The 57,671-nt window shown below is 58.3% G+C and carries 47 protein-coding genes and 1 tRNA gene (1 of these 48 running past the window's edge); 17 read left to right on the top strand and 31 right to left on the bottom strand.

Going from position 1 to position 57,671, the window contains the following annotated elements; all coding sequences use genetic code 11:
- Positions 1–94: the beginning of an N-6 DNA methylase gene (locus GRI69_RS11735; protein WP_160728468.1), read on the bottom strand. The gene continues 3,443 nt to the left of window position 1, outside the view; the window shows 94 of its 3,537 coding nt (coding positions 1–94); its start codon is at positions 92–94; its stop codon lies off the left edge, out of view.
- Positions 95–808: 714 nt separating this feature from the next.
- Between GRI69_RS11735 and GRI69_RS11730 the strand changes: the two genes are divergently transcribed.
- On the top strand, positions 809–2,311 hold the full coding sequence (locus GRI69_RS11730) for an ATPase domain-containing protein (RefSeq protein WP_160728467.1): 1,503 nt from the start codon (positions 809–811) through the stop codon (positions 2,309–2,311).
- Positions 2,311–4,326: a PAS domain-containing hybrid sensor histidine kinase/response regulator gene (locus GRI69_RS11725; RefSeq protein ID WP_160728466.1), complete on the top strand. Its 2,016-nt coding sequence runs from the start codon at positions 2,311–2,313 to the stop codon at positions 4,324–4,326. Before GRI69_RS11730 ends, GRI69_RS11725 begins: the two co-directional genes overlap by 1 nt.
- A 138-nt stretch (positions 4,327–4,464) precedes the next feature.
- Here GRI69_RS11725 and GRI69_RS11720 read toward each other — a convergent pair whose 3' ends face one another.
- From GRI69_RS11720 to GRI69_RS11710, 4 genes are all read right to left on the bottom strand, one after another.
- Positions 4,465–4,968: a hypothetical protein gene (locus GRI69_RS11720; protein WP_237453085.1), complete on the bottom strand. Its 504-nt coding sequence runs from the start codon at positions 4,966–4,968 to the stop codon at positions 4,465–4,467.
- A gap of 466 nt (positions 4,969–5,434) precedes the next feature.
- Positions 5,435–5,587, bottom strand: coding sequence for a hypothetical protein (locus tag GRI69_RS16135; RefSeq protein WP_237453084.1), 153 nt, complete (start codon positions 5,585–5,587; stop codon positions 5,435–5,437).
- Positions 5,588–5,899: 312 nt separating this feature from the next.
- Positions 5,900–6,865: a hypothetical protein gene (locus tag GRI69_RS11715; RefSeq protein WP_160728465.1), complete on the bottom strand. Its 966-nt coding sequence runs from the start codon at positions 6,863–6,865 to the stop codon at positions 5,900–5,902.
- A 107-nt stretch (positions 6,866–6,972) separates the two neighbouring features.
- Positions 6,973–7,899 (bottom strand): HU family DNA-binding protein, encoded by a 927-nt coding sequence (locus tag GRI69_RS11710; RefSeq protein WP_160728464.1) that lies wholly within the window; start codon positions 7,897–7,899, stop codon positions 6,973–6,975.
- Positions 7,900–8,698: 799 nt separating this feature from the next.
- On the opposite strand from GRI69_RS11710, the gene GRI69_RS11705 reads away from it, so the two are divergent.
- Positions 8,699–9,424: an Arc family DNA-binding protein gene (locus GRI69_RS11705; RefSeq protein ID WP_160728463.1), complete on the top strand. Its 726-nt coding sequence runs from the start codon at positions 8,699–8,701 to the stop codon at positions 9,422–9,424.
- A gap of 118 nt (positions 9,425–9,542) precedes the next feature.
- Entirely contained in the window at positions 9,543–10,568 is a 1,026-nt protein-coding gene (locus tag GRI69_RS11700; protein ID WP_160728462.1) for a tyrosine-type recombinase/integrase, read from the top strand.
- Between the two features lie 70 nt (positions 10,569–10,638).
- On the opposite strand, the gene GRI69_RS11695 is transcribed toward GRI69_RS11700, so the two are convergent.
- The 3 genes from GRI69_RS11695 to GRI69_RS11685 form a co-directional block, all read right to left on the bottom strand.
- Positions 10,639–10,723: transfer RNA gene (locus tag GRI69_RS11695), tRNA-Leu, on the bottom strand.
- Positions 10,724–10,793: 70 nt separating this feature from the next.
- Entirely contained in the window at positions 10,794–11,075 is a 282-nt protein-coding gene (locus tag GRI69_RS11690; RefSeq protein WP_160728461.1) for an integration host factor subunit beta, read from the bottom strand.
- A gap of 158 nt (positions 11,076–11,233) precedes the next feature.
- Entirely contained in the window at positions 11,234–11,575 is a 342-nt protein-coding gene (locus GRI69_RS11685) for a GntR family transcriptional regulator (RefSeq protein ID WP_160728460.1), read from the bottom strand.
- 213 nt (positions 11,576–11,788) lie between these two features.
- Between GRI69_RS11685 and GRI69_RS11680 the strand changes: the two genes are divergently transcribed.
- The 5 genes from GRI69_RS11680 to GRI69_RS11660 all read left to right on the top strand — a co-directional run bounded on the left by GRI69_RS11680 (position 11,789) and on the right by GRI69_RS11660 (position 17,520).
- The gene (locus GRI69_RS11680) at positions 11,789–13,435 is read left to right on the top strand and encodes a peptide MFS transporter (protein ID WP_160728459.1); all 1,647 of its coding nucleotides are present in this window, start codon (positions 11,789–11,791) and stop codon (positions 13,433–13,435) included.
- A 104-nt stretch (positions 13,436–13,539) separates the two neighbouring features.
- Complete coding sequence (locus tag GRI69_RS11675) at positions 13,540–14,916, top strand: amidohydrolase (RefSeq protein WP_160728458.1); 1,377 nt, start codon at positions 13,540–13,542, stop codon at positions 14,914–14,916.
- Positions 14,913–16,286: an amidohydrolase family protein gene (locus GRI69_RS11670; RefSeq protein ID WP_160728457.1), complete on the top strand. Its 1,374-nt coding sequence runs from the start codon at positions 14,913–14,915 to the stop codon at positions 16,284–16,286. Before GRI69_RS11675 ends, GRI69_RS11670 begins: the two co-directional genes overlap by 4 nt.
- Before the next feature lie 13 nt (positions 16,287–16,299).
- A complete protein-coding gene (locus tag GRI69_RS11665) occupies positions 16,300–16,794 on the top strand; it encodes an FKBP-type peptidyl-prolyl cis-trans isomerase (RefSeq protein ID WP_337191071.1) in 495 nt (164 codons plus the stop codon).
- 51 nt (positions 16,795–16,845) lie between these two features.
- The gene (locus GRI69_RS11660; protein ID WP_160728456.1) at positions 16,846–17,520 is read left to right on the top strand and encodes an NnrU family protein; all 675 of its coding nucleotides are present in this window, start codon (positions 16,846–16,848) and stop codon (positions 17,518–17,520) included.
- 1 nt (position 17,521) lies between these two features.
- Here GRI69_RS11660 and GRI69_RS11655 read toward each other — a convergent pair whose 3' ends face one another.
- The 7 genes from GRI69_RS11655 to rpe form a co-directional block, all read right to left on the bottom strand.
- Complete coding sequence (locus tag GRI69_RS11655) at positions 17,522–18,319, bottom strand: crotonase/enoyl-CoA hydratase family protein (protein ID WP_160728455.1); 798 nt, start codon at positions 18,317–18,319, stop codon at positions 17,522–17,524.
- Positions 18,320–18,677: 358 nt separating this feature from the next.
- Positions 18,678–20,600, bottom strand: coding sequence for a 1-deoxy-D-xylulose-5-phosphate synthase (dxs, locus tag GRI69_RS11650; protein WP_160728454.1), 1,923 nt, complete (start codon positions 20,598–20,600; stop codon positions 18,678–18,680).
- 75 nt (positions 20,601–20,675) lie between these two features.
- On the bottom strand, positions 20,676–21,143 hold the full coding sequence (locus GRI69_RS11645) for a Fur family transcriptional regulator (RefSeq protein WP_160728453.1): 468 nt from the start codon (positions 21,141–21,143) through the stop codon (positions 20,676–20,678).
- A gap of 36 nt (positions 21,144–21,179) precedes the next feature.
- Positions 21,180–21,860, bottom strand: a complete 681-nt coding sequence (gene msrA, locus GRI69_RS11640; RefSeq protein WP_160728579.1) for a peptide-methionine (S)-S-oxide reductase MsrA — start codon at positions 21,858–21,860, stop codon at positions 21,180–21,182.
- Positions 21,861–22,099: 239 nt separating this feature from the next.
- On the bottom strand, positions 22,100–23,686 hold the full coding sequence (gene purH, locus GRI69_RS11635; protein ID WP_160728452.1) for a bifunctional phosphoribosylaminoimidazolecarboxamide formyltransferase/IMP cyclohydrolase: 1,587 nt from the start codon (positions 23,684–23,686) through the stop codon (positions 22,100–22,102).
- Between the two features lie 8 nt (positions 23,687–23,694).
- Positions 23,695–25,629 (bottom strand): heparinase II/III family protein, encoded by a 1,935-nt coding sequence (locus tag GRI69_RS11630; RefSeq protein WP_160728451.1) that lies wholly within the window; start codon positions 25,627–25,629, stop codon positions 23,695–23,697.
- Positions 25,626–26,288: a ribulose-phosphate 3-epimerase gene (gene rpe / locus GRI69_RS11625; RefSeq protein WP_160728578.1), complete on the bottom strand. Its 663-nt coding sequence runs from the start codon at positions 26,286–26,288 to the stop codon at positions 25,626–25,628. Before rpe ends, GRI69_RS11630 begins: the two co-directional genes overlap by 4 nt.
- A 276-nt stretch (positions 26,289–26,564) precedes the next feature.
- Here rpe and GRI69_RS11620 point away from each other — a divergent pair, with 276 nt between their 5' ends.
- Positions 26,565–27,062 carry a DUF2141 domain-containing protein gene (locus tag GRI69_RS11620; RefSeq protein WP_160728450.1) on the top strand — a complete coding sequence of 166 codons (498 nt, stop codon included), beginning with the start codon at positions 26,565–26,567 and terminating at the stop codon, positions 27,060–27,062.
- 3 nt (positions 27,063–27,065) lie between these two features.
- Here the strand turns inward: GRI69_RS11620 and GRI69_RS11615 are convergent, their stop codons facing one another.
- The 5 genes from GRI69_RS11615 to GRI69_RS11595 form a co-directional block, all read right to left on the bottom strand.
- Entirely contained in the window at positions 27,066–27,965 is a 900-nt protein-coding gene (locus tag GRI69_RS11615; protein ID WP_160728449.1) for a hypothetical protein, read from the bottom strand.
- On the bottom strand, positions 27,962–28,999 hold the full coding sequence (locus tag GRI69_RS11610; protein ID WP_160728448.1) for a diacylglycerol/lipid kinase family protein: 1,038 nt from the start codon (positions 28,997–28,999) through the stop codon (positions 27,962–27,964). Before GRI69_RS11610 ends, GRI69_RS11615 begins: the two co-directional genes overlap by 4 nt.
- A gap of 517 nt (positions 29,000–29,516) precedes the next feature.
- Positions 29,517–29,690 (bottom strand): hypothetical protein, encoded by a 174-nt coding sequence (locus tag GRI69_RS11605; RefSeq protein WP_160728447.1) that lies wholly within the window; start codon positions 29,688–29,690, stop codon positions 29,517–29,519.
- Positions 29,691–29,979: 289 nt separating this feature from the next.
- Complete coding sequence (locus tag GRI69_RS16280; protein ID WP_160728446.1) at positions 29,980–38,025, bottom strand: hypothetical protein; 8,046 nt, start codon at positions 38,023–38,025, stop codon at positions 29,980–29,982.
- 345 nt (positions 38,026–38,370) lie between these two features.
- Positions 38,371–39,141 (bottom strand): alpha/beta hydrolase-fold protein, encoded by a 771-nt coding sequence (locus GRI69_RS11595; protein ID WP_160728445.1) that lies wholly within the window; start codon positions 39,139–39,141, stop codon positions 38,371–38,373.
- A gap of 212 nt (positions 39,142–39,353) precedes the next feature.
- On the opposite strand from GRI69_RS11595, the gene GRI69_RS11590 reads away from it, so the two are divergent.
- From GRI69_RS11590 to GRI69_RS11575, 4 genes are all read left to right on the top strand, one after another.
- The gene (locus GRI69_RS11590; protein ID WP_237453083.1) at positions 39,354–40,271 is read left to right on the top strand and encodes a helix-turn-helix transcriptional regulator; all 918 of its coding nucleotides are present in this window, start codon (positions 39,354–39,356) and stop codon (positions 40,269–40,271) included.
- A 652-nt stretch (positions 40,272–40,923) separates the two neighbouring features.
- Positions 40,924–41,289 (top strand): HNH endonuclease, encoded by a 366-nt coding sequence (locus tag GRI69_RS16430; RefSeq protein ID WP_160728443.1) that lies wholly within the window; start codon positions 40,924–40,926, stop codon positions 41,287–41,289.
- Complete coding sequence (locus GRI69_RS16425; protein WP_419957072.1) at positions 41,222–41,572, top strand: matrixin family metalloprotease; 351 nt, start codon at positions 41,222–41,224, stop codon at positions 41,570–41,572. Before GRI69_RS16430 ends, GRI69_RS16425 begins: the two co-directional genes overlap by 68 nt.
- Positions 41,573–42,749: 1,177 nt before the next feature.
- Positions 42,750–43,775: an IS110 family RNA-guided transposase gene (locus tag GRI69_RS11575; protein WP_160728441.1), complete on the top strand. Its 1,026-nt coding sequence runs from the start codon at positions 42,750–42,752 to the stop codon at positions 43,773–43,775.
- Positions 43,776–44,543: 768 nt separating this feature from the next.
- On the opposite strand, the gene GRI69_RS11570 is transcribed toward GRI69_RS11575, so the two are convergent.
- Entirely contained in the window at positions 44,544–45,083 is a 540-nt protein-coding gene (locus GRI69_RS11570; RefSeq protein ID WP_151885240.1) for a DUF937 domain-containing protein, read from the bottom strand.
- Positions 45,084–45,206: 123 nt separating this feature from the next.
- Here GRI69_RS11570 and GRI69_RS11565 point away from each other — a divergent pair, with 123 nt between their 5' ends.
- Complete coding sequence (locus GRI69_RS11565) at positions 45,207–45,596, top strand: DUF3597 domain-containing protein (RefSeq protein ID WP_151885241.1); 390 nt, start codon at positions 45,207–45,209, stop codon at positions 45,594–45,596.
- A 65-nt stretch (positions 45,597–45,661) separates the two neighbouring features.
- Here GRI69_RS11565 and GRI69_RS11560 read toward each other — a convergent pair whose 3' ends face one another.
- The 3 genes from GRI69_RS11560 to GRI69_RS11550 form a co-directional block, all read right to left on the bottom strand.
- Positions 45,662–45,991, bottom strand: coding sequence for a hypothetical protein (locus GRI69_RS11560; RefSeq protein WP_151885242.1), 330 nt, complete (start codon positions 45,989–45,991; stop codon positions 45,662–45,664).
- A gap of 67 nt (positions 45,992–46,058) precedes the next feature.
- Complete coding sequence (locus GRI69_RS11555) at positions 46,059–46,235, bottom strand: YegP family protein (RefSeq protein ID WP_151885243.1); 177 nt, start codon at positions 46,233–46,235, stop codon at positions 46,059–46,061.
- A 16-nt stretch (positions 46,236–46,251) separates the two neighbouring features.
- A complete protein-coding gene (locus tag GRI69_RS11550; protein WP_151885244.1) occupies positions 46,252–46,452 on the bottom strand; it encodes a dodecin family protein in 201 nt (66 codons plus the stop codon).
- 242 nt (positions 46,453–46,694) lie between these two features.
- Between GRI69_RS11550 and GRI69_RS11545 the strand changes: the two genes are divergently transcribed.
- Positions 46,695–47,000, top strand: coding sequence for a hypothetical protein (locus GRI69_RS11545; RefSeq protein ID WP_160728440.1), 306 nt, complete (start codon positions 46,695–46,697; stop codon positions 46,998–47,000).
- Between the two features lie 564 nt (positions 47,001–47,564).
- Here the strand turns inward: GRI69_RS11545 and GRI69_RS11540 are convergent.
- The 6 genes from GRI69_RS11540 to GRI69_RS11515 form a co-directional block, all read right to left on the bottom strand.
- Positions 47,565–49,019, bottom strand: a complete 1,455-nt coding sequence (locus GRI69_RS11540; protein ID WP_160728439.1) for a DUF3482 domain-containing protein — start codon at positions 49,017–49,019, stop codon at positions 47,565–47,567.
- The gene (locus tag GRI69_RS11535) at positions 49,016–50,491 is read right to left on the bottom strand and encodes a DUF2868 domain-containing protein (protein WP_160728438.1); all 1,476 of its coding nucleotides are present in this window, start codon (positions 50,489–50,491) and stop codon (positions 49,016–49,018) included. The genes GRI69_RS11540 and GRI69_RS11535 overlap by 4 nt, the downstream gene beginning before the upstream one ends.
- Positions 50,492–51,016: 525 nt before the next feature.
- Positions 51,017–52,057: an ArsO family NAD(P)H-dependent flavin-containing monooxygenase gene (locus GRI69_RS11530; RefSeq protein WP_160728437.1), complete on the bottom strand. Its 1,041-nt coding sequence runs from the start codon at positions 52,055–52,057 to the stop codon at positions 51,017–51,019.
- Positions 52,058–52,128: 71 nt separating this feature from the next.
- On the bottom strand, positions 52,129–52,644 hold the full coding sequence (locus GRI69_RS11525) for a SixA phosphatase family protein (protein WP_151885247.1): 516 nt from the start codon (positions 52,642–52,644) through the stop codon (positions 52,129–52,131).
- 93 nt (positions 52,645–52,737) lie between these two features.
- The gene (locus GRI69_RS11520) at positions 52,738–54,024 is read right to left on the bottom strand and encodes a SulP family inorganic anion transporter (protein ID WP_160728436.1); all 1,287 of its coding nucleotides are present in this window, start codon (positions 54,022–54,024) and stop codon (positions 52,738–52,740) included.
- Positions 54,025–54,211: 187 nt separating this feature from the next.
- Entirely contained in the window at positions 54,212–55,051 is an 840-nt protein-coding gene (locus GRI69_RS11515; RefSeq protein WP_160728435.1) for a LytTR family DNA-binding domain-containing protein, read from the bottom strand.
- 111 nt (positions 55,052–55,162) lie between these two features.
- On the opposite strand from GRI69_RS11515, the gene GRI69_RS11510 reads away from it, so the two are divergent.
- Positions 55,163–56,683 (top strand): acyltransferase family protein, encoded by a 1,521-nt coding sequence (locus GRI69_RS11510; RefSeq protein ID WP_160728434.1) that lies wholly within the window; start codon positions 55,163–55,165, stop codon positions 56,681–56,683.
- A 315-nt stretch (positions 56,684–56,998) separates the two neighbouring features.
- Here GRI69_RS11510 and GRI69_RS11505 read toward each other — a convergent pair whose 3' ends face one another.
- On the bottom strand, positions 56,999–57,541 hold the full coding sequence (locus GRI69_RS11505) for a recombinase family protein (protein WP_160728433.1): 543 nt from the start codon (positions 57,539–57,541) through the stop codon (positions 56,999–57,001).
- Positions 57,542–57,671: the final 130 nt, after the last annotated feature.

Below are 57,671 nucleotides of genomic sequence, written 5' to 3'. Positions count from 1 at the left end.
GCAGAGGGGCATACATGGCAGCTTCCTGCCCCTTGGCTGTCGTCAGGATCTTGTCTCTAGCATCGACGAAGCGGGCTTGAGGGGTCTTTGCCATGTATTCAGTCTCGGGACTTGTTGATCGGAACACGATGCATCTGCCTATCCTCTAAGTTCAGTTTTCGCGATGCGTTAGCAGGCATTTAGCCGCAACCGTGCATAAGCCGCCGAGTGACTGTCAGCTGCGAGCCCTGTGAACCTCCAACAGTCTCGTTTGACACCATTAGGGGAAACTTCGCACTGGCCAAAAATCCACACCAGTTCGTAGCAGACCGCTGCGAAAGTTATGGCAGAGAAAGTGGCTCTCGCCTCATTCGACGCATAAGTAACTGATTGATTTGGCCACTTTTGCTCCCTCCGTCTACGCCAACAATCCATTTTCGAGCCTCAGCGTGTGAGACTGAACCTTCAGACGCCTCAACAAGCCACCTCAGGCCAAATATCCTTTGCCAATGGGGAACCGCCCACGCAGGCGTCGGTAGCGGACGGTCTGCTTTCGGCACAGACCACGCGCCAACCATACGACAAGAACGGGGTGGGAAGCTTCCGTTCCGCTTTTAGGAGGTTAAGCCGCGATAGCTGCCGTCGAGGCGAGTACCAAACTCCGGCAGCAACGCGCCCCCATAACGGTCATTAGCAACTGCAAGCCAATTGCCCGTAAGCGGACATTTCCCTTATTGCTATCGCCAAGCAAACCATATCCGCTCGAAATGCTCTTACGGAAACAAATGGCCTGATCAGCGGTTTGATGCCAAAGCTACAATCGAGATAGATGAGCAATTTGAGAAACGAAAATCGGGGCAAGGTGCCCAACGCACTTCCAACTGGTATCGCTGGGCTGGATCACATTCTCATGGGCGGGCTGCCGGCAGAGCGGCTATATCTTGTGGAGGGCACTCCAGGGGCCGGGAAAACCACCTTAGCTTTGAACTTCTTGCTTGCCGGACGTGATGCGGTTGAAAGTGGCCTATATATTACTCTTTCGGAGACCTCAGAGGAGCTGGTCGCGGCAGCTGCATCTCATGGCTGGTCGCTTGATGGCATCGAATTGTATGAGCTTGTTGAAGAAGACGGTTTCGCGAGCGATAACGAGCAAACTCTACTCCATCCCAGTGAAGTTGAGCTCGGAGAGACAGTTCGCGGCATCATCAGTAAAGTTGAGACGGCAAACCCGTCTAGAGTTGTTCTCGACAGCCTTTCGGAATTACGGCTCCTGGCACAAAATCCGCTGCGCTATCGGAGGCAGATCCTTGCCTTGAAGCACTTCTTCGCCAAACGAAATTGCACCGTGCTGATTCTCGATGACCGCACTGCGGAACCCAATGATCTGCAACTACACAGTATCGCGCATGGGGTAATATCGCTTGAGCACAGCGCGAGTGACTTCGGGTCTGAACGACGCCGCCTGCGAGTGATTAAATTGCGGGGCCTGAAATATCGAGGTGGGTATCATGATTTCACTATCGAGCAGGGAGGACTGCGTGTCTATCCGCGCCTGATTGCCTCGGAACATCATCGATCTTTCGACGCGTCCGCTGTTTCAACAGGACTCGCAGAACTTGATGCATTGTTGGGTGGCGGCCTCACGCCCGGTACAAATACACTCATTTCGGGGCCGGCGGGCGTGGGGAAGACAACAACAGCAGTGCGTTGTCTGGTTTCAGCCCTGGAGCGTGGAGAGAAGGCAGCCTACTATCTTTTCGACGAGCGCATCGCGACATTGCTTACCCGGTGTGCCGCACTCGATATGGATCTTGCTCACTATATCGAAAGTGGCCAGCTCGACTTACGGCAGATTGACCCAGCCGAGCTGTCGCCCGGCGAATTTGCCGGAACTGTCCAATCCGCAGTTGAGGAGGACGGCATTAGGCTGATCGTCATAGATAGTCTGAATGCCTATTTGCACGCCATGCCGAGCGACAATTTCCTTGTGCTGCAAATGCACGAATTGCTCAGCTATCTCAGCCAGCAAGGGATCGTATCGCTCATGATCCTCGGGCAACACGGAGTAACGGGCGAACTTAGATCCGACGTGGATATCAGCTATCTCGCTGATACGGTTATGCTGCTTCGGTACTTCGAAGCCGAAGGGACGGTCAGGAAATCGATGGCGGTTATCAAGACCAGAACTTCTGATCACGAGCGGACGATCAGAGAATTCAACATTGATAGCTCCGGCATCAAAATCGGTCAGCCGCTAACGAAGTTCGAGCGCATTCTGAGTGGCAATCCTCGATATTCCAACGGCAATGGGAACCTCCTGGAAGGTATCTGATGCCGGGTTCGAAATACGGTTCTTCGGTAACGATACTTGCTCCTCGGGGCAGGGATGCAGCCGTCGCATCCGATCTTCTTAATCAGCAGGGCATTCAGACGCACATCGTTCAAAACCTGAATGAACTAGCACACTTCATAAAAAATTTTGTCGGGGCGATCTTGATTGCCGAAGAGGCCATCGCTGGCCCTGACCAGGAAGTACTTCACCAAGCGCTTCGTGCCCAGCCTGCATGGTCGGATGTGCCTATCATCGTACTTACCAACGGCATGAAGAGCGCCCGCAATTCTGCCGAGGCGCGACGAATTGATGCGTTAGGTAATGTTATCTTGCTAGCCCGACCGATGCACAAGGACGACATCGTCCGAGCCGTACATTCCGCCCTTAAAGCTCGTCAACGTCAGTTCGAAGCCCGCTCGCGGATGGAGGAACTGCAGGAAAGCGAGCAAAAACTAGCGGCCTCGCACGATGTGTTGGAAGGCATGGTGGCTGAGCGCACACAGGAATTGGCAGACCTCTATCAAAAGACTCCCGTGGCCCTGCATTCCCTCGATCGCGATGAGAAAATTGTGACCGTCAGTGATCGCTGGCTATCTTTTATGGGTTTCGCTGACGCGCGCCAGGTTGTCGGGCGACCTGCAACGGATTTCATTGCTGAAGAATGTCTAGATGATCATAACGGCCCCTACAGGGCCCAACTCTCGAAAAATAGCGTTGTCCATGATTTGCCCTACACTGTCCTGAAGAACGGTGGAGACCGCGCCGAAGTACTCATTTCAGCGCGTGTAACGCGAGATAACGAAGGTAATCTTGCAAAAGTTATGTCTTCGGTGGTCGATGTAACTCAGCGCAAGCGGGCGGAAGAAGCGCGGGACTCCGCTGAAGAAGCGCTGCGACAAAGCCAGAAGCTCGAAACAATAGGCCAGCTTACCGGCGGGGTCGCGCACGATTTCAACAACCTTCTCATGGCGATCAAGTCGAGCCTGGAATTGCTGCGAAGACGTCTTCCCGAAGGAGACGATCGCGCCCTCAGCTTCCTCGACAATGCGTTGGCGGGGACTGAACGCGGGGCAACCCTAACGAAGCGAATGCTTGCGTTCGCCCGCAAACAGGAACTCGATACGAAAGCTGTCGACATCGCGAAGCTTCTTCCTGGGATGCGGGACCTTATCGAGAGATCGATTGGACCTCAGATCGATCTTAGACTTTCTGTCTCCCCCAAAGTTGCGGATGCAATGGTGGATGCGAACCAGCTCGAGTTGGCGATACTTAACCTTGCGGTAAATTCCAGGGACGCCATGGAAGGGGCTGGCAGATTGACCCTCGGCCTCGATTGCGTCGACTTGTTGGATAAACCTGGCGTGACCGAGGGAACTTATGTCCGCATTCGTGTGGAGGATACGGGGCCGGGAATGGACGCTGAGACATTAGCGAAAGCAGCCGAGCCGTTTTTCACCACGAAAGGCGTAGGTCGTGGGACCGGTCTGGGACTTTCGATGGTCCATGGACTTGCTTCACAATCGAATGGTCTTTTTCAGCTTACTAGCGAAGTTGGCAAGGGTACGACTGCGGATATTTTCCTACCAGTCGCGCAAGGGTCCGGAGAGATTGATGTAGAGGCAGTCCATAAAGACCGGGACACGTTCGACAACCTAAAATTGACCATTCTCGCGGTTGATGATGATGCTCTAGTTCTATTCGGCACTGTCGCAATGCTTGAAGACATGGGACACGAGGTGATCGAGGCCGGCTCTGGTGCTCAAGCGCTCGAACACCTTAGCGAACGCAACGATCTCGATCTCGTCATAACCGATCAGGCGATGCCGAAAATGACCGGAGTTGAACTTGCTCATTTGATTCATGAGCAATTCCCTGATCTTCCCATAATCTTGGCAAGCGGATACGCCGAAATGCCCGATGGGGCAAAGAACCACATCGCCGCGCGGTTGGAAAAGCCGTTCAGTGAGCAAATGCTCGCTGAAGCTCTGCGCGGTGTACTGGCGAAAGGAAATTAGAGTTTGCTAAATGCACTCATTCTTAGCTTCTTTTCCTCGGTCACCATCGTATCGGAAGTTTAATGCTTCGAAAAAACAGAATGTTCGCCACCACCGACGGAGTCACCTTGGTCTATATCTGCCCTCAATGGTACTTCCTCAGATTGAGTCACCGGGCGTGATTTTTGCCATCACTTGCAACAGCGTTGTATAGATTAGGACCACCGTTGCAGCGGCTGTCCCAACCATAACGACAGTGCTGTAATATAACGCGTTGTAAAGGTTCTCGAACCAGCTTTGCGGCATCTCCTTGAATTCACCCACTGGCAGTGCGAATGCCATGAGCAGCAAGAGGGCGATGAGCAATGTGACGGTTGATAGCCGCGCTACAAGCTCTACATTCCGATATGCTTGCTCATCGAAATCCTCGTCCATTCGCTTGATGAGACCGATCAAGGTCAACATTAGCGCGATTGTCGTCGCGGACGCTGTAGCAATGGCTGAACCTAGATACAGGCCAGCCCGGGAAAGCGCCTCGAGAAGATCCACTGCTTCGGCTGCGCCGTAAATACTGCCGATGGCTTGACGCGAACCATAACCACCGCTCAGCGTGACCAAAAAAGTAATTATCGACCATCGATAGCAAGAGATAAATTGCAGCATGTCTAGGCTACGTCAGCGGCAATAGCTCGTTCCCCTAAGTCTATTCGTCCGACTTCGTTTCCGCCCGGGGCCGCTATCGGCCGTATCACTTTTGGGGGCATCATCAACGGCACAATTTGTCACGAACCGTGTGAGATGCAGGCTTTACTCCCATCACCGCGAGGGCCAGTTGTGCTTTCGTTGATTACAGCGTGGTACGATACGCTACCAATTCCAAGGTTTGGCATCTGACCGTCCGGCAATCGGTCAAACAAGGTTATGGTAGCGATATCGTCAAGTTCCTCGCTGCGGTTGATATGGGCGTTCATGAATAAGCTGTCGCAGCTCTTTGCCCGTCCGCACTTACAGCTAACTGGGTCTGCTAGTGAGCCTGGACGACGTAAACCGGACAGTCTGCTCCCGGCCCCAAAATGGCAGAAGCGAATAGGCTGACTCGACGGCAGGTATCGGGAAGCGGGAGGCTGTTTCACATGACCGCTTTGGCGTCGGAAGCGGAAATTCCGCTTTTATTGAGAACAACACGAAAGCAGACCTCTCGCCATCCACTGGCTTTGAGCCTCAGCGCAGAAAGCTGCATCATCAGAGAGCCTTCCACGAAGCGATAGGTTGCTAATTCCACGTGCAGTTTTCTGTGCCGAACATTGATCTGCTGATGGTTCTGTCCACCACGTAAGCCAGTGCCCTGCTAGAAATTTACGAGCGTAGATTACATTGCAGGAATTTTGCGGCAGGTAAGCACTCCAATAATGAGCCACATGAAGTTTGAAAAAACGTTATGCCGAGAAGGGCTAGGTTAGCGTGTCTACGAGTGTCCAATGTGTAGACGATGAGGCTTGGGGCTGTGTGGTAGTGACCTTAACATATGGCCATAGTGTTCGAGCGAAAATTTCGAGCAGTTAACGGCTACATTTCGCTGTCACCGGCAAAATTTTCACGTTCGCTGGCTCGCTCGCGTTATGACCCGGCACGGACGAAACTGTCTGCTACCGCAGGTCTGCCGAATGCGGTTCCAATTTGATCGGACTTCATCTGCGGTTGGGGCCGGTGATGCGCCGTTCCTCAACGAAGTCTCCTGCTTAACAGCAGCCCGCACTTTCTTCGCAATGGCACCTCCAGAGCCGATCGAAAATATGACGTCCCCGACCTCGCAATGAGAAAAGACCTCCACGAGCCGCGCTACACTTCCGCGCGCATGTGCGACATCGATGAGCCGATACCCATCCTCGCCAATCCGAGGGATGGGGTTCTTCGCGAAGGCGGGCCGCTTCAACATGTATTGTCCAAGCCATGTCAGGTCGCCCACCGTCGGCCCGACGTTCCTTATTACCACGTTCCGTGCTCCCAAGCTGTTGATTAGGGCGCGGCGGTCGCGCAAGTCTGCTTCCATGTCGCTGACCTTTGCCGTGTTGCCCATCGCACGCGTTCCAAGGAAATGAATCTGGGAAACCAAGCGCCGCCCGGGTTCACCCACCAGGTTCTTCCAAATGTCGGTCTCGATCACACCAAAGCCTTCAAGGCCGGTCCGACGCAGGTGCCCATAGGCAATCGCCTTCAACGAGACGAGGTCGACATTCGGCTCTCGTTCCCAGCTGACGGCTGTATCCCACGTCAGGGTGAACCAGACCCACTTCTGATCTGGGTCTTGCAGATATGCGTCCGCCATCGCGCGGATCAAACCGAACTGGGCGGCGCGATGGACGTATCGATTACTTAATAGGGCACGGCCCGACATCCTACGGTGCGTAATCTTCGTTAGGAATTCGTGGTCGGCGGAATCCATCGTCCATGCTGCGACGTCGCGGCGATAGGCGCCGTTGAATATCTCGATCGTTCGCTCGGCCTTTGTCTGCGCAGCCGCAATGCTGGGTGCGACATAAATTTCCGAAAGGGATTTCATCTCGGCGGTCCTTGAAAGTTGCCCCCCGGCAGCGTCAGCGACCGAGGGGCAATTGGTGTTTTCATCATCGGGAAATTGGTCGGGCAATAACCCCACTCGAGAATCCGTTAGCGAAGCCTAATCGTTGGAACCGAAAGGTGGTCCAGTCCCAGTCGGTGCAGCTCGCCGAACCAGAAGGGGGGCACGAGGTCCTGATGTATGACCGAAGGGGTGCCCTTACACCTTTGGTCTACAAGATACTTGAGGTGCCCCTGCACGCCGTCGATGACCGACTTACCCGCGCCGAAGCCGTTCAGCATCTTCTTCGCGGGCAATTGGGATCGACACATGAGCGCCATCAAGGCGCGCTCTGCCGGTTTGCTGCCCTGTGCGAAGTGTTGGCCCTCGTCCTCGAAAGGGTCCCCGTTCGGCAGACGGGCCAAAGGCGGGTAGAACATCGAAGCTAGCGCTGCTTTCACCGCCGCCAAGTCATTTAGCGTAAACGTGACGGTAGCAGCGTGATCGACCCCGTCACCAATTGCCGCTCTCCGCCTTCGACGGACTGGTCTGCTCGGCGGAGGACTGCCACTATACAGGACGACGGTGTCCATGGCGATCATGTCGGCCCCGGTATCCGGATGGGGCACGGGGCAGAAGCGCACACTGCCAAATCCGTCGTATCCAGCTTTACCATATTTAGCTGGCACCTTCCGCGCCTCCACTACCGAGAAGTCAGGGTCAGCGAAGGGGCGCATAGCTATGCGACTGACCTGCAACTTCAGATCGGCCCCCTCCTTCACAATTGAGGTTCCGAGTCCTGCCAGTGCAACCTTGGCACCTTCCTTGAGCACGTCCGTGTATGACGCCAGGGCAATATCGACGGGCCGCCCTACTCCCATCAAAGCCTCGTATTGTGCCTTCACGGATGCATCTTCGACTGACTTTACAAATTTCAGGACTCGGTCTGAGATGGTTTTCTTCGATGAGGTTGACGTCTTCTTCTTCTTGGACACTTTCGCGCCAAGCTTTGCGGATTTGGTATTCTTCATCTTCATGTTGGTATCCTCAAGGCGCGCGAATTCGTCGGCCGGATCCGTGAACCGCCTGTTTTCACGCTATTTTTCTGGAAAAAGGTCCCGAATATTATGTGGGAGTGTTGTTCATCTTACGGACCCTGATCCCCAGCAGGACCGTCCCTCTGGCGCTGATTGGATGGCCTCATAGAATTGGCAGCGAAAGGGATACCTACCAGCGCTCCAAAGCGTGGCTCGGCAATCACTTCCCGTCCCAGTCGCGCATCGGGGGCAGGCCAGCCTTAGCGAGGAGATTACCGAGCCAACCCAGTTGGGCGGAAGTTAGACGATGGGGGTCAACTGCAACTAGTTCACCCAGGAAGCACCCAGCCTTTTTCGTCAAGCCGATGCCACTGTTGAGCACTGCCAAAGCGGCTTTGCGCGTGCTCCTGTAAGGGCGACTCACTTTCCGCCCTCGTCGCCATTTTCTAACGTTGCTGGCCGGATTGGCTTCTCGCCGCTGGCGTAGCATTCGAGCTCGGCCAACCGGTAAAAGCGACGCCCCCCAACTAGAAAGGAGGGCGGCCCGTAACCAAGCCTGTGCCACTCGGCTAACGTCTTAGAACTGAAGCCAAGGAATCTCGCGGCTTCGGAGCGAGTTACGCGGCCATCTGGAGTCGTCTCGATCATATTGTTGGTCCACTAGTAGCACTTCTGCTACTGCGTTAACCTGAAGGTCCTGAATGAGCAAGCGAAAATTAGTAGCACATATGGGACTACTCGTTGACCGTTTGTAAGTCGTGCGCTAAGTGGTCGATCAAATGGTCAAGCAAGGACAATCATGACTGCAAAGCGAACGAAGGACCGAGACGCGAATGATGTGGTCGGCTTACAACTCCGTTTCAGAGAAGATTTGAGATCGAGACTCGCAGACGCAGCGCGAGCCAATGCCAGGTCGCTGAATGCCGAGATCGTCCAGCGCCTTGAAAGTTCGATCGAACAAGAAGATCGGGCGTTTGGTCCTCAAACCGTTGCACTGCTCCAGAGCATTTCCGATGAATTAGACCGGATTTCCCGCATCACTGGGAAGGATTGGTTCAATGACGCCGAGACAAATCGAGCCTCGTCGTTGTTGGTCCGCGACTTGGTTCGCGCAAAATATGTTCCAGATACATCTTACCTCGAAGCGCTGGTGGACCTGAATCGTAAGAAGTTGCCAAATCGCGAGCGCGCTGAAGCCCTCATTCAGGAGCTTTCATATTGTCGAGTGATTACCAGCGTAAAAAGCAATCTGGCGTCCAACGCAAAGCTGGAAGTCACTGAGCTGCCGGAAAATAGGTGGAGGTCCGAAGATTATGACGCGCTGAGGTTCGATCTCGGCGATGACGAACGAGAAAACCTACGTCAAAAACTCGGAGAGTTGAAAGCGCTGTTAATCGTTCTGAATGACCTCAACTCCGAGGAAGAGGAAATTCTTCGGCCGCAGCGCGAGGCGGCAAAAAGGGGTGAAGCACTTTACGCAGCAATCATGGCGGCTGCTCGACCGGACTCTGACAGTGGCCCTTAGGTTCGCGCGCCTTACTCGTCCCGCAATTCGCAGTCTTGGCCCATCTGAGTCTATCACAGAACATGGAATCACCGCTCGTCGACAATCCAATGGCGACGTATGTTTTAGCATCAATATCATGGTTGATCGCCAGCGTATTCATCGTGCAATCGGTCGCGAAAGCGAAGGGACGACAAGGGAGCAAGCTGAGCGAGCAATCGAGAATTTTCGAACGAAGGCTCGAGAACAGCGGTTAGATCTGCCGACCGGACGAAAGCTACACAGGACCTTTGTCGAGGCAGCGAATGATTATCTTCGAAGAATTGAAAATCACCCTAAGTATGGGCGCAACTTCGCACGAAAACGGCAGCACCTAGAGAGGCGTCTATCGCCGTTCTTTCGGGGGCAGCGGATCGACAGCCTGACCGACTTCAGCATCAGCGCTTACGTGCGGCAGCGTAAAGATCATGGTGCCGCCTTAGCGACGATTAACCGTGAGCTGGCGACCCTTTCTCACTTCCTAAACCGGTGCGTGGATTGGGGCTGGTGCAGAACAAAGCCTAGGGTTTTTAAGAACCCGGAGCCGAAAAAAAGAGTCATAGTCTTATCTGAATCGGACAAACGGGAGTTGATGTCCGCAGCGGTCTCAGACCAAGACTCATCGACTTGGATATTTATTGGCATCGGCATGGGCACTGCCATGCGTCACAGCGAAATCCTTCGTATGAGATGGGATCAGATTGATTTTTCGCAACGGCGCATCTTTATTGACAGAGCCAAGGCGGGGCAGCGCGAACAACCGATGCCGCCACAACTTTCCAATCTCCTCCACGCAGAATGGCAGCGACGTGGCGAGCCAACTGGTTATGTCTTTGCTACAAAACGAGCTGATGCAAAGCTTCCGTATCGCCAAAGCATGGCGACTCAGTTCCGGCGGGTAGTGAAACGAGCAAAACTTGATCCTAGCAAGGTGACGCCACACATCTTGCGACATACCGCGATTACGGAACTTGTGGTCGCGGGAGTAGACTTGCCAACCATCCAGCAAATCAGCGGCCATAAGACATTGGCCATGGTCCTACGCTACACGCACCTTTCCAACGCCCATGTCGACAAGGCAGTTGCCAATCTATCGAACTGTATAAGCAGCGCCGTTACACCATGATTACACGCGCGCGCGAAGCGGCGAAAAACCTGTTGCAGGATAAAATAACCGAAAGCCGCTTATATCCTAGTGGTGCGGGTGGTGGGACTCGAACCCACACGAGCAAAGCTCAGGGGATTTTAAGTCCCCGGCGTCTACCATTCCGCCACACCCGCTGTCCGGCGCGTGGCGTGCCTAGTCAATTGATTGGTGCGCCGCAATCGCGAAGCGCACCGCCTGCCGCGATCAATTTTCGTTCAGACGCTCGCGTATTTCCTTGCCCGGCTTGAAATAGGGCACCCGCTTTGCGGGCACATCCACCAATTCGCCGGTTCGCGGATTGCGGCCCTGGCGCGCTTGGCGGTCACGCACCGAGAAGGCACCGAATCCGCGCAGTTCCACTCGCCCGCCTTCGGAAAGCCGCTCTGAAATTTCTTCGAAGAAGATGTCGACCACCTGCTCCACCTCTTCGGCGCGCAGTTCGGGATTGCCTTCCGCGATCTCGGCGAGAAGTTCGGATCGGATCATTTCGCGCTTTCTCCAGATCGCCTGTTTGCGATCGTATCGTTATTTCAAGCCGACCAGTCGATCGGCTGCGAGCCGCGTCCCTGATCACGGTAAGTGGCAGAATTTGGCGATTCCCGCAAGCCGTCTAATGGCTGGTGGAGGACTGGAGGAACGAGAGCCTAGGTCTCGGCAATGAGTTCGGCGGGAGTGATCCCAAGGCGCTCGATCCTTTCGCGGATTTCGGGCCACTCTTCGGAGAGAAACGCCTTGCGTTCGCTTTGCCGGAGTGCCGCTGCAGCGCCTTTCGCGACATACATCCCGACCCCGCGCTGGACTTCGACCAGGCCGTCATTCTGGAACTGCTGGTAAGCCTTCGCAACGGTCAGGGGATTGGCCCCCTGTTCGGCAGCCAGCGCCCGTACCGACGGCAGCATTTCACCTTCCTTGTAGCGTCCGTCGATAATCGCCGCGGCAATCATGTCGCGCAGCTTGAGATAAACCGGTTTGGACTGGTTGCTCATTGAGAATTCCCGGACAGCCTATAGTGCATCAGTGCCATAATACAGCGCGGCGCGCAAGGTTCCCGGCCATGCGGATGCTTGCGCGACAATCTGGTCGCGAGTGTAACTAATGCTTCACATGAGCGCGCGAGTCGCTAGTGTGCCCGCCTTCGAGGGGAGCAGCAGCGCAAAAGCGCGGCCTTCCGGATAATATTAGAGGGACACCGGAATCTTATGGTCGAAGGCATGTTCTTCACATTCGACTCAGCGTTCGAAATGTGGACTTTCAGGGTTGCAGTGGTCGCACTTGCAGCATTTCTCATCGGTGGCGTGGTGCTCGTCACCCGCCCGCAGGAAGAGGTCATCGGGCACCCCAAGGGGCTGTTCCTCCTGTTTATGGCCGAAATGTGGGAGCGCTTCTCCTACTACGGCATGCGTGCACTGCTCATTTTCTATCTGGTCCAGCACTGGCTGTTCTCCGATAGCGAAGCCTCGGTCATCTATGGTGCCTATACTGCACTGGTCTACATTACCCCCGTGGTGGGCGGTTATCTTGCCGACCAATATATCGGGCAGCGCAAGGCAGTCCTGTTTGGTGCGGTGCTGCTGACTTTTGGCCACTTCTTCATGGCGTTCGAAGGCAGCGGCGGCCAAGCCGATCCCATCATAAACGTCTTCTGGCTCGCTCTTGCCCTCATCATCGTGGGCTCGGGCTTCCTGAAGGCGAACATCTCGGTGATTGTCGGCCAGCTCTATTCGCGCACCGACGTGCGCCGCGACCCAGCCTACACCATCTTCTACATGGGCATTAACGTCGGCGCGGCGACCGCATCGATAATCTGCGGGTATCTCGGCCAGACCTATGGCTGGCAGTACGGCTTCGGCCTAGCCGGCTTCGGCATGCTGCTCGGACTTGTGTTCTTCGTGATCGGCAAGCCTCTGCTGCTCGGTAAGGGCGAACCCAAGGATCCTGCGAAGATCAAGGGCGGCAAGGAATGGGCCATCTACGGCGCCGGTCTTGCGATGGTCGCACTCTGCTGGCTTGCCATTCAGTACCAAGAACTGGTCGGCGTGGTGCTGGGCGTCTTCGGCGGCGGTCTGGTCCTGTTCGTGCTCTTTACCGCAGTCACGAAGCTTCCGAGTGAAGAGCGGGACCGCATCTTCGCCGCGATGTTCCTCATCCTGACCTCGATCGTTTTCTGGGCATTGTTCGAACAGGCGGGCTCGTCGCTCAACCTGTTTACCGATCGCCATGTCGACACGCAGGGCGTGAACGCATCGATGTTCCAGTCGATCAACGCGATCTATATCGTGCTGCTCGCACCGCTGTTCGCGATGCTGTGGCAGGGCCTGGCTCGCAAAGGCAAGGAGCCGAGCACTCCGCTGAAGTTCGGTATGGCCGTGATTCAGGTGGGCCTTGGTTTCCTCGTCCTCGTGTGGGGCTCGGAAAGCGTCGGTGTGAGTGTGCCGACCCCGGTCATTTTCATCTTCCTCATCTACCTGCTCCACACCACTGGTGAGTTGTGCCTGTCACCCGTTGGCCTTTCGGCGATGAACCGCCTGAGCCCGACCCATATGGCTTCGCTCATCATGGGCACTTGGTTCTTTGCTTCGGCTGCGGGTAACTTCGCCGCTGGCCTGATCGCTTCCGCCACTGGCGCGGAAGGCGTCGGCGAGGAAGCCGGCAAACAGGTCGTGCTCGGCGTTTACAGCACTGTTGGCTGGTACGCAGTCGGTATCGGCGTCGCGGTGATGGTCGTCAGCCCGCTGATCAAGAAGCTGATGCATCTCGAAACGATCCGCGACGACGAGTTGGAAGGCCAGGCCGAGGCTGGTCTCGAAGCGCAGGAAGCCGGCGTCCACCCGACGACGCGCACCTGAGTAGAAGAGGGGATCGTCCGAAAGGCGATTTTCCTCGACCAAAGTCCATTGACGGTACGGGCCGGGGCAGCAATGCTCCGGCCCGTTCTCGATTGGGGGATTGCATGAAAAGACTAGTTCCGCTCGCGCTTGCCGCGAGCCTCGCCGCCTGCGCCACTACCGGCTCCGACACGGACCTCGCCTCGGCATCGGACGCCGACTGGACCGCACCCAAGGGCGAAGACGGCCGCGCACCTTATGCCAGTACTTACGAGCGCTATCCGGGGCGCCCGACCGCACTGGTTGGCGCGACCGTCTATGATGGCGCAGGGGGACGGATCGACAACGGCACGGTCCTGTTTCGCGACGGCGAAGTAGTGGCGATCGGCGATTCTTCTCTTTCCACCGACGGCTATGCCCGCATCGATGCGGGCGGCAAGTTCGTCACGCCGGGAGTGATCGACATCCATTCGCACCTCGGGGATTACCCCACCCCGAGCGTCGAAGCGCATTCGGACGGCAATGAAGCGACCAGCCCGACCACGCCCGAAGTCTGGGCGGAACATTCGGTCTGGCCGCAGGATCCCGGCTTTACCCGCGCGCTGGCCAATGGCGGGGTTACCTCGCTGCAAATCCTGCCCGGCTCGGCGAACCTTACCGGCGGACGTTCGGTAACGCTCAAGAACGTGTCGTCACGCACGGTGCAGGGGATGAAGTTCCCCGGCGCCCCCTACGGCATGAAGATGGCCTGCGGCGAGAACCCCAAGCGGGTCTATGGCGGCAGAGGCCGCGCGCCCTCCACGCGGATGGGCAATTTCGCGGTCAACCGGCAGATGTGGCTCGATGCGCAGGCCTACGACGGGGAGAAACGCGACATTGGCAAGGAAACGCTCAAGGGCGTGCTGGACGGCGACATCCTCATCCACAATCACTGCTACCGCGCCGATGAAATGGCGCTGGTGATCGATATGGGCAAGGAGATGGGCTACAAGGTCACTGCCTTCCACCACGCTGTCGAAGCCTATAAGATCGGCGACCTGCTGCGCGAAAACGACGTTTGCAGCGCGATCTGGGCGGACTGGTACGGCTTCAAGATGGAAGCCTATGACGGCATCCTCGAAAATGCCGCCTACTTGCAGCGCGAAGATGCGTGCGTGGTCATCCATTCCGACGATGCAAATGGCATCCAGCGCCTCAACCAGGAAGCCGCGAAAGCACAGGCGGCCGGACGCCGCGTCGGCATCGAAATTCCCGATGCGGAAGTGGTCGGCTGGTTCACCCTCAACGCGGCGAAAGCCATGGGTATTGGCGAGATGACCGGTAGCCTCGAGCCCGGCAAGATGGCCGATGTTGTGCTTTGGAACGGCGATCCGCTGAGCGTCTATTCGCGGCCCGAAAAGGTCTGGATCGACGGGGCGCTCATGTTCGATGCGATGGACCGCAGCCGCCGCCCGGTTAGCGATTTCGAGCTCGGCCAGCCGGGCGAAGGAGATGTGAAATGAAGCGCCTTCTCGCACTCGCGGCCAGCGCGACCGCTCTCGCAGCTTCCTCCGCTTCGGCACAGGACATCGCGATAACCAATGCCACTATCGCGACCGGTGACGGTTCCGAACCGATCGAAGGTGCTACAGTGGTCGTGCGCGGCGGAAAAATCATCGCTGCAGGCTCTGGCGTCGCCGTACCCGCAGGGATCGACACCGTCGATGGCTCAGGTTCATGGGTCACACCCGGCCTGTTCGCGACTGTCACCTCGCTCGGGCTCTGGGATGTCGGTGCGGTCAGCGAATCGAACGATACCCGGGCGGGCGATTCGCCCTTCAGCGCCGCGCTCGACGTGGCGCCGATCGTCAATCCAAACTCGCAGCATATTGCCATTCACCGCGCGGCCGGCGTGACCAGGGCGGCGAGTGTGACCATGCCGTCGAGCTCGATCTTCGGCGGCCAGGGCGCGATCATCGACCTTGGGTCGGACGCCGATCCCGTCGTGATGCCGCGTGCATTCCAGGTCGTGGCACTGGGCGAAGGCGGCGCGCGCCTCTCTGGGGGCAGCCGCGCTTCCGCCCATGCCTTGTTCCGCAACGCCCTGCGCGAAGCGAGCCAGTTCGGTGAGAATGCGAGCATTCCGGGCCGTGCCTCGCGCCCTGCTGAAAGCACCACGGGTGACGACCTGCCGGTCGATCCGCGCTTATCGGGCGAGGATGCCGAGCGCGGCGACGACGTGCTGCTCACCCGTTTTGATGCGGCAGCACTGGTGCCTGTCGTACGCGGGGAGCAGCGGCTCTACGTCATGGTGGAGCGTGCGTCGGACATCCGCAGCACCTTGGCGCTCAAACGCGAATTTCCGCGTCTGGACATGGTATTGGTCGGAGCCAGCGAAGGCTGGCTTGCGGCGCGGGATATCGCTGCTGCGCGTGTGCCGGTAATTGCCGACGGGCTCGACGATCTGCCGCAGAATTTCGAGGAGCTGGCCGCGACGCAGTCCAACATCGGCCGCATGGTTGAGGCCGGCGTGAAGGTCGCGATCAACGCTTCCGCGATGGAAAACCCGCGCAACCTCAACCAGTATGCCGGCAATCTCGTTGCCCTAACCCGGGTGCCCGGGGCTGCGGGTCTCAGCTGGGGCCAGGCTTTTGCTGCGATTTCTTCCGTTCCGGCGGAAATCAGCGGAATGGGTGGCCGCGCCGGTACGCTTGCCGCGGGCGCGATGGGCGACCTCGTCGTCTGGGACGGGGATCCGCTCGAGGTCGGCTCCATGCCGACGGCCGTCTATATCGACGGGGTAAGGCAGCCGCTGGACAATCACCAGAGCCGCCTGCGCGACCGCTACCGCGACATCGACGAGAGCGAACTGCCTGAAGGCTACGACTGGTAAGGGCAGACCGATAATGCGTTCGATGTTGATTGCACTCGGCGCGGCCTTCGTGGCGGTTGGCTTCCATGCAGCGGTTGCGCAGCAGGAGGCGCCCGACCGGTCGCAGGATCTTGCGTGGATGAGCACGCAGCAAGCCTATCTCTCTGGTCTCAGGGCCGAGGACGGCTGGCATTACATGAATGGCGGACTGCGCTGGCGCTATGTCGAATATGCCGGGGAGGCAGAGCGTCCGACGGTCTCTGACACGGTGACCGTGCATTATGCGGGCACCTTCATCGATGGCGAAACCTTCGATTCAAGTTTCGACCGCGGGGAGCCCGCCACCTTCCCGCTGGGCCGACTGGTAAAGGCATGGCAAATGGCGATACCGCAAATGGGCGTGGGCGACACGATCGAGATCGCCGCACCTGCCGACCTTGCCTATGGCCCTCAGGGGAAGGGGCCGATTCCTGGCGGCGCCACGCTGCTCTTCAAAGTGAAGCTTCTGGCCATCGAGCCACCAGAGTAGAGCTTGCCTGAAAGCCGAAGCGTGATAGCCTTATCCGATGGGAGGGCTTTCATGGAACCGCTTACCTCGCTGCTCGCCGCCTCGATAGCGTTTGTCGGAACGCATTTCGCCCTGTCGCATCCGCTTCGCGCGGCGCTGGTAAAGACGCTCGGGTCTGCGGGGTTCAGCCTGCTCTACAGCGTCGTGGCCGCGGCCTCCATGGTCTGGATGTATTTCGCCTTTGTCGCCGCTCCTGCCGGAGGACTGGACGGTACGGGCGAGATAGGCTGGGCCATTTCCACGGCGCTGACGCTTCCAGCGCTGGTCCTGTTCCTAGGTTCGCTGAAAGGCAATCCCGCGCTGCCGGCACCGGGCGCGGAGAAGCTCGCACAGCGTGATCCCACTGGCGTTTTCGCAGTCACCCGCCACCCGATGATGTGGGGCTTCGCGCTCTGGGCGATATCGCACATCGTGCTCTGGTGGAGCTGGCGCACCAATATCGTTGCTCTTGCCATACTCGTCCTCGCGCTGGTCGGCGCGCGCTTGCAGGACCGCAAGAAGGCCGCCCTTATGGGCGCGGCATGGGAAGGCTGGGAGGCGAGGACCGGCTATTGGCCCAGATGGTCGAAACTGCCGGGAGCGGGCCCGATATTGTGGCTCGCGGCGACTGCCGTCTGGCTGGGCATCACTTGGTGGCATATCGGTGCAGGAGGCATTCCTGCAGGGATCTGGCGCTGGATAGGCTAGATCAGGTACCCGTGAATTTGGGCGCGCGCTTTTCAAGAAGAGCGGCGACGCCCTCCATATGATCCTGCGTCGAGTGCATCAGCGCCTGCGCATTGGCCGCCATCTCCAGCGCAGCATCATAGCTCACCGAGCGCCCTTGACGCATGAGGTTCTTGGCCTGCCGGAGTGCATGCGGCGGCATCGCCGCGACCTTGGCAGCGAGCTCCCTGGCTTCGTCCATCAAGGCGTCCTGCTCAACGACACGGCTGACCAGTCCCCAGTCGAGCGCAGTTTCCGCATCAATCACGTCCCCCGTATAGAAAAGCTCCGCCGCGCGCGCTTCGCCGATGATGCGCGGCAGGATCCATGTGCCGCCGTCACCTGGGATGATGCCAAGCTTGAGGAAGGTGACCCCGAACTTCGCCCTTTCGCCCGCGACCCGCATGTCTGCAAGGCAGGCAAGATCGCATCCCAGCCCGATCGCCGGTCCATTCACTGCCGCAATCAGAGGAACCCTCAGGGAATAGAGGGCACGCAGGATTTTGTGGATGTTGTTGCGATAGCCATCGGCGATCTCCGGCGCGGTCCCACCGAAATTTCCGGACTTCTCTTTCATCGCCTTGATGTCCCCGCCCGCGCTGAAGGCACGTCCGGCCCCGGTCAGGATCACGCAGCGTACGTCCATATCCGCATTGATTGCATCGCAGGCTGCGGCGAAGGCATCGCCATCGCCCGAGGCACCGAGCGGGTTCATCGTGTCGGGCCGGCTTAACGTGAGAATGGTGACGTGATCGGCGGTGGCAGTGGTGAGAAGGGGCATGAGGCGAAGGTCCTTTTGCCTAGCTCCATGCCACTACCCACCCACTTCGTCACCCCGGCCCCAGAGCGGGGCTGCCGCTGCCTTGGAGTGAGGCGCCAGAAGAAGATGGACCCCGGATCAAGTCCGGGGTGACAATCGAATTTATTGGTAGTCCTCGACGCGATCGGCATGCCGCCTACCTCGCTTCCAAATAAACAGCCCGACCCATAGCAAACCGCCGCATCACCCAGCCCGCCAACCGAGCGGTGGCGAACTTGTGGCGGCCTACCCTGGCCAAAGTGCGAGTAGCAAGGTGACCGGGATTAATTGAAAACCGCTATTGCAAGGAACGGCGTAGCGATCCGAACCGCAGTCGGCGTCAAGCCCGCGCCTCTTCAACCCCAGCGCTGTTATGCCGAAGCGCGCTTAATACCGTGTCGACGATATGCGGGGCGTTCAGCCCGGCCTCGTCATACTGCCTGTCCGGATCGTCATGGTCCTGGAAGACGTCGGGCAAGCGCATGGTGCGGACCTTGAGTCCAGTGTCGGTAAGCCCCTCGTCCGAAGCGAACGTCAGCACATGCGCGCCGAGGCCGCCGATGGCACCTTCCTCGACCGTCACCACGACCTCGTGGCTGCGCATAAGCTTCTCGATCAGGTCGGTATCGAGTGGCTTGGCAAAGCGCATGTCGGCGACCGTCGTTGAAAGGCCCTTGGCTTCGAGCTGGTCGGCAGCCTTTTTGGCCTCCTCAAGACGCGCACCGAGCGACAGGATTGCGACCTTGGTGCCGTCGCGCACGATCCGGCCCTTGCCGATCGCGAGCTTCTCCAGCTTCTCGGGTATTGCCACGCCGGTGCCGCTGCCGCGCGGGTAGCGGAAAGCGATGGGGCCTTCGTCATGCTCGGCCGCCGTGTAGGTCATGTGCGCCAGTTCCGCCTCGTCGGCCGCGGCCATGACCACGAAATTGGGCAGAGTGGCGAGATAGGTGATGTCGAAACTGCCTGCATGGGTGCAGCCGTCGGCGCCCACCAGTCCGGCGCGGTCGATGGCAAACCGCACGGGCAGGTTCTGAATCGCCACATCGTGCACCACCTGGTCGTAGGCACGCTGGAGGAAGGTCGAATAGATCGCAGCGAAGGGCCGCATGCCTTCCGCAGCAAGCCCCGCTGCAAAAGTCACGCCATGCTGTTCGGCTATGCCGACGTCGAACGCCTTGTCCGGGTGTGCCTGGGCAAACTTGTCGACCCCTGTACCGCTCGGCATCGCGGCGGTGATGGCGCAAATCCGCGGATCCTCATTCGCCAGCTTCGCCAGCGTCTCTCCGAAAACGTTCTGGTAGGCGGGCGGGCCACCGGATGACTTCTTCTGCTCGCCCGTGACGACATCGAACTTGGCGACACCGTGATATTTGTCGGCGCTGTTTTCAGCCGGGGCATAGCCCTTGCCCTTCTGCGTCACGACATGGATCAGGACCGGGCCCTGTTCGCTATCCCGCACGTTTTCGAGTACCGGGATGAGGTGGTCGAGATTGTGCCCGTCGATCGGGCCGACGTAATAAAAGCCCAGTTCCTCAAAAAGAGTGCCGCCGGTCGCCATTCCGCGGGCGTACTCCTCGGCTTTTTCGAGCCCACCCCATACGCGGCGGCCGAGTTTCTTGGCTATCTTCGACGCCATAGACCTCAGGCCGAGGTACTCGCTCGAGGACACCATCCGGGCAAGATAGGCGGACAGCCCGCCAACAGGCGGAGCGATCGACATGTCGTTGTCGTTGAGGATCACCACCAGGCGGTTGCCCGCCTGTTCGGCATTGTTCATCGCCTCATAGGCCATGCCGGCGCTCATCGCGCCGTCGCCGATCACGGCGATCCCGCGTCCCGGGCGGCCCTGTATCTTGTTCGCCATGGCAAAGCCGAGAGCGGCGGAAATCGAGGTCGAGCTATGCGCCGCACCGAAAGGATCGTATTCGCTTTCGGCACGCTTGGTGAAGCCGCTGAGACCCCCGCCCTGTCGCAGGGTGCGGATACGGTCGCGCCGGCCGGTCAGGATCTTGTGCGGATAGCACTGATGTCCGACGTCCCAGACCAGCCTGTCTTTGGGCGTATTGAATACATAGTGGATGGCGGCGGTCAGTTCGACCACGCCGAGGCCGGAGCCGAGGTGCCCGCCCGTCGTCCCGACGGCGTCGATCATCTCGGCTCGCAACTCGTCGGAAAGCTGGCGGAGCTGGCTCTTGTCGAGCTTGCGGAGATCGGCGGGCGTATCGACCGTGTCGAGTAACGGCGTATCGGGTCGGCTAGTCATACGAATGCCTTACACGCGGTTTTCCGAACTGTCGATGAACGCTTGATCGCTGGAAAAGCACGCCTTGGCGCCACCTCAGGCCGCGCAATCGTCACACAGCCCGCGAAGTTCTACCACAGGGCGCACATCGGTGAAGCCTGCGTCCTTGCCGGCTACCCGAAGAGCACCGGTTACGCGGTCATCGTCGATATGCGTCGCCTTCCCGCAATCGTCGCAGATCAAAAAGATGCAGTCGTGGCGGCACCCCGGATGCGTATTGACGAGATAGGCATTCGCGCTCTCGATCCTGTTGGCGAGATTTGTCCGAACGAACAGGTCTAGGATGCGATAGACGCTGTTGGGCGCGACCCGCTTGCCGCGCGCAGCGGAAAGATTGTCGGCGATGTCATAGGCGCTCGCGGGCTTGTCATGCTGCGCCAGCTCTTCGAACACGGATTGGCGCATGCCCGTCCATTGTTCACCTGCATCGGTGAGCGTGATCCGGGCGGCGTCGATAAGATCGTCGCCCGAGTGTTCCTGATGTGCATGCGCGTGTTTTGCCATGAGGGAGAGGTAAGCTTGCCCGCGTCGCCGCGCAAGTCAGTCGCGTCGGAACTCGGAGCGGTATACGCCGGGATAGAGTTGCTTGAGCGCCGCCACCTTGGGCGCGTCCCAGCGCTGGATATAGCCATGGCGCGGGTTCTTGGCTGCAAAGTCCTGGTGATAGGTTTCGGCTGGGTAGAATGTCTGAGCCCGCTCGATCCTGGTAACGATCGGCTTATCCCACAACCCCGCTCGCTCAAGCTGCGCGATATAGGCCTTGGCCACCACATTCTGTTCGGCGGACATTGGCACGAGTGCGCTGCGATAATGCGCCCCGCGGTCGGGGCCCTGGCGGTTGACCAGTGTCGGATCCGCGACGACGGAAAAATATATCCGCAGCAATTGATCGTAACGAATGACCTTCGGATCATAGGTCACCTTTACCGCTTCCGCATGATCGGTGACTCCCGATGAGACGAGCCTGTAGTCCGCCTGCCGCTTCGTTCCGCCGTGATAGCCGGATATCGCGCTGGTCACGCCCTTCGTATGACTGAAGACGGCCTCCACACCCCAGAAGCATCCGCCTGCGAAGATCGCGGTCTTCAGGCCGCTGCCTTCCTTCGCCGACCGCGTAGCCATTGGTGCCTCGACCACCTCTTCGGCAGCTAGTGCAGGCTGCTGGCAAGCGCTGGTCAGTGCAAGAGCGCCGGCCGCCATCAGAAGGGCGGAACGGCGCATCAAATTATCGCGGCAACAGCCGAAACGAGTTCCCCGCCATTCGAGAACGCGACGATGATCGCCCCGGCCAGAAAGCCGATGCCGAAATTGCGACAGAGGTCAGGGGTAAACAGGCTCATGATCTTATCTTTCGTGGTGCTATTCCACGTGGTTATCCGCTGCGTAATTGCAACGTGCTGAATACGATTGTTGTGAACGGTTCAGCCGATCAATCCGGCTTCTCGCATTGGACCGACCTATTAATGTCGGAAGTGTCTCATTCCGGTAAACACCATGGCGAGGCCATGCTCGTCCGCTGCCGCGATCACCTCATCGTCGCGGATCGAGCCGCCGGGCTGGATGATCGCCGTGGCACCTGCTTCTGCCGCGGCAAGCAGACCATCGGCAAAAGGAAAGAAGGCATCCGACGCCACAGCGCTCCCCACCGTACGGCTTTCGCCCCAACCGTATTTCTCCGCCGCTTCCGCAGCCTTCATAGCGGCGATCCGGCTCGAATCGCGGCGGTTCATCTGGCCTGCGCCGATGCCCGCTGTCGCCCCGTCTCTGGCGTAAACGATCGCGTTCGATTTCACATGCCGCGCCACGGTCCAGGCGAAAAGGCAATCCTTCAGTTCCTGCTCGGTGGGGTCGCGCTGTGTGACGACCTTGAGGTCCGCTTGCGAGATTGCGCCATTGTCGCGCGTCTGGACCAGTAGGCCGCCCGTGATCGGCTTGACGGTCAATCCGCCGCGCCGGGGATCGGGCAACTCGCCCGTAACCAAAAGGCGTAGGTTCTTCTTCTTGGCGAAAGCTTGGCGCGCCGCGTCGCTGACCGAAGGCGCGATGACCACTTCGGTGAAAATCTCGCAGATCGCCGCTGCCGTCTCGCCATCGAGCTCGGTATTTACGGCGACTATGCCGCCAAAAGCCGAAACGCTGTCGCACGCCAGCGCATCGTTCCACGCTCTGATCAGCGAGGATGACTGCGCGACGCCGCAAGGGTTGGCATGTTTGACGATGACAACCGCTGGATCGCCGTTTGCGAATTCCGCGCACAGCTCGAGAGCGGCGTCGGCATCGTTGTAATTGTTGTAGCTGAGTTCCTTGCCCTGCAGCTGTTCGGCTTGCGCAATGCCCTTCGCGTGCGGGCCGACGGGCGTATAGAGCGCCGCCTTCTGGTGTGGGTTCTCGCCATACCGCAGTTCGACAGGCGCCTTGCCGTTCACAGCGAGCATCCCCGGGAAGGTTTCACCCTGGTCGGCGAAAGCGAACCACTGGCTGATCATCGAATCGTAAGCCGCAGTCGCAGCGAAAGCCTTGGCGGCGCATTTGCGGCGAAAATCGAGCGAAGTCGCGCCCGCCGCTTCCAGCTCACCAACCAGCGTGTCGTAATCCGCCGGATCAGTGACGATGGTTACGAAGTGATGGTTCTTCGCCGCGCTCCGGACCATGCTCGGCCCACCGATGTCGATATTTTCGATGATCTCCTCGCGACCGGCACCCCTGGCGACGGTGGTTTCGAAGGGATAGAGATTGACTACCACGAGATCGATTGCGCCAATTGCGTGTTCCGCCATCGCGGCTGCGTGGTCGGGATTGTCGCGCACGGCCAGAAGGCCGCCATGCACCATGGGATGCAGCGTCTTGACCCGTCCGTCCATCATCTCGGGGAAACCGGTGAAGTCGGAGACGTCCATCACCTCCAGGCCCGCGTCGCGCAGCGCCCTGGCAGTTCCGCCAGTCGAGACCAGCTCGACACCCTTGACGGCAAGCGCCTTGCCCAGTTCTACCAAACCGCTCTTGTCGGACACCGAAAGGAGTGCCCGCTTGATCGCCACGTCAGTCACCGAAAAATTCACCCCATTCGTTTGAGCAGCCAGGGGAAACGTTCCCCGCCGCGCGCGGCCATGCCTTCGACCACGATCTGCTGCACGCCGTGCGGACGGCCATGGCCATCGACCCACAGGCTGTCCTCCAGCACGCAGTGCGCTTCGCCGCTAGTGCCCCCGAGGCGAAATTGCCAGTAGCTTGCGTCGGGAAGCGCCAGATGCACGCCCATCGCGTCTTCCGTTAGTTTTGCGTCGATCCCGCGGCCCAGATGGAAGCGGATTGCAAAGGCGATCTTGCCGCGCTTGCCCTTGCGTCCCGAAGGCTCGAGCACGTCCTCACCGCGCAGTTCGCTGCCGTCGTCGGAGAGGATGAGGATGCGGCGATGGAGCAGCCCGTGGCGCGCGACATATCCGTTGTGCGACGCCTCGAGCTTGACCGACTTGCGTCCGTTCTGCCCGATCGTCTCGCGAGTGAAATCGACTTCCTCGACCCCCTTGCCGATCTGCCCGTGGAGGAGGATGGCAGTGGAATTGGCTTCGTCGAGCACCAGCGTCGAATGGGCCGAGGTTCCGCGAAGACCCTGTTCGATCCGCGCCGGGACCAGCGCGCCCGCCAGTTCCGCGCCGCCGCAATTGACGATGATCCGCTGGGTCCTGTGAGAGAACTCGAATGCCAGGGTAGAAGAGCAGCCGTGGCGTGCATGACGCGGCTTGGGCGGCGGCGCAGCATCCATGACCAATAGTCCGTCGCGCGATCGCACCCGCTGATATCCCCAGTGGCGAGCATCCATCATCGGCCGTGTGCGTACGCAGCTCGCGGTAACGAGAGCATCCAGTGCGGATTCGCTCATGGCGGCGCTGCCCTGCCAGCTGCCCAAGCCCTTGTCGCCCATGCGCAGGGACAGAAGCGCGGGCACGAGCAGGCTCAGAAGAGCAGCAAACGCAGCGGGCGGAGGCCGTTTGACCGCCTCGTAGCAAGCCCCCAAGTCGACCATCAGGCCAATGAGCTGCGCCTGCGCCGAAGGGCTGCGGGAAAGCACCCCGCCATCGTCGCTGACGAGTTCGCCAAGTATTCGCAGGAGGCCCGCTTCTGCATGCAAGCGGCGGGGCTTGCCGTCGGGAAGCAGCAGTCCGGCCGCAACAAGGCCCGTCCAGCCCGTCACCTGCGCCAGCCCATCTTGCCCGTTCGGTACATGCCGGTCGAGCCAGCGCGCTGTAACCTCGATCGCGTCCAGAAGAGGCGTCTTGAGCTTCTCGCCCTCACCCGAAAGCAGGACCGGCGTATGAACCAGCCAGTTGAGCAGCCGCAAACCGGCAAGTTCAACATCCCATGCGGGCCCTTTGCCGGGCCCGGGGTTCGACTTCAGCCACTCGCGAAAGAGACGTCCCGACGTATCGGCGCATTGTCCGCGCGGCGCACAGGAAGACAGGTCGCGCATCCAGGTGAAGCCATGAACCGTGCGGGCGAAGGGCGGGGCCAGCTTGGAGGGGGAGCCGAAATCAAGTCTGGTGATGAGCGTCTTGTGTCCCGCAACCTGGACATACCCAGCACGCAGGGCCATCCCGGAGGCCCGATCCCCGGCGAGCGGCGTCTCGACCATCGCGAGGAACCGAGGGCGGGCGGGCTTGCGCAGCGGCGCACAGAGAATCGAGCCGGGCACACCAAGCTTGTAGGCCCAGCGCATCGCCATCTCGACCGGTCCAGCATGAGGCAGCGCAAAGTCGGCGGGGACGAGAGCACGGACGGGCTCCAGAGGCTCGGGATCGACTAAAGTTTCGGATGGCGAGGGAGTGCTGTAGACGTGCTTCGGCTCGGCATGCTGGCGAACCTCGACCTCCAGCTCGCGTTCCTTCGCTTCCACATGCGGCTCGGGCTCGTCGAACAGCGGCAAGGCCACCTGCATATCTTCAGCTGCATCTTCGCGCGCGGCGCTCAGGAGATCGGCGTGCCCTTCGCTCATTCCCGGCCCTTCAGCGCAGCGATGTTCGATGTGTACTTTTCCGGCCCACCGCGGAATGTGGCAGAGCCAGCCACCAGAACGTCTGCGCCAGCCTCGATGCAAAGCGGGGCGGTCGTCGGATCGACACCGCCATCGACTTCCAGCCGAATGTCCTTGCCAGTCCTCTCAATCATCTTGCGGATCGCCTCGATCTTGCGCAGTTGCGAGTGGATGAAGCTTTGCCCTCCGAAACCGGGGTTGACACTCATCACCAGCACGAGGTCGACTTCCTCGATCACGTAATCCAGCATCTTCGCAGGAGTGCCCGGGTTGAGGACCACACCCGCCTTCTTGCCGAGGTTCCTGATCGCCTGAAGCGTACGGTGGATGTGCGGACCGGCTTCAGGATGGACCGTAATGATGTCGGCACCCGCCTCGGCAAAGGCCTCCAGATAAGGGTCTACCGGCGCGATCATCAGATGAACGTCGAAAGGCTTGGCCGTATGCGGGCGAAGCGCCTTCACAACCGCGGGTCCGATCGTGATATTCGGAACATAATGACCGTCCATCACGTCGATATGGATCCAGTCGGCTCCCGCTTCGTCGACCGCGCGAACTTCTTCGCCAAGCCGGGCGAAATCGGCGGAGAGGATGGAGGGTGAAATCAGCGGGGCGGTCATGGTCGCGTGTCCGGCATCGAAATGGGGTGAGCCTGCGGGCATTCGGAATACCCTTCTCCCACAAGTCTCCACAAGCTTGTCCCCCGGCTTATCCACGAACCACCGCTGCCGGTCGCCGCAGATCGTCTCAATTGCTCCTCCTTCCAAGGTGAACGGGAAATTCAGCCGCAATTCAGCGTAAAATGATAGGCAGCGGGGTGTATCGAGGCGGGGCTTCCGCCGACAAAGTGCAGTTAATTCCTGCGCTCACACTCAAGAATTGACGGGGCTTTCCGTATGAAGAAACTGATTGCAGCCATTGCAAGTACAGGCACGCTAGCCCTCGCGGCACTGACTCTGGCATCGCCTGCCGAAGCGCAATACCGGGAGAAAATCTCGCACGATCCGGGCAAATGCGCTTCGGGCAAGGGTCCTGCCGTAATGGTCTCCATCACCGGTGTGAAGGAAAGCAAGGGCCGAATGCGGGTTCAGTCCTACCGGGCAACCAAGCAGGACTGGTTGGAAAAAGGCCGCTGGATGTACCGCATGGAAGCGCCCGCCAAGGCCGGCACCATGCGATTCTGCATGCCACTGCCCAAGCCTGGACACTACGGCATCGCGGTACGCCATGATCTCGACGGGGACGGGGAAACCGATATCTTCGGGGATGGCGGCGCCATGTCGAATGACCCGAGCATCAATCTCTTCAATCTCGGCAAGCCAAGCTACAAGAAGGTCGGTTTTGATGTCGGTAGCGGTGTAGAGAATATCTCTATCCGCATGCGTTACCGCTGAACGCTAGCCAGCGCGCCGACGGGCGCGCCACAGCTCCCAAGCTGCGCCGGGCATGGCGAGCAGCGGATGCCTCTCTCGAAAGGGTGTAACCTCTAACGCAATCCCGGTGTGTCGCTCCAGCTTCCAGGCGCCGTATCGCGCAGCACCCTCGAAGGTCGTGGTCGCCTTAGCCAGCCGAAGAATGTTGAGCGGCTTGCCCAGTCTCTGGCGCGCATGCCATTGCGCCAGAATCTCCAGATGGCGGCGTTTCTCCATCAGCGGCCTCAGATTGCCATCGTCGCTGCGCTCGAAAGCCAAGCCATCCGCTTCCCACGCCAAGGGCAGCAATCCGGCGAAATGCTGCGCATTGACCGATAGGATAGAATCTTCCCTACCGGCTTTTTCGATGCGGAATTCGGCACGGTAGGTCGCCTGGAACAAGGACCGCCAGTAGTCCAGCGCCATCCCGGATTGGGGTCCGAGCACTGCGGCAAATCGAGCCGCGGTCCGCGCCGCGTGACCGATGGCATCCTCCACCGCTGCCTTTGCCTCATTATCTCTCGCCCAGACAAGGGCGCTCGGCTGCACGAAGCGCGCCCAGATCGTCGTGTCGCGACTCTCCCCGCGGGTAGCATGGGCGAATTTGCGCAGGCTCATCGTGGCTATCTTCGCGCGGAGAATTTCACCTTCGCATTGCCACTCGCGATAACCGACACGCGGCCATATCCGTTCTTCTTGCAGTCCAGGCATTAGGACATAGAAGTCGAGCACGCCTTCGAGTGAACCGGTTCGAAGGTTCGATCCGTAGAACAGCACGGCGCTCGCCCCAACCTCTTCGGCGAGCATGCGCGCATAGGCGGCCACTTCGCCGCGCACGTCCTGCGCGAGCGACCCGTAAATCCTATCCTGGAGGCTTTCGCTCACCCCGCGACGAAGGTCAGTTCGGGGCCCTGCTCGATCGTATAGCTGCCCGGAGCGAAATGCTCGCCGTCGAGGATGAACGGCGCATCGAGGTCGATCGCAAACCCGTTTGCCGACAGATGGTGCAAACCGGCACCAGGAAGCCAGCGCGGATGCCAGCCGGCGAGAATGGCGGGAACGGAAAACATGATCCGTCGCCGCGGATGATCGAGTACGACCAGTCTGATGCCGTCTTGCCTCTTGCCGAACAGCTTTATGTCGAGCGGCATGGTCTCGAGTGTGGACGCCAGCATTACATGCCTACGGCTCGGATCGCCGTGGCGTGAATGGGGCATTGTTTCGCCCGAAGGAAGATAGGCCAGATCCATGCGCGTCCCGCGACGCCAACGGTTGGCATCGCTACCGAACAGCGCCTGCATGATACCCCAGGCGCTGGTCATCCCCACCGCCAGCGAATTGAAGAAACCGATCCGGTGCGCATCCTGCCCGGCCTCGACGCCGAGCGAGAACGCACCGGCCCCGAAGATGAAGCCCAACATAGCCGGATCGTCGGTTCCAGCCCGTCGGATGGCGAGGGGGCGACGCTCGACCGTGCGCCCGGTGCTATAGGCGTCGATCGCCTGCGCCAGCGTCCAGTCGGAAGGCGATCCCAGATCGACATTCAACGCATTAGTTTTGCCTTTCGGCAGCACCGCGATTTTCGGCCAGCGCGATCCGAAAACGGGCTGGCCCATAGTCAACACATCCCGCACCGTGCCATCGCCGCCGCTGATAATCAGAAGGTCGATTCCCCTGTCGGCGAACCGAGCCAGCTCACGTGCAATGTCGAGGCGTGTTTCGGGGCGAACGACCGAGACATTGCTGCGATCTTCGCATTCGCGGCGCTCAGCATTGTTCTGATGGCTACGGCGGTTGAGGATCACACCGACCCTTACCGCTTGGCCGCCCTGATGGACCGGCTGCACGGAAGATGGCGCACGGGTAACCCCTTCCGCAATGCGGGCAAGGTGATCAAACTGGTAAATCGTGCGTTCCATAGTCTCGTCGCCTCTGCCCGAATGCGACGGGCGAGCCCAGTTGTTTCTCCGAAGAGTCACACTTTGTCACGGCAATGTAATCTTTCCAGCAAGGATTGCCAGCGTTGCATCCATAGAACCTGTTGCGCTGCAGCAACACGCGCGCCATGCCGCTGTTCAGACTAACCTGCGGTGAACTACGGAGCTACCGATTATTCCGGAAAAGCTGGCGCACCCGGCATGAAAGTGATGGGCACTGTAATCATTGGGAAATTCTAGTTTCCCTACCCTAATAACGGCAGCTTTGCGCCCTCATTGCCGCCATTAATGGCTTGATCCAAGTGGCCCAAAAGCCGACGCCGCCCAAAATTTTTGATGTATTTCCTTTTACCAGACTTGAATGCTCAGGACGTCGACTGGCTGCCGCACCGGTTGGGGCAAAATCTCCTTTCTCTGCCCTTTAGTATTCTGATTGAGCGCAACCACTGGGCCGCTAGACCATCTGGGTTTCCGATCGCGGGAATTCGGGTTAGGAACCTTACGGCAGATCGTCCGCTTCGGACGGCGCAAGCGCGGGATCGAAATAGAGCGCTGAACGGTCCGAACGTTCAGTCATGCGATTGTAGCGACCTGCAGCATTGTCCAGGTCGAGAAACGGCCAGACGAACGGGTTGGTGGCGATTGACCAAGTCCGGCGCGGTGCGCATCGCAATCAACTATCGTCGTAATCGCCGGGTTCTGCCGGTACCGGGTGTGCCGACAAATATGGGACCGCGGGAAATCCTCCTTACACTCAATTGGGTTCAGGACATGGGAAGGCTTGTGGAGGCGACCCTAGCAATGTCACCGTTTTCAGCGAAAGCTGAGGAGTGAAAGCTCTTGCCAATCTAGTTGCGTCACCTCTCGCGAAGAGACTTTCTTCGCGGGGAAGCGGCCCATCAGCATTTCTTTTTACCAAGCGAGGCACGAGCAATTCAATCGGAGGGAGCGCCCAGTACCTTCTACAGGATGAAATCACCCGGGGTCAGATCGGGTAGATCGGTTCCGTTGAAGGCGATCACGAAATCGGCCACTCCGTCGCCGTCCGTATCTCCAGATACGAAAGTCTCATCGCCTGACGTGTAAAACTGCAGTTCGCCTGCCGTTCCGCTAAAGGACGCGTTGCCGATGAAGATGAAGGCATCGTCGGCGCCACCGGCAACCGCATCGATTGCAGACAGGTCGATGATGTCCCCTTCAGCCTGGCTGAAATCAGTGATCACATCAGCAATTCCCTGCCAGCGACCGGTATGGCCGGTATTGAACACGAAGGTGTCGGCTCCCGTCCCGCCGGTCAGAGTATCGATGCCCCAGCTGCCGATGAGGACATCGTCGCCCGCGCCGCCAATCAAGATATCGTCGTGCCCGCCACCATTAAGCGTATCGTTATCCGCTCCCCCGTCGAGATAATCCGCGCCGATCGATCCCATTAGGTTATCATCGCCGTCATCGCCGTAAAGTACGTCGTCGCCGACCTGACCGAGGAGAAGATCGTCGCCCGCGCCGCCCCAAGCCGTGTCATTGTCGTTGCCGAGATAGGCGCGGTCCGTGCCGTTGCCACCGAAGACGGTATCATTGCCCGCGCCGCCCTTGAACAGGTCGCCGCCGTTGCCTCCGGTCATCACATCATCGCCGTCGGCGCCTATAAGTTGGTCCCAGCCGCTGCCACCGACCATGGCATCGTCGCCGTCCCCGCCGTACAGGCGGTCCGAACCCCCGCCGGCGGATAACACATCATCGGCCAAGCCGCCAAAAATGAAATTCACCCCTTCATCACCCGTCAGCGTGTCGGCGAAAGACGAGCCGGTGAGATTTTCGATGCCGGAAAGTGTATCGATACCTGCTCCCACAGTGTCCTGTGCAATGCTGGTTGCGAGGCTGACAGATACGCCTGCCGTCGCGCCAACATAGGTCGCGGTATCGCTGCCGCTGCCGCCGTTGATCAAATCGTCGCCGTTGCCGCCTTCCAACGAATCCCAGCCAGAGCCGCCCAATAGAAAATCGTTACCGTTGCCGCCTTCCAGCCTGTCATTCCCAGCGCCGCCATCGAGCGTGTCCCAACCGTTGCCGCCGACAAGATCATCGACCCCGCCGCCTCCATCAAGCGTGTCGCTGCCGCCAGCGCCGAAAATCAAATCATCGCCGGCTCCGCCCGTCAGGATGTTTTGTGCAGCGTCGCCCGTCAGCGTGTCGGCGAAGGCCGATCCAGTCAGGTTCTCGATCCCGACAAGCGTGTCGGCGCCGTAATTGCTTGAGAATTCTTGCGCAACACCTTGCACCGCCAGAGTAATCGAGACCCCTCCACCTGACGTTTCGTAAGACGCGGTATCGTTGCCTGCACCGCCGTCGAGCCAGTCATCGCCATATCCACCTTCGAGGACATCGTCGCCGCCGCGTCCCGTCAATATATCGTTGCCTCCTGAGCCGTCGAGCATATTTGCGCCGCCGTCACCAGCAAGGCTATCTGCGCGGTTAGAACCGACAACATTCTCGATGTTGGTCAGCGTATCGCTCCCTAGAACTTCATGCGACGCCTGAACGCTCAACTCGAGGTCGATATTAACTGCGATGTTGCGGGAACCCGAATAACTGACGGTGTCAATGCCGCCGCCACCATCGATGAAGTCATCGTCATCGCCGTAACCGCCAGTCATGAGGTCATTGCCGGCGCCGCCGTTGATAATGTCAGCCCCGTAGCCGCCATCGATCACATCATCGCCGTCGCCGCCTTCAAGTGTATCAGCCCCGTACTCGCCCAACAATTCGTCTGCACCGTTGCCGCCCATCAGGAAATCATGGCCATTGCCGCCCCGGAGATAATCGTCGCCAGTGTCGCCGTCGAGTTCGTCGTCACCGTTACCACCGTGAAGATCATCGTTCCCGGCGCGCCCGTTCAAGACGTCATCCCCGTCCCGACCGTCTGCGATGTCATCATAGTCGCCGAGTAGAATGGTATCGGCAAAGCTTGTCGCGGATACCGAAAGGCGTTCAATCGAAACCAGTGTTGCTGTTGAATTGTTCGAGGTAACAAAAACCCCGCCCGTCTGCCCCGCGTAGTCCAGATAGATCCCTTCGTAGGGTGAGTGGAAAGAGAGGGTCGCCAGATCGATACCGCTCCCGCCATCAGCCAAGACGTTTCCACCAGAAACGGCGAGTATGTCGTTGCCCGATCCACCATACATCAGGTCATCCCCGCCACCGCTGGAAAGGTGGTCGTTGCCGGCACCGCCAAGCAGAATATCGTCACCGCCCCTGCCTTCGAGGACGTCGTCGCCGCCTCCTCCGGTAAGCTGATCGTCGAGGTCGCCGCCAATCAACCTGTCTCCGTAGGCGCCACCAGTGACATCATTGGCGTAGTTGCCAAGTTGAAGGTCCACGATCTCAATCCCACGGACGACCGTGGCTCCGATCAGCTGATCAGCGGACGGGTCAGAGAAATCGGCAACAATAGAACCAATCATGTATTCAAGGTTCATAGTCAGCAGATCGAAACCCGCACCGCCATCGATCAGAACATCATCAATGCGGTCGGAGTAACCGCTTGTGATTGCGTCGTCACCTGCCCCGGCAAGGATGGTATTCGCACCTCTATAAACAATGATGCTATCGTTTCCTGCGCCGCCCTCGATGTAGTCGTTGCCGCCATTGCCGCCATACAGGTAATCGTCGCCGTCATCGCCGAAGAGCTGATCATCATCGGCACCGCCATTGACGGTGTCGTCCCCGGTTCCGCCGTGCAATTCATTGAGGCCACTGGTGCCATAAATTGAGTCGTTTCCGCCTCCGGCGAACACGATGTCATTACCCGCGTTGGTCCGGAAATAATCGTCCAGGTCGCCGCCGGTCAGTTCATCATTGCCTGCCCCAGTTTCGATATACAGCCGTTCGATACTGCGAACGATTGTCCCAGCCGTAAGCTGATCGGCTTGGGAAGTGAGATCGAGAATGACCGCGCCGCTGAATCCGGAGAGAGTTGCGCGAAGATAATCCTCACCACTTCCGCCGTCGATGAGCGCATCGCCGATGTTCAGGGTCAGCTGGTCATCGCCCGCGCCGCCATAAAGCGTATCCAATCCGGATTGGCCATCCAGAATGTCATTGCCAGCGCCGCCGCTCAAAACATCGTCGCCGCTGCCGCCCCTGAGATAATCGTTGCCTGAGGCACCGGTGACCGAGTCATTTCCAGCACCACTGTAAAAGCTGAACTGCTCGATCCCGCTGATGGTTGTGCTGCCAAATATCGTAGCGGTATCCGGATTTGACATTGTAAAGTTGATGTTGCCGGTAGAGCCGGTGGCAAAGAACGTTAATCTGTCATTGCCGTCCCCGCCGTCGATCACACTATCGTCGAGGTCGGCCGTTATGTTGTCGTCGCCGTCGCCGCCGTAGAGCGCGTCGATCCCGTCGCCGCCCCTGATGGTGTCATCGCCGCCCTCGCCACGCAAAGTGTCGTTCCCTGCGCCGCCATTTAGCGTGTCCGCAAGTCCGCCGCCGGTTACAGCGGCATCTCCGCTTCCGCCTGAGAAAAGGAGCTGCTCAAAGCCACTTATCGACGTATTGCCAGTGACCTGAACCAGTGTCGGATCACTAATGTCCAGCGTGATCGCGGCTGTTGACGCATAAGCTTCCAACCTGAGATAGTCCGTGCCAGCGCCACCGTCGACAACGCTATCGAGGTGATCGGCAGTCACATTATCGTCGCCGTCGTCACCGTAGAGCGCATCGCTTCCCGCGCCGCCGACCAGAACGTCCCTGTCGTCGCCGCCATGCAGTGTATCGTCGCCTTCTTCGCCATATAGCTGGTCAGTCCATCCGCCGCCGGAAAGTGTATCTTCGCCAGCGCCGCCATAAATGATATCGAGAAGAGCGCCGCCAGTCACAATATCGCTGCCCGTTCCGCCACGATAGTCGATGCGTTCGACATTAACGATGGTGGTTCCGCCTGACGTTGAGGCAATTGCAGGATCGGAAAGGTCGAAGATATTCGTGCCGGTCGAAGAATTCAGTTCGATCTGCAGGAAGTCGATACCGTCACCGCCATCGAGCATCACAGGGCGCGCTGTATCGTAAACCCAGCCGCTGCCATCATTGTATCGCTGGATCGACCTCAGCGTATCGTCACCCGCGCCGCCATAGAGCGAATCCGCGCCAAGACCCGCGATCAGTTCGTCATTGCCGCCACCGCCGGACAGGACATCGTTGCCTTCTCCACCGGAAATAATATCGGCATACGCACCGCCCGTGACGTTGTCGCGTCCCGAGCCACCAGTATACTCGAGCTGCTCGATGCCAACAATCGTCATCCCGCCGCTGGTGGAAGCGATGTTGGGATCAGCAATCGAGAAGGTGACATTCGCGCTGCTGCCGGTCCGAATGATCTCCGCAAAATCGAAGCCCGCACCACCATCGATCACACTGTCCGTCACGCTTTCGAAGACAAAACCGGTTCCGGATAAATAATAGCGTGTGGTGCTAAACAGGGTATCGTCGCCATCGCCGCCATACATCGCGTCGATGCCGGCGCCGCCGTTTAGCGTGTCATCGCCCGCATCGCCGTAGAGTGTGTCGCTGCCTTGGGTCGAACTGTATTCACTCTGTTCATCTCCAAATACCCGGTCGTCGCCTGCGCCGCCGCGAACAATGTCGTCTCCGTCGCCGCCGACCACGAGATCGTCGTCGTCGCCGCCATCAAGACTGTCGTTGCCTGTACCGCCTTCGATATCGTCGGCGCCCGCTCCGCCCAGAGCTGTGTCGTTGCCTTCGTCGCCTTCGAGAGTGTCGTCGCCATCCCCGCCGCTGAGATTGTCGTTGCCGAGCTCTCCGCTGAGCCTGTCATTCCCGGCGAGGCCCACAAAAGTATCGCCAGCATCGCCGCCGGTCATAGTATCATTATACTGTCCGCCAGTAATATTCGCCGCAATTGCTTCCGAGCTGTAATAGCTCACGATCTCGAAATTCCGGATCGTCAAGGAACCCGCAACGAAATCGGCACCGCTGGGGTCGAGCGTGAAATTGTGTAGGCCCCTCAGGTTAAGCAAATCAATACCGTCACCGCCATCGGCAAGGATGTCGTCGGCATCTACGGTTACGCTGTCATCACCCTCGCCCGCTTCCATAGTGTCGGCACCAGCGCCGCCATTTAGGTTGTCGTTGCCCAAACCGCCGGTAAGGGAGTCATCACCGATGCTTCCGTTGAGACTGTCGGCTCCCATACCGCCAGCGAGCGTGTCGTTGCCCTCTTCGCCATAAAGGACGTCGTTGCCTATGCCGCCGACGATTGTATCGTCGCCGGCGCGGGCATAAACGCGGTCATTGCCGTCGCCGAGTATCACGGTGTCATCGAACTCGGTGAGACTAAGCTGATAGGTTTCGAAATCGCGGATTGTCGTCCCGGCGATCACGAATTCGCCGCCTGGTGAAAGATCGAAGTTCGCAGCTTCTGTGCTATAAACAATAGAGAGTGATAGGGTGTCGTTTCCTGCACCGCCGTCGGCCAGGATGTCCGCTACGCCGTCAGGTTCAATGTAAGTACTGATCGTGTCGTCGCCATCGCCGCCATAAAACGTGTCTGGACCGGCCCCGCCGCTGATGGTGTCATTGCCGCCATATCCGTAGATAATGTCCGCACCGGTACTTCCAGTCAGATAGTCGTTACTTTCAGTCCCGTAGAAGGTGCGAACTGCAACCTCCGTCATTGTAAAGGTACCGTCGGCAAACTGGACGCTTTCGATGCTGGTCACCGAATTGGTCCCATCAGGCGAACCCGAGCGGAGATCGATAATCTCGACCGTGCCGCTGTCATCCGTGATCTGATAGTCGGCCCGGTTTCCGGTCAGCACCAGAGTATCGGTTCCGCTGCCACCGTCGACAGTGTCATTGCCGCCGCCAACGGCAATGATATCGTTTCCGGTTGAGCCATACAGCGCATCGTCGCCATCACCGCCGGAAAGAGTGTCGTTGCCGGCATTGCCGTACAGCTCGTCCGCAAAATCGCCGCCGATCAGAATATCGTCGCCCGAACCTGCATAGAAATCGACCTGTTCGACCGACCGGATCGTGGTGGCATCAACCACTTGGTCACCAGATGCCCCGGCGTCGAAAACCAGAGCCGCCACGCTCAGGGTTTGATCGATGAGGGCATAATCGTTGCCTGACCCGCCATCGACCAGCGTGTCCACCACGCCGTCCACGATCTGGGTGTAGATGATATCGTCGCCGTCACCGCCAAAGTAGCTGTCGCTGCCGGCACCGCCGTACAATTCGTCCGATCCGGCACCGCCGGACAATGTGTCGTTGCCCACTCCGCCGTTCAGTTCGTCTGCAAGGTTGCCGCCCGTGACGATGTCATCACCAGTGCCGCCGTAGAATACGACCTGTTCGATGCCGCTGATGGTCGTCCCGTCAGCCTGCTGATCGGTGCCGTTCCCGAAATCGAGAGTTACCGATGCTGTGCTAAGCGTTCGGTCGAGGACCAGCGTATCGACGCCAAGCCCACCTGAAACGATAGTGTCATTCGCCATGCCCGCATAATCGCGGCTGTAAATTATATCGTCCCCATCGCCGCCATACATTGCGTCGGAACCTTCCAGTCCCTCGAGCTGGTCATTGCCTTCGCCGCCTTCCAGTGTGTCATCACCGTCCTGGCCCAGCAGGATATCGTTCCCCGCACCCCCGCGCAGCGTATCGTTGCCGATACTGCCTTCGAGCCGGTCATTGCCGTCGGCGCCATCAAGAATATCGTCGCCCTGATTACCGTAGAGTTCGTCGTTGCCAGCCGTTCCGGTAACCGTGTCGGCACCGGTCCCACCATAGAACTGGACCCGCTCGAAGTTGCGGATAGTGGTGCCATGAGCGACATTATCGCCCGTTGCCGAGAGGTCGAAAGCTGCCCCGGTGCCGTAAAGCGTGGCATCGTAGATTAATGTGTCGTAGCCGTCTCCGCCATCGGCAAGCAGGTCGGAACTACCGTCCGCTGCAAGTACAACGTAAATCTGGTCGATTCCGTTGCCGCCGCGCATAGTGTCGGCGCCTGCTTCGCCAGTGAGCGTGTCATTTCCGTCACCGCCATCGAGGTCGTCGTTGCCGTCACCACCGTTGAGAAGGTCCGTGCCAGATCCGCCCGCGAGCGTGTCGTCGCCTTCCTGCCCATACAGGAAGTCGTCTCCGCCAGAACCCGACAGAATGTCGTCTCCAGTGTTGCCGTGAATGATGTCGCCAAAAGCGCCGCCGGTGATTGTATCAACGTTGCTGCCACCGTAATAATCGATCCGTTCGACATTTACGACCACAGTTCCGTCGATAGTCTGCGAGACATTTGAGTTGGTGATATCGAACGTGATTGCGGTCGTGGCGAGAACTTTGGAGATTTCGGCAAAGTCGATCCCTGCACCGCCATCGATCAGTATGTCGGTTTGGTTTGCGCCAGAATACGCCTCGCTGCGAAGTGTATCGTTACCGTCACCGCCGCTCAGCGTGTCTCTACCGGCCCCGCCGTTGATGATGTCATCACCGCCGCCGCCATTGAATGTGTCGTCTCCGCCCCAGCCGAAAAAGAAGTCGTCAAGCGCGCCCCCGGTGACGGTATCGACGCCGTCACCACCGACGTAATGGATTTGTTCAAATCCGCGGACGATGATGCCGGCAATGTTCTGATCGATAGCCGGGTCGGCAATGCTGAAGGTGACCGCGAGATCGTATATTCCGATGTCCAAATTCAGGAAATCGGTGCCGGCACCGCCATCAAGCAAAATATCTGTAAGGCCGTTCCACCTCGAAGAGTAAACCTCGTCATCGCCATCGCCTCCATTAATGGTGTCGGCCCCTTCACCGCCAACGATGTAGTCATCTCCGTCACCGCCATCGAGGTCATCGTTACCTTCGCCGCCGTAAATATAATCGGCCCCACCAAGTCCGGTTACCGTATCGTTGCCCGCCCCCGCTTCGATCCAATCGTAACCCGCAGTGCCGACAATGTTATCATTGCCGGAGGTACCAGTAAAATCAGCCACAGTATCGACCCCAGATTATGACGGCTTTATGCGAAGCCCAAATAAAACACATCACACGCATTCAGAGAGCCTGTGAGGCCAACTGCATGACGTGCACTGGCGACCAAGAATGAACACTTGGACGCCCCCTCAGGAAGGTAATCTCAACTTCCATTCCGACCGCTCGAAACCCAATTGTCACGCATCCGGATCCATGATCCCGTTCGCCGAATGAGGAGGGTTTTTCGTCAAGATGTGCTAGCCTTGGGATCGGTCGTCGTAACCACCCACTTGGGTTGGTAGAGGACGGTCCGTCATCGGTGTCGGAAGCTAATCGCCCGTCAGGAAGCTTTCGCTGCTGAACATTCAACGACACAATATGCGAAGAGCGCCACATATTGCCGCAAATGGCATTCCGAAGTGGGTTTCGCCTTCAAAAAGCCGTGTGGAAACCCTTTCTCCAAACTCTTCTTCCAAATTCTTTCCCAGAGACGCCACCAGTTCAAACATGTGATCACCTCGGCCTGTCAAATGCCGGTCAACTTCCGCAGCGCCAGCCGAAAGATGGCAGAGAAATTCTGAGTTCGAGGACAAGGCATTTCTGACTGAAATTTCGGCCGCCGGTTCAGCCCAAAGCGAGGGAGAAATTGCTGCAACGCCGGAAAATTTTTCGGGCGACTTGCCAACTGCCTGCAAAGCAAATGACCCCGATAATGAATATCCTAAAAGACTAGGAGGTTCGCTGAATTCAGTCGAGGCAATCGAGCAGAGATAGCTTTCTAGCACCTCGCCGTGGCCCGTGCTTTCTAACTCCAATAATTCAAGGCACCCCTCCTGATAGGTCAAATATTGCGCACGGCACAGCGTGAGAGAACTAATGTCGTCGGCCCCAAATCCAATCGCAAACACCCTTACTGGCGGTATCTCTTCAGCGATCACCAAGGCGCGGGCGGCAGAGATGGCCAAATCGCCAAGTAGCTCGTCGTCTAAAACAATTAGTCCGCAATCTGGACTATTGCCAACATCGACGTGTCGAGCATTGAAGGCACCGATTGGGGATCTCGAACTAACCCGCTTCAAACTAATCGGTTCGATATCTATTTTCTCTGATGGCATTGAATTACCCGTATAATTCATCAATGATGATCTCTGCCTACTCGAACCGACGCGACAAGCAGAAACTTCGTTATACGTTTTGGAGTTCAGACATTAACATTGATAGCCTAGTTCGACTTTGCGAAAGCGCGGCTTACGGACAATCCAGTTGGCTTGAAGTCTTACAAGAGGTGGCAGGCCTCGTTGGGGGGCAGAAGGCAATGCTCCTTAACTCCGAAACGACTGCCTCGTACATGTCCTCTGTCGCCTTCAACCACGATCCGAGTGGCTTGGCGCTATATAATTCCGGCTATAACAGGATTGACCCCCGTCGCGCGCAATCGCTTGCGACAAACGTGGGTAAAAGCGGGCTCGGTCAGGAGTTTTTGCGGAACGACGAAATCGAAGGTACCCGGTACTTTTCGGACATTTGTGTAGCAGGTGATGTCCAAGACAGCGTCCACGGCATTATTGCCGACGACGAGTTTGGTCGCCTTACTGTTAGCGTTCAACGTGGCTTTAGCTCTGAATACTTTGACAGAACCCACTCTGCAAAGTTGGAGGCGCTTTTACCTATCATCGCCCGCTACATCCGTGCGTCGAAACTTACGACCTGTCTTGCGGCTGGTCCGGCAGGCGAGAAGCAATTGTTCGGCTGCCTGGTCACAGCCGATTTGGAATATTTGACCTCAGCCAAAACTGGGCCGAGGTTGGGCAAACAGCTATCGCAGCAGCTGGCCTTCTCAAATGGGAGACTTTGTTTCAATAATGCTTCGCTGCAAGCTGTTTTTGATAAAGGCGTTCAAGCGGCACTTTTTGGAAGTGGGGCATTCTTTAAAATCAACGAGACAGCTTTTCGCTTTTCGCCAATGCCAGCGCAACTTGCCTGGCTTCACCCAGGCGAAAAATTTGCCATGCTAACGGTGTTTAGAGACAGCAACGTTGAAACCGTTTCCCTCTTTGCTGAAGCTTTCGAATTTTCAGAACAAGAAACTCGCTTACTAGCTTTGCTTTGTGACGGGCACAGTCTGCGCGCATGCGGTATGAAACTGAACGTAAGCTATGAGACAGTACGTTGGCATGTAAAGAACATGGGGTCGAAATCGAACTATTCGCGTACTCCCGAAATGCTTGAAGCAGCGAGACTGGGAAATTTGTCCCGAATTTTCTAGCTGCGCTGTTGAACACAAAGATAAAAAAGCAGTGTTGCGGTCCAGGTTGTCGCTCAGGCTCCTATCATATGGTATTCGGGAAACAATAAATTCACCGGTATTATCACTGATCCAGTTTCCGCCCCGCTGTTTCCATCATGCAGATGTCGCGTCCGTCCCGCGCCGTCGCACAAGCGGAAACCAAAGCACACGCTATCGTTGCAGTAACCTAGCCAGATTTCATAGCGACGATTTGCTTGAATCGGCGAATGTCAGCAATCGGATCGTAAGCCGCCAGTCTGTTTTTCGCCGCTTGACCACCGAAATCGGAGAGTCTCCGTCCGGCACCAAAGCCGCCATCAGGTTCCCATTATATTCCTGTCGGGTAAGTCCGGAAACCCGCAGAATTCTGCGGGTTTCCGAAAGTGGCGCACCCGACATGAAAGTGATGGGCACTGTAATCATTGGGAAATTCTAGTTTCCCCACCCTTATAACGGCAGCTTTGCGCCCCAATCTCGGACACTCGGATTGACGCAGATCGTGCCTGAAAGTTGTCATTCGGTCAGACCCAATTCGGCGCAGGGCTGATAAAAACCGGCCCGGTCGCTTTCGGGCATTGAGCGAAATCCCCCTCTATCTTGCTCGCCGGGAAAAGAGCATATAACTGAGCGAGTGATTTGCATCTGGTGCCTCAACGATTTTCCGAAGCTTTCGCTTGAGCACGGGATTCCCGAGGCGCTCGGCTGTCCGCCCGATCTGGAACTTCGCGACACCACCTGCGCCGAATGCAACAATCGCCTCGGCACGATTGATCAAGCCCTGTTGAAGTCGTTCGAGGCAATCAGCGTGATGTATGGCGTACACCTTCACCTGGTCGGGCTACACATCCCAGTATTCGCCATCTCGAACACCTTCGAATGGTCGCCAAGTAGCAACGTCTGCGAACCGCACGGACACAGCCGAAGTCGCGATGGGAAGCATGGCAGGGTCGGTAGACGCCGCTGCAGAAACTTCATTCGATTGGGGAGCCTGGAATGAAACAGGTGTTGGCGAACGAAAGCGGTTTTTCAGACTGGATGGCGATGTGGTTATCAGCCCAGCAACCTTTAGCGCTGGCTATTGCGGCACCAGTACCACACCTAGCAATATGAAGGATATTCGAGGGTTAACGGCGCACGAGTTAGGCCATACCCAAGGTTTGGGGCATAAACTCACTACCCAGACAACCAGAGACATCATGTATGGCTATGCATACAACGGCGCATGGCCGAGCACTCTGTCTGAAGCCGACAAACGTAGCCTTAGGTGGTTGTATGATTAATAGAGTGGGCTCATTGTTAACATTGTGTTGTATGTTGGCCTCGTGCGCTACTGCGCCGAGCATGTCTCCGCGACAAAGCTCTCAACCGAACCTAGAAGTACGACGGGACGTTGGTTTCGTTACTTTAGCCTCAAAAGACAGTTCGTTTGACTTTAGCTTTCGATATCCTGAGGGAGCGGTCGTCACAAAGATTGTCGGCCACGGTGGGAGCGGCTATCAGATCGCTGGTAACTCCTATATTTTGAGGATGACAGCAGGACAGGAATCGGGATCGGTATCGTGTTCGAATGAACAGAATTGTGAGATGTTCACCCTCACATACCCATCTGCAGTACCTGAATACGCGCTTAGATCGCTGGACCCTCCACGCATTGGTTCGGACATTGCGCACCCGACGCAATCCGAAGAGCGATTTCCGACTCAAATTTTATCGCTGTCACCGATAACGGGCGACCGGAGGATATTCGTCGAAACCTTTTGCAAGGTTCGAAGTGAGTGCATTCGCTTGATACAAAACCTTGAACTAACGGCAGGATCGGATAATTGAGATCCCCGTCATAGCCGCATCATGACGTGAATTCACGACGAGGATAGCACGTTTTTATTTGCGGATAGCGGAGCACCAGTCGCCGTACCGATCACTTGGAACGAGCTCAAAGCAACGGAGAATGCCAAGCCTTTCGGCATAGCTGATGCCAACAAACTGATTGGCCGCAGTGCATCGAAATCGCTCGCTGGATGGGGGTTCGCGGTACAAAGTTTGCCGGACATTTAGCAGCAGTCTCAAGGCTACCGCTTTCAAAGGGTCGAGCCAGCGGTCAGATATGCTTCGACCCACCGGACCAATGTCGGCATTGATGCAGTTCTCGCTTAAAAGCAGACTGACCGCAAACGGCCCCGAAGTCGCCATTAGGTGCCCATTATATTCCTGTCGGGTGAATCGAAAATCCGCAGAATTCTGCGGATTTTCGCTAATGGCGCGCCCGACATGAATATGATGGGCACTGTAATCATTGGGAAATTCTAGTTCCCCTACCCCGATAACGGCAGCTTTGCGCCCTCATTTCGGACATACGAGGTCGAAATCCAACGTCCCGAAAAGCGTTGGGGTGGACGCCCCCTGACGGCATCTATGTGCCATATTGGAGGTGTTGAATCACCAGAGCAGGAGGCGTCCATGGTTGAGGCTAGCACAGTTGGTATTGATCTGGCGAAGTCAGTTTTCCAGGTCCACGGTTCGGATCGTAGCGGTGTGGTTTTATTCCGCAAGAAGCTACGTCGGGATCAGCTTTTACAGTTCATGGCAACATTGCCGCGATCCCTGGTCGCGATGGAGGCCTGTTCGAGCGCTCATTACTGGGCGCGCGAGATCGCCGCGGTCGGGCACGACACGAAGCTTATCCCGCCGGCATATGTGAAGCCGTTCGTCAAACGGCAGAAGAACGACATGGCCGACGCAGAAGCGATCTGCGAGGCGGCCCAACGCCCGACGATGCGGTTCGTTCAGGGCAAGAGCGCGCAGACGCAGGCGTCAGCGGTGGTGTTTCGCACCCGCGATCTCCTCGTGCGCCAGCGCACCCAGCTCATCAACGCGATCCGTGGCCACCTGACTGAGTTCGGTTACGTGGTTCGTAAGGGTGCCGGACACGTCGGCAAGCTGGTTGAAATTATCACCGATCCACAATCCGACATCCCGGCCGAAGCTCGACCGGTGCTGGCGATCATCGCGCAAAGCCTCGAGGGGCTTCAGGCGCAGATCGCACAGCTTGATCGGGAAATCGCCAGTCGTGCAAAGGCTGATCCAGTAGCCAAGCGGCTGATGACAATCCCCGGTGTCGGACCTGTCATCGCGACTGCGCTGGTAGCGCTAGCGCCTGCTGCTGGGACTTTCCGTCGTGGGCGCGACTTTGCTGCCTGGCTCGGCTTGGTGCCCAGACAGCACTCCAGTGGCGGGAAGGAACGGCTAGGGCGCACGACCAAGATGGGTGAGCGCAGCCTACGTCGGTTGCTGATCCTTGGTGCCAGTTCGGCAACGAAGGTTGCAGCGCGCAATCCCGAAAAGGCCAGCGCTTGGCTGGTCGGCATGCTGGCGCGCAAGCCACGAATGTTGGTGACCGTCGCGTTGGCGAACAAGATGGCGAGGATCGTCTGGGCGCTGATGGCGCACGGAGGAACCTACAGAGCTCCGGCCGCGGCGGTGTGATCGCCACGGCTTGAGGCGTCAGGGACGCAAGGGAAGGTCAGTAGAGAGGTATGGCGCAACGGTCAGAAGACGGGATCGGGATAACCAGTGTATGGTCCAAGCGCCTAAAGCGCGCAAAAGCGGTTTGGACCCGATCCGCGATCTCCATACAGGCCAGCAGCCCCACAATAAGGCTGCGTCAACAGGCCGGACACACGGAAGCACCTGAACCTGAGCGCAAAAAATCTCTCAGCACCCCCTTGAATCCGATGGGGCGTCCACACACGGACCGTCCGCTGCTCCGACGGTACTGCGTCAGCCTTTGGCGAGGTGGAACGCGACTGCTACTCTATCGTCAGCCGATATTTAAAGCTTCTTGCCGAAAGTCGACCGGATGTGTGAGAACGAGACCTCAGATCGGAAGGAACTTATTGGTGCAATCGAACCCGGATCGAAACACGGAAAACGTAGCAACGATCAAAGCCAGTGAGGGGCAACGCCCAATATCGCGGGAATTAGCTAAGCTGATCGAGCCGCTCCATGCCGAGTTTCCCAGTGCTGTTGAGATCAGTTTCACGTTCCGGAAAAACCTCCGCCTTCACATTGACGTGAAGACACTGGAAGAGGCGCATGCTGTCGAAGCAAGATTGCCCGCGCTGTGTGGGGGTGTCTTCCAAGAGTTATTCTCGGGCAGTTCCCCGCATCATGCGTTTTTTCATAGGGTGAGCGCGAAAGTTAGCCGCTAGTCGTCCACACCGCTTTGATCAGAGATGAAATCCTAGCGTAGCATCAGCGCCTTCCGCCAAGAATGGAGCCGAGCACGCCGCCCAATCCGCCTCCCAGACCGCCACCGGCTGTACCGCCCATGCTGCCGATGACCTGTCCCAACACGTCATTCAGACCACCGGGCTGACCCGGCTTGTTCTTTTGCGACGACAGGTATCCAGCAACGAGCATCGCCACGATTGGCAGCATCTTCTTTAGCAGTGCAGGGTCCAGCCCTGTTGTTTGCGATGCTTCTCCAGCTACTTGCCGACTAACATCCTTTGTCCCGAATATTTCGCCCAGGATGTTGTCGCCTTTTTCGACGTGTGTCGGTCCCGGCCCGACGACATCACGGCTGAGGTCTGCTCCGCCAAGCGTCTCCAGGATGGTCCCTAACCCGCCAAGACCACTGCCTTTCGAACCCTCGGCTCTCTGACCAAACCCACCGAGGATTGAAGGCAAAAGCGCTGCAGCACCTTGTTCCGCCTGTGCTTCGGATATGCCCAGCTGACTGGCGATGGCGCTAATTCCGCCCTGCGAGCGAAGGATTTCGTTGGGGTCCATTGCTATCTCCGTATTTGGGATTTCTCGAACTTACGGGATTTCGACAAATACGCAACGCAGAGTGACCCCCTTGCCAACGAACGGATCGCGGAGCATCCTCTTCGGGCTAACAAGGAGAAATTCATGAGCATTTTCGGAAAAATCAAGGACGCTATCTTTGGCGAGGCGAAGGCCGCATCCCCGAAGCCTGGTGCCGGGAATGTCGCCCCTACCGCCAGTCCCGGCACAAAGACGCATCAGACAGCTCCCGCGGAAGTTTCCGAAGTGGACGTCGAACGCAATCTGGCGGCCATGGCCGAGGGCAAGGACTTGAATTGGCGGACTTCGATTGTCGATCTCATGAAACTGATCGGTGTCGACTCCAGCTTGGACAACCGTAAGGAACTGGCTCAGGAACTGGGCTATGCAGGCCAGCTCGATGGAAGCGCAGAAATGAATATCTGGCTCCACAAGGCAACGATGCGCGAATTGGCAGCCAACGGCGGAAAGGTTCCGCCCGAGCTTCTTAACTAGAATTCGCGCTCTTCAGTCAATCGGCCTCGCAGCACGCGGCATGCGAGGCCGATTAGCGTTTGTCTTTATTGTTCGACTGCGACGGGTCCCTGTCCCGGCTGCGTGTAGATCTGGTAAGTTTCTCCACCTGCGCAATTTGCGGTGATTGTTCCGTTTGCGCCCCGCTCGGCGTTCGCTACTTCAGTACAGGTCTGTCCGCTCTCTGCGATCACCTCACGAGCAATGCGGGACGGCAGTCCTTCAGGAGCGGGCTCCATGACAACGGGCGCGGTCATCGTCGTCGAGGGAGTTTCCGCGGCCGGCACCTCGGTTGGCGCTGCTTCTTCGGCAGGCTCGGAATTGCACGCAGCGAGCGCAATGCAGAGGCTAAGAATTCCGATCGTTCGAGTGTTCATTTTCCGAGTTCCTTATTCAGCGGCTTTACGCATCACCAACCTAGGTGGAGCGCAATTGCAGAGACCGTTAGCTGTTATCTTCTACCTGGGCTCCCGGCCCGTTCTTTTTAAACGATTCGATGGCTGAGATAGCAGACGATTTGCTGGTGTAGCCTTCCGACGCGAACATGACCTCCGAGTTGTATTTGAACCGAACGCGAAACTCGCCTTTTTTGTCTTTATGTATCTCGAACTTATGTGCCATATCTCGTTCCTTCAAATCAGTTCACGATAAATGTGATCACCATGGTCACACGCCATTCGGCAACGCTTCCGTCCCGGACGACTGCCTTTGTGTCTTTTACCCATGCGCCCTCGATATTGGTGACGGTTTCGCCGACCTTGGCGATGCCATCGCGGACTGCAGCCTCTATCCCCTGAGTTGAGCTCGCAATCACTTCGATCGTTTTAGCTATCGCCATTTCAGTCCTCCTTTGAACATTTAGACCAGTGCGTTGCTCCACCTGGGGGCGCAGCAGTTGAGGCGCTCAGCGCTCTATTAAATTTGTTAAACCCTGGGGTGCGTCCAAAGCAAGTCGCTATCCCCATCTAGATTTAGGAGTAAGGGTCAGAGAAGCCTGATTGGGCCGATGGGCCCGTGACTGGCAGTCTGGGCCTGGGACTGGATGGATCCCTGCGTTCGCCGGCGACAATAGCCCACTTTATGAAGGACATTGCTCAAGACACGCCCGTTACCTACTTTAATATACAGGGCGTATTATTCTTGGGGGCACGGATGGACGAAGGAAGCGAATTTGGAGCGGTGGACTTCTTCGAGTTGAAAGGGCGGCCTATTGTGGTCTGCCGTCAAAGCGAAGATGCTTGGGTCTGGACGCGAGGGGCATGGCAGAAAGAAACTGCCATTGCTCAGAACTGCTACAATGACGGTGACATCCTTGACCGCGATCAATTCGTTCGCCGGCATCCATATGCGGCCCTGGAGCTACTAGAACTTCACATCGATTGCTGACGAAGTTGAATAGCGTGGGGCGCGGCCTTCGCCAACGTGGAACCCGTCCTGCGAGGAACCGTTGAAATCAAGAACGGAAAATCAGACAGCAGTGGTGGCTCCTGCCTTACTTCACGTGGTATGGAAGCAGAATTCTGGCCGTTACGAAGCAAAGTCCGTGAAACCGTGCTACATCTCTGATTTTTGCACTGTTCGCAATTTGCCGGAAGCTTCAGATAGAGACATCACGCAGCTCTAACAAAAATATGAGCCAGCTCAGCCCCTGCATTCCCGACCCGGCACAATGGAACCGGTAAGTCCGCAAACGTCCCTATTGCGTTGAAAAACTCGGCCTGACCCGATCCTCAGCCGCTTTTCCGCAATAATGATTCGACGAAATGAGGCAGCTCGGAGTATTGATGCAGCAATGAACTCTGATGAGTTTTAAAATTTCTCGTCAAACCCGCCGCGGAGTTTATCAACACAATAGGCCCAATCCCAGACCTGTTAATGGCTACAACAAAATCCTGCTGACCGACTGATCGTTCGCATCGCACATGCGATCGCAGCCTGATCGCTCGGCCGTCACGTCATACTTCCGGGATAAAGCCGCGCGAGTACGTCCAGCCCCGTTTCACGCAGCAGTGCCGAAAGGCTAGCCTGCATGGCCGCGTCTTCGTTCCGGCAGCCCTTTCGGATTTCAGCGAAAGCGGCGCTGCGCTGTGCGACCGCGGTCTCGACCACGCCCTGCCAGTGCGGCGGATGTTCGCCTTCGTCCCAGTCGCCGCGTCCGCGCCCGTAATGAGCAACGGCGAGATAACGGAGCAGCGAGGTTACGACGAGGCGCGCGAAGAAATCCTGCGCCCAGCTCACCGTATTGCCGTCCTCCCCGCGCGCCATATTGATGCCGCGCGCCGCGGCGGTCGCGCCGAGCGCACCGAGAATGCCTCCCACGATCATCCCACCGCCAAGCGTCATCCCGCCCGCCATCAGATCCGCGCCGAGCCCGCTCACCGCGCCGGTGAACAGCCCTCCGAGCGCGCCCACAGCGCCTTCGGTAAGCCTTTCGTTGTGGGCATAATCTTGCGCAACCCGGTCGAGCACTTTCCTCGCTGCGCGACCAGAGAGGTTGTGTAGCGCGATCAGCTCATCAGTTGAGATGGCGGTGGTTTCCGCCAGTCGCAGACCCAATGCCTTCATCGCCTTGCCCGCCGCGGCATCGCCCTTGTCGCGTCCTGCTACGGCCGCGGCGAGCTTGCCTTGCCAGCCTGCATCCTCGACCGGTTCGCGATCGCAGGCGGCGCGGAGGAGATAGTGGGCGAGGACTTGCATCGACTTGTCGAAACGCTCGCGATTGAGTTCGTGCCAACGCTCTCTCAGCCGCACCATTGCGTCCCGCTTTTCAGGCGGCAGCAACGGCTCGACCGCTTCGAGCAGCTCGCCCTCCTGCACCCAGACACGAGCGAATGCATCGAGCGGCAGAGTGGCCGCCACCTGTCCGGACGCACCGATGTCGCTCCACCGCGCGACCTCGCCGGAAACGTCTTCACGCGGTGGACCGAGCTGGTTGAGCAACAACACCACCGGCTTGCCGATCCATTGCAGTACTTCCATCTCGAGCGCGACATAGGACGTCGCGGCCGGGTCTTCAGAGGCGTTGACCATGTAGAGGATCACGTCGGCCTGCTCGCGCGCGTTCTTCACCGCCTGCTGGCTCGACCACAGCGGTCGTTCGCGCCAGCGGTCCCACACCTGGTTCAGAAACCAACCGATGGGGTTGCCGCTCATGTGCAGGCGTTGGAGCAGCCGCGCGGTATCGCCGAAGCCGGGCGTGTCCCATAGCATCAGCGTATCCTCGCCCGTCTGCACGAGCAGATGCCCGCTGGCGAGATCGGTGACATGCGCCGCGTCGCGCACCTCGCCGATGTCCCGGCCCAGAAGCGTGCGCGCAAGCGTGGTCTTACCAGCATTGGTGTGGCTGATCAGACTGAGATTGACCGTGGTGCCTGCGTCAAGGGATTCGGTGACTTTCTCGGTCATCGGCGAAGCTCCGCATCGGGGAGTAGTCCGCCTTCCAGTCGCTCGGCAAGCGATTCTGTTTCGCCTCTCGAAAGGTCGAGCGAGAGCGGAACGATGCCCGCCTCGGAAAGGACGCTGCGCCATGCCGCAGATCGTCCGCCGATCCGTTCTTCGAATCCCGCTTGCCGCTCGAACCGGGAGCGGAACGGGCCTTCATCCACCAACGCCGCCAGCATCGTCCCGGCGGGCAGTGTTTTGGCGACGCCGCTCGCGAACGCCCCGTGATTTTCACTCTCAGGTGTGGCGGCGACGGAGAACAGGAGCGCTCGGTAATCGACGCCCGGATCGGGAGAGTGCGCGGCAAGCCAGTTTTCCTCCTCGCCATAAGCGACGGGCGGGTCGATAGTCACTTGCGCCCCGTCCCCCAGCGCGCGGGCGAGTGCGGCGGTAAGCGCGGATCTGGTCGAATGGTCGGGGGTATAGGCATAGGGCGTCACCTGTACACGGCCCACATCTCCCCTTCCGGCGCGAAGCAGGCGTCTGGTGTAGAAATCTTCTCGCCCGGATGTCTGCATGGCATGCGAAAGCCGTGCGACCCTCAACCCCTGCCATAGCGCCAGCGCCAGTCGCGGAAGGATTACTGCGCCTGCCAAAGTCGTAGTCCACAGATGGATCAATGGTCCCGCGATTATGCCATCTCCGTTGCTCCAGCGCAGCGCGGGGAAATCGCTTGCAGGTGGAATGTCCACGCCGGTCAGTGCGATCGCGGGGCCAAGCACCGTGGCCAGCAAACCATGGACAGCCTCGGGATCGAGGAAAGTACTTTCCCATCCCGCGCGATATTCCACCACCAGCGCACGTAGGTAGATGCCCGCGATCACTCCGGCGGCGAATAGCGCGGCCGACAGATGTAGCGTGCGGGCGATGCGCGCTCCGGCAAGCGGGGCGGTGAGCTTTGACCATCGCCGCTGGAAGGTGTCGGCGGCGCGTTGGAGCGGCGTGCCGCGGTTGAAATCGCGACGCGCTGTGCCCGCGATCCAGCCGACGGCGCGCGAGATCGGGTCGTGGCGGGGCCTGCCGATGCCCTTCACCGCCGCTACCGGCAGCCAAAGGTAAACGAGGAGGTTCCACGCAATGGTACCGAGCAGGGGCACCGCGAGCAGATCCATCCGCTTGCCTTGCCCGAATTCGTTCGCAAGGAGGCCCAGTCCCAGTGCCAACACTGGAAGCACCACGCCAAGCCAACGTGGCCAACTGCTGCGAGAGCTGAGAGTGGCAATGCCGGGATGTCGTGTTTTCAATCGTAAGGCGGCAAAGCGCGCACGAGCGACAAGAAATTCCTTGCCAGCCCACTTATCGGATTTGCCCGCTGCGGCACTCCGCGCAACGGCGTCAGCTTGGGCCCGATCCTCACGGGTTAGCAACGTAGCGTCGCTATCCTCCATCTCAAAAGCACGGACGAGCTCAAACGCACGCGCATCGTCTTCTCGCATTGGGAACTCCCCGGTTGACCGGACCATACGTGCGAACCTTAGTTATGCAAACGACGCGCAATTCAAGCCACATTTGAGTATGAATAGGAGCCCGCCTGATCCGCAGCAGGTAAGAGCGAGTTACTTCTCTTTGAAAGGAGAAGATAGAAGGGGCAGCGACCGCTTTCGGGGCGGCTCTGTGTCCTGGCGGACGCTCTGCTCTCGGCCCCAATGCCGCCATCAGGTGCCCATCACTTTCCTGTCGGGTAAATCCGCAAATCCCAGAATTCTGCGGATTTTCGCTAATGGCGCACCCGACATGAAAGTGATGGGCACTGTAATCATTGGGAAATTTTAGTTCTCCTACCCCAATGATGACCGCTTCGCGCCTTTATTTGGGTCAGTCACCGAAACGAATTCTGCCCTGAAAACAAACGTGTTTTTCACGTTGAAAAAGCCGGATTGGTCGGGAAGTGATCTGGATCCAATCTGATTGACCAGGGCTGCAGACTAGGCTTGCAATTCGGAGCTAGGGACATGGGTGGCTTAAAGGCATGAAATCAACCGCGGGACCAGATCACGAGCGGTTCGTCCCGCCCCCATGATGGTGGCCGAACCGGGTCCGCTCCAATCCCCATACCCAGCAAGCCAGAGCCTAGGCTCTTCGATTGTTTGGTGGCCTTGCAAATCCACTCGTCCGTCACCGTTCAAGACATTGAGCGAGCGCAGATGATCGAGAGCGGGCCGGAAGCCGGTGCACCAAATGATTGCGTCGACCTCGGCCTCACGACCATCCTGCCATACCACCCCTGTCTCGGTCATTCGGACGAACGGACGGACGGAGCGTAAAATTCCGCGATCGCGGGCCGCCTTTACTGGCGGAACCATCACGATATTGCCGATCCCGCCCACCGGTTCATCCCGATTTCCTGTCTTCAACCTTGCAATCGCACGCTCGAACAGAACGCGCCCATCGACATCATCCGGCAGAAGGATCGGTTCGCGGATGGTGACCCAAACGGCCTCCGCCGCCACATCCGCGACTTCGGCGAATATTTGGGCTCCGCTGTTGCCGCCCCCAACAACAAGCACCCTCTGTCCTTCAAACTGATCGGGCGCGCGGTAGTCCGCTGAATGTATTTGCCGACCTTCGAACCGGCGTCGCCCGGGAATATCTGGAACGTAAGGCTTGGACCAAGTCCCGGTCGCACTGACCACGAGCTTTGCCGTGTAGTCTCCTGTATGTGTATTTATGACGAGCCCCTCGCCCGCTCGCTGGATCTCGAGGACTTTGATCGGCCGGTCTACTGGCAGATCATAGCGTTCCTCATACCGTGAGAAATAGGCGATCACTTCATCACGAGTTGGAAATCCGTCATGATCTGCGGGAGGCATCAGCCAGCCAGGGAGCGAACTGTATCCGGCCGGAGAAAAGAGCCGAAGCGAATCCCATCCGTGCCGCCAGGTACCGCCGGGGCCAGGTTCGCTATCGAGAATTAAAAAATCAGTGCGAGCACGCCTTAGGTAATAGCCAAGTGCGAGCCCCATCTGCCCTCCGCCAATTACGATTATATCATGTGAAATCATGGGCGCCGGATTCTTTCACAAATCTTGGTGGGGGTGAGTGATCGTTCCTCACTCTCTGACGAACCACGACATCAATCCAGAATTATCAGACGGACGCTACCGTTGGCATCAATCCTGAATACCGTTCCATAGTCCTGTTCGGTCATTTCCGGCAGCGGATGGCCTCCGAAACTCGCGACGAGTTGGGGAACGGTGTTACTGTGACCCACTATCAGCACATCGCCTTTGACCTGAGATACCGCGGCGGCGAGTGAATCGGGATCCCGCGGATTGTAGGTAGCGATTGGGACGCCAATCCTCGCTGAAAGGGGGGCTGCGGTTTCCATCGCTCTTCGGGTTGCGGTGGCGAAGATCCCCTTGATATCTCGGCTTGCCAGTAGATCCGCGAGCTGCTCGGCCGCGGCTAAGCCTTCAGGATTGAGAACCGGATCCTCACCTGCGGCTTTTTGCATGTGCCTGGTAACAAAGATCGATCTCTCACCCTGAAGTGGTATTCTCTCAGTGGCGGAAGGAGCATTCGACGTTACGCAGGCGGCGAGGGCGAACATCGCGAAAAACAAAATCGAAAGCCGGATATTCATTTTCATATCCCTCCAGTAGCATCCACCCGATCCCAATCGTAGCGGACGGTCTTCTAGCGACCCGACAATACTGCCAGCATCCGTGCGAACGCTAGTAGGTCAGTCCTCACGCTTGTCTCCGCCCCAGCGGAATGGCGTGTGCCAGCTTGGAGCTTCTATCTCTCCACGCGAGAGCCTAAGGGCGAGTCCGATCATCGTCCCGACCGCAATGGCGACAGAGAGGTCTGCTAGAACTGTCATGGCAGCAGTTCCTAATAGCAACGCAAGATCTGCCTTGGGCAAGCGGAACCGATCGGACCAGCGGTGCGGTTCGCTCATTGTCCAGGCTGTCACAACCAGCAAGGCTGCGAGCGCGGGCAGCACGAGCGCACCTGCCAGTGGCGCTGCCACCAGCAAGACCAAAAACACGACAATAGCATGAATCATGCCAGCAACCGGTGTACGTCCGCCTGCATTCACATTGGTGGCCGTGCGGGCAATCGCACCGGTCGCAGGCAGGCCTCCAAAGAGGGGTGAAGCAATGTTAGCGGCTCCTTGTGCGATCAGCTCTGCATTGGAACGGTGAGCACCGCCGATCATCCGGTCGGCTACGATTGCGGAGAGCAGGGATTCGATACCCGCGAGAAAGGCGATGGTGAGTGCTGACGGAAGCAACGCGACCAGCAGGTCGGCACTCATCTTCGGAAGTGACGGCATCGGCAGGGTATCCGGCAGCGCACCATATCTAGCGCTCACAGTCTCAACGGGTGCCAAGCCAAGCGCTGTCGCAACGCTGGTGAGCACAACTACCAGCACCAGCCACGGGATTCGCGGCGCCAGGCGGCGCAGGATCAGCATCGCCGCAACCGCGCTGACGCCCATTCCGACGCTAACAGGATCGATGGATTGTCGCATTGCCCAAAGCCCTTCGAGCTTGGGTAGGAATTCGGCAGGCAACGCGGGGCCGGTCATCCCAGCAAAGTCCTTGAGCTGGCTGACCGCGATCACCACCGCAATGCCAAGCGTGAAGCCTTCGATAACTGCTTCGGGAACGTGGCGAATAAGGTGTCCCGCGCGCAGGAAACCTGCCAGTAGAAGAATCAACCCGGCCATCAGCGTGGTGATCAGCAAGCCGTCATAGCCATGATCGTGGATGATGCCGTATACCACCACGATGAACGCTCCGGTGGGGCCACCGATCTGCACCCGGCTGCCGCCCAGAGCCGAAATCACAAATCCGGCGACAATAGCTGTGACCAGACCGGCGGCAGGTGGCGCGCCTGACGCAATGGCGATGGCAATGCTTAGCGGGAGTGCGACTAGGGCCACGGTTACACCTGCGAGTGCATCGACCCCGAACTGGCTCCACGAATAGTCGCGGAGGGTAGTGAGTATCTTGGGTTTCACGCCCGTTCAATACACGCTCGGTCCGAATGTGGCATGCACCAACTCGACCGCTATTCTCCAACGGAGACTAGCAATGAGTTCCAAACATGGCGTCTTACGTGGGATGGCAGCTTTTAGATGAATTTGGCCGAAAGCAGACGGACAGCTAACCGCCCCGCATCCGCCGTTCCGATACATCTCAGGGCTGTCACGCCAGCCTCTGGCGGAAACGCCGACTGCCAACGATACTCTCCCCCGAGCGGAGCTGGATGTCGAAATCGCCGCTTTGTCGGGTAGTGATGGTGGCGATTGCAGAACGCCGAACCAAGCGCGAGCGATGAACCCGCACGAAACCGCGTGGTTCCAGTTCCTGTGAGAGATCCGCCAAAGTTCGGCGGGCTAATACGCTGCCGAACGGGCCGTGCAATTCGACATAGTTACCGGCTGCTCCGATCCAATCGATTTCGCCGGTCCGCAGCATCACCACGCGACTACCATCGCGAACTTCGATCAGGTCATCTGAGTTGTCGTCGCTGCCACGGGACAGTGCTGAGATTACGCCGATGTGCCTGGCAATCAGAAAAACTGCGAGGATCGAGACGTAAGTGATTACGTCCTTTCGAAGCTCAAACACCAGATATCCGCCGACTGAATCAGACAGCGTGTAATCGATTCCAGCCCATAAAAAGATCACAGCGCGGATCGCGAACATAGCCCCGCTATGGGCAAGGGAGATGAAGATGCAGGTTACAAAGTGGAATGCGACTGCCCGCCAGAATGCACCTTCAGCGAGGCGCGCTGCTATAAATAAGACCAACGGAAGCAGAAGGAGCCAGGCAGCATAGCTGCTGCCTTCAAGTGCCCAAGCATGCGAAGTGGCGATTGGCTGGCCTAAGGCGCGTCGCTGATCGATCAGACTTGCCGCGTTGACCAGCATATAGATGAAACCAAAGACCAGGAAGGTTATGGCAGCGATCCATCGAGGGTCGCGCCAGAACTGCCCAAAGGCTTGGACACCGCTCGGCCCTTGATCCCCGCCGTTCGTCAATCTGCCTCCCACGTTTTAGCCCGTCGGCTCCGCCGTTGATCACGACCCGCGTGCGCCCGGTCAACCCCCACCTTAATCCGGTTGGCAGGTTAGATGGCAAGGAGAAATGAGATGCAAGCTGCCGTAGCGCTTACCGGCCGACAATTCGGTCTGGACTGGCTCAGGATCGGCGCATTCGGGCTCTTGATCGTGTATCATATCGGCATGTTCTTTGTGCCATGGGGTTGGCACGTAAAGACTGCCGAGCCGATCGATTGGGCTGTGTGGCCGATGATGGCAATTAATCCCTGGCGCCTGATGCTGTTGTTCGTGATCTCGGGTGTCGTCTCCCGTGCGCTAATCACAAAGTTAGTCCGTCCAGGAAGTTTCGCCGCTAGTCGCTCGATCCGCCTGCTCCTCCCACTTTTGGCGGGAATGGTGATCTTCGTCGCGCCCCAACCTTGGTTCGAGCTGAGGGACAGGGGTGGATACGAGGACGGGTTACTTCATTTCTGGCTTAACGATTACTTCGAATTCGGAGGAAGCCGCGGCACTCCGCTACCCACATGGAACCACCTCTGGTTCATTGCCTATCTTTGGGTTTATACGATGGGGCTTGCCATTCTCGCTGCCCTGCCAGTCGAACTGCGCCCGAAAATCCAGCATGGCTTCGACAAGCTGTTTTCCGGTTGGCGGCTGATCGTATTGCCGATCGTTTGGCTAACCATCGTTCGGTATGCACTTCACCCGGCATTTGGCGAGACCCATGCCTTAGTGGATGATCCTTATGCTCATGCAGTCTACGGCTTCAGTTTCTTCTTCGGGGTTGCCTTGGCTCGGTCGAATACTGCGTGGACCGGGATTTTAGGCGCATGGAAGCACCTCCTGCTCATAGCGGTGCTGGCTTGCCTCGCGATGTTTGCTATCCATGCACAAGGGAATGGCTCCGCGCTTATAGAAGCCTCTCGCATCGCCGCGCGCGCTACACTCGCGTGGTGCGCAATTCTCGGGCTGCTTGGTTTTGCCCAGTCCCATCTCCACCGGGATAGCCAGGCGCGGCGGTACCTGACTGAGGCAATCTTCCCTTTCTACATCGTCCACCAAACCATCATCATCGCTGTAGGGTTCTGGCTCAAGCAAACGGGCATCGCTGCACCATCTCAGTTCGCAATCATCCTATTTGCGACGCTAGCAGGATGCATACTGACGTATGAGCTCGGTCGTAGAGTTGGGTGGCTGCGACCATTCCTCGGGCTGAAGAGGAAAGCGCCAATTCAAAAGAAGAGAGAAGATGATGCCGAGACCGGCCACGGAAAATTAAAGCGTCAACGCCCTCATAGGAGTGAACTGTGCCACGGTAGCCCCCTTCCAAGAGGTCGTGACTTCCTAACGGCAGCTTTCGCCCTTCCTGCGCCTGTACACGGACGGGCAGCTATCGGCCCCAAAGTCGCCATCAGGTGCCCATCATATTCCTGTCGGGTGAAACCGAAAATCCCAGAACTCTGCGGATTTTCGCTAATGGCGCACCCGACAGGAGCGGACAAGGAGGCATCACCGTCCAGTAAAGCCTTTACCAACGCTGTTCGCGCTTCGCGTGAGCGTGAAGGCAGGCTGGCAATGACGGCTTCGGCCCAACGTTGGTCATCGTTGTAATGGGCGTCGGTGACATCGCCAGCAGCGGTATCGGTCGTTTTCGGCATGACGATTGTTTCGGCGTTTTCGGTGACGGTCTTTTCGGTCATCGGTCGAGCGTGCCATAGTTCGTCAGTTGGTCAACGATATCACGCCGATGACCGATGATGCCGATGACCGTGGAGAAGATTATTACACGCGCCATAGGGAACGCTACAATGCGATTCGAAGTCCATGCCGATGCGAGCATGGCCCACGCCGCATTGTGCCCCGTCGGATTGACATTGTAAGGTTTCACCTATGGCCAGGATGGCCGTAGAGCAGTTCTGATGGCCTTCAGGCTGCGAGTGCTCGATAGACGCTGGCACGACCGATGTTCATCTCACGGGCGATTGCAGAAGCTCCCATGCCTTTCTGGTGAAGTGCCTTGACCTGCTTATGGTCGATGGTTGCGGGACGGCCTTTGTAACGTCCATCGGCCTTGGCCTTCGCGATGCCTTCCAACTGTCGTTCACGGCGGATGTCATTCTCGAACTGCGCAACGGCACCAAGGATGCTCAACATCAACTTGCCCGTGCTGGTATCGGTATCGACACCGTTTTGGTTGATGCAGCGGAACGCGACACCTTTGCTCGCCAGTGTCTCGATGATGCGGTGAAGGTCACCGACCGACCTTGCCAACCTGTCGAGCCGCGTGACGATGAGCGTGTCGCCTTCCCGAACGAAGTCGAGTGCATTGGCGAGTTCGATACGGTCTTTGGCCGAACGACCAGACATCTTCTCGGCGAAGACCTTCTCGCATCCAGCATGGGCCAAAGCTTCGTTCTGGATATCGAGCGACTGTCCCGACGAACTCACCCGTGCGTATCCGACCAGCATCCGCGTCTCCTGTCTCGTTAGGCTCTAGGCCACGACATCGCAGATGTTTCGAATCTGTCAGCAACTCATTTGGGACGCCGAAACTGTCTCACGCCGATGTCCCGCTCGGGCTTAGCCATGCGGGATGGGG

Origin of the sequence: Qipengyuania vulgaris (assembly GCF_009827325.1) — a bacterium.
In the GTDB taxonomy this organism is placed as follows: domain Bacteria; phylum Pseudomonadota; class Alphaproteobacteria; order Sphingomonadales; family Sphingomonadaceae; genus Qipengyuania; species Qipengyuania vulgaris.
This window is presented reverse-complemented; position numbering and strand designations above follow the sequence as displayed.

Coding starts and splice junctions, on each gene's coding strand:
- GRI69_RS11730 (WP_160728467.1), top strand. CDS start 809: ATGAGCAATTTGAGAAACGAAAATCGGGGCAAGGTGCCCAACGCACTT.
- GRI69_RS11725 (WP_160728466.1), top strand. CDS start 2,311: ATGCCGGGTTCGAAATACGGTTCTTCGGTAACGATACTTGCTCCTCGG.
- GRI69_RS11720 (WP_237453085.1), bottom strand. CDS start 4,968: ATGCTGCAATTTATCTCTTGCTATCGATGGTCGATAATTACTTTTTTG.
- GRI69_RS11715 (WP_160728465.1), bottom strand. CDS start 6,865: ATGAAATCCCTTTCGGAAATTTATGTCGCACCCAGCATTGCGGCTGCG.
- GRI69_RS11710 (WP_160728464.1), bottom strand. CDS start 7,899: ATGAAGATGAAGAATACCAAATCCGCAAAGCTTGGCGCGAAAGTGTCC.
- GRI69_RS11705 (WP_160728463.1), top strand. CDS start 8,699: ATGACTGCAAAGCGAACGAAGGACCGAGACGCGAATGATGTGGTCGGC.
- GRI69_RS11700 (WP_160728462.1), top strand. CDS start 9,543: ATGGTTGATCGCCAGCGTATTCATCGTGCAATCGGTCGCGAAAGCGAA.
- GRI69_RS11690 (WP_160728461.1), bottom strand. CDS start 11,075: ATGATCCGATCCGAACTTCTCGCCGAGATCGCGGAAGGCAATCCCGAA.
- GRI69_RS11685 (WP_160728460.1), bottom strand. CDS start 11,575: ATGAGCAACCAGTCCAAACCGGTTTATCTCAAGCTGCGCGACATGATT.
- GRI69_RS11680 (WP_160728459.1), top strand. CDS start 11,789: ATGGTCGAAGGCATGTTCTTCACATTCGACTCAGCGTTCGAAATGTGG.
- GRI69_RS11675 (WP_160728458.1), top strand. CDS start 13,540: ATGAAAAGACTAGTTCCGCTCGCGCTTGCCGCGAGCCTCGCCGCCTGC.
- GRI69_RS11670 (WP_160728457.1), top strand. CDS start 14,913: ATGAAGCGCCTTCTCGCACTCGCGGCCAGCGCGACCGCTCTCGCAGCT.
- GRI69_RS11665 (WP_337191071.1), top strand. CDS start 16,300: ATGCGTTCGATGTTGATTGCACTCGGCGCGGCCTTCGTGGCGGTTGGC.
- GRI69_RS11660 (WP_160728456.1), top strand. CDS start 16,846: ATGGAACCGCTTACCTCGCTGCTCGCCGCCTCGATAGCGTTTGTCGGA.
- GRI69_RS11655 (WP_160728455.1), bottom strand. CDS start 18,319: ATGCCCCTTCTCACCACTGCCACCGCCGATCACGTCACCATTCTCACG.
- dxs (WP_160728454.1), bottom strand. CDS start 20,600: ATGACTAGCCGACCCGATACGCCGTTACTCGACACGGTCGATACGCCC.
- GRI69_RS11645 (WP_160728453.1), bottom strand. CDS start 21,143: ATGGCAAAACACGCGCATGCACATCAGGAACACTCGGGCGACGATCTT.
- msrA (WP_160728579.1), bottom strand. CDS start 21,860: ATGCGCCGTTCCGCCCTTCTGATGGCGGCCGGCGCTCTTGCACTGACC.
- GRI69_RS11630 (WP_160728451.1), bottom strand. CDS start 25,629: ATGAGCGAAGGGCACGCCGATCTCCTGAGCGCCGCGCGCGAAGATGCA.
- rpe (WP_160728578.1), bottom strand. CDS start 26,288: ATGACCGCCCCGCTGATTTCACCCTCCATCCTCTCCGCCGATTTCGCC.
- GRI69_RS11620 (WP_160728450.1), top strand. CDS start 26,565: ATGAAGAAACTGATTGCAGCCATTGCAAGTACAGGCACGCTAGCCCTC.
- GRI69_RS11610 (WP_160728448.1), bottom strand. CDS start 28,999: ATGGAACGCACGATTTACCAGTTTGATCACCTTGCCCGCATTGCGGAA.
- GRI69_RS11595 (WP_160728445.1), bottom strand. CDS start 39,141: ATGAATTATACGGGTAATTCAATGCCATCAGAGAAAATAGATATCGAA.
- GRI69_RS11590 (WP_237453083.1), top strand. CDS start 39,354: ATGTCCTCTGTCGCCTTCAACCACGATCCGAGTGGCTTGGCGCTATAT.
- GRI69_RS16425 (WP_419957072.1), top strand. CDS start 41,222: ATGGGAAGCATGGCAGGGTCGGTAGACGCCGCTGCAGAAACTTCATTC.
- GRI69_RS11575 (WP_160728441.1), top strand. CDS start 42,750: ATGGTTGAGGCTAGCACAGTTGGTATTGATCTGGCGAAGTCAGTTTTC.
- GRI69_RS11570 (WP_151885240.1), bottom strand. CDS start 45,083: ATGGACCCCAACGAAATCCTTCGCTCGCAGGGCGGAATTAGCGCCATC.
- GRI69_RS11565 (WP_151885241.1), top strand. CDS start 45,207: ATGAGCATTTTCGGAAAAATCAAGGACGCTATCTTTGGCGAGGCGAAG.
- GRI69_RS11560 (WP_151885242.1), bottom strand. CDS start 45,991: ATGAACACTCGAACGATCGGAATTCTTAGCCTCTGCATTGCGCTCGCT.
- GRI69_RS11555 (WP_151885243.1), bottom strand. CDS start 46,235: ATGGCACATAAGTTCGAGATACATAAAGACAAAAAAGGCGAGTTTCGC.
- GRI69_RS11550 (WP_151885244.1), bottom strand. CDS start 46,452: ATGGCGATAGCTAAAACGATCGAAGTGATTGCGAGCTCAACTCAGGGG.
- GRI69_RS11545 (WP_160728440.1), top strand. CDS start 46,695: ATGAAGGACATTGCTCAAGACACGCCCGTTACCTACTTTAATATACAG.
- GRI69_RS11540 (WP_160728439.1), bottom strand. CDS start 49,019: ATGACCGAGAAAGTCACCGAATCCCTTGACGCAGGCACCACGGTCAAT.
- GRI69_RS11535 (WP_160728438.1), bottom strand. CDS start 50,491: ATGCGAGAAGACGATGCGCGTGCGTTTGAGCTCGTCCGTGCTTTTGAG.
- GRI69_RS11530 (WP_160728437.1), bottom strand. CDS start 52,057: ATGATTTCACATGATATAATCGTAATTGGCGGAGGGCAGATGGGGCTC.
- GRI69_RS11525 (WP_151885247.1), bottom strand. CDS start 52,644: ATGAAAATGAATATCCGGCTTTCGATTTTGTTTTTCGCGATGTTCGCC.
- GRI69_RS11510 (WP_160728434.1), top strand. CDS start 55,163: ATGCAAGCTGCCGTAGCGCTTACCGGCCGACAATTCGGTCTGGACTGG.
- GRI69_RS11505 (WP_160728433.1), bottom strand. CDS start 57,541: ATGCTGGTCGGATACGCACGGGTGAGTTCGTCGGGACAGTCGCTCGAT.